The 49,214-nt window shown below is 60.2% G+C and carries 49 protein-coding genes, 3 tRNA genes, 1 pseudogene and 1 riboswitch (1 of these 54 running past the window's edge); of the genes and pseudogenes, 17 read left to right on the forward strand and 36 right to left on the reverse strand.

What is annotated here, in order from left to right; genetic code table 11:
* Window positions 1-1,298, forward strand: the end of a protein-coding gene (barA, locus tag AC6CWS_RS11565) for a two-component sensor histidine kinase BarA (RefSeq protein WP_065882018.1). Its footprint begins 1,453 nt before the window's first position; 1,298 of the gene's 2,751 nt are visible here — the last part of the coding sequence; its start codon lies beyond the left edge, outside the window; the stop codon is at window positions 1,296-1,298.
* 330 nt (window positions 1,299-1,628) lie between these two features.
* Here barA and AC6CWS_RS11570 read toward each other — a convergent pair whose 3' ends face one another.
* The 8 genes from AC6CWS_RS11570 to syd form a co-directional block, all read right to left on the reverse strand.
* Complete coding sequence (locus tag AC6CWS_RS11570; RefSeq protein ID WP_065882019.1) at window positions 1,629-2,768, reverse strand: glycerate kinase; 1,140 nt, start codon at window positions 2,766-2,768, stop codon at window positions 1,629-1,631.
* 72 nt (window positions 2,769-2,840) lie between these two features.
* Window positions 2,841-4,181, reverse strand: coding sequence for a glucarate dehydratase (gudD, locus tag AC6CWS_RS11575; RefSeq protein ID WP_004205567.1), 1,341 nt, complete (start codon window positions 4,179-4,181; stop codon window positions 2,841-2,843).
* A gap of 18 nt (window positions 4,182-4,199) precedes the next feature.
* The gene (locus tag AC6CWS_RS11580; protein ID WP_023290834.1) at window positions 4,200-5,540 is read right to left on the reverse strand and encodes an enolase C-terminal domain-like protein; all 1,341 of its coding nucleotides are present in this window, start codon (window positions 5,538-5,540) and stop codon (window positions 4,200-4,202) included.
* A 2-nt stretch (window positions 5,541-5,542) separates the two neighbouring features.
* Entirely contained in the window at window positions 5,543-6,895 is a 1,353-nt protein-coding gene (locus tag AC6CWS_RS11585) for an MFS transporter (RefSeq protein WP_044524535.1), read from the reverse strand.
* Between the two features lie 470 nt (window positions 6,896-7,365).
* Window positions 7,366-7,809 carry a flavodoxin gene (locus AC6CWS_RS11590; RefSeq protein WP_004205560.1) on the reverse strand — a complete coding sequence of 148 codons (444 nt, stop codon included), beginning with the start codon at window positions 7,807-7,809 and terminating at the stop codon, window positions 7,366-7,368.
* Window positions 7,810-7,813: 4 nt separating this feature from the next.
* Window positions 7,814-8,608 (reverse strand): tRNA pseudouridine(65) synthase TruC, encoded by a 795-nt coding sequence (gene truC / locus AC6CWS_RS11595; RefSeq protein ID WP_065882020.1) that lies wholly within the window; start codon window positions 8,606-8,608, stop codon window positions 7,814-7,816.
* A complete protein-coding gene (locus AC6CWS_RS11600; RefSeq protein WP_023290837.1) occupies window positions 8,608-8,937 on the reverse strand; it encodes a YqcC family protein in 330 nt (109 codons plus the stop codon). The genes truC and AC6CWS_RS11600 overlap by 1 nt, the downstream gene beginning before the upstream one ends.
* Window positions 8,938-9,569: 632 nt before the next feature.
* Window positions 9,570-10,115, reverse strand: coding sequence for a SecY-interacting protein (gene syd / locus AC6CWS_RS11605; protein ID WP_065882021.1), 546 nt, complete (start codon window positions 10,113-10,115; stop codon window positions 9,570-9,572).
* Between the two features lie 68 nt (window positions 10,116-10,183).
* Between syd and queF the strand changes: the two genes are divergently transcribed.
* The 5 genes from queF to xni all read left to right on the forward strand — a co-directional run bounded on the left by queF (window position 10,184) and on the right by xni (window position 16,637).
* Window positions 10,184-11,029: an NADPH-dependent 7-cyano-7-deazaguanine reductase QueF gene (queF, locus tag AC6CWS_RS11610; protein ID WP_023290839.1), complete on the forward strand. Its 846-nt coding sequence runs from the start codon at window positions 10,184-10,186 to the stop codon at window positions 11,027-11,029.
* A 111-nt stretch (window positions 11,030-11,140) separates the two neighbouring features.
* Window positions 11,141-12,508: a nucleotide 5'-monophosphate nucleosidase PpnN gene (gene ppnN, locus AC6CWS_RS11615; RefSeq protein ID WP_023290840.1), complete on the forward strand. Its 1,368-nt coding sequence runs from the start codon at window positions 11,141-11,143 to the stop codon at window positions 12,506-12,508.
* Between the two features lie 500 nt (window positions 12,509-13,008).
* Window positions 13,009-14,298, forward strand: a complete 1,290-nt coding sequence (locus AC6CWS_RS11620) for an HAAAP family serine/threonine permease (protein WP_023290841.1) — start codon at window positions 13,009-13,011, stop codon at window positions 14,296-14,298.
* Between the two features lie 65 nt (window positions 14,299-14,363).
* Window positions 14,364-15,731 (forward strand): L-serine ammonia-lyase, encoded by a 1,368-nt coding sequence (locus AC6CWS_RS11625; RefSeq protein WP_023290842.1) that lies wholly within the window; start codon window positions 14,364-14,366, stop codon window positions 15,729-15,731.
* Between the two features lie 150 nt (window positions 15,732-15,881).
* A complete protein-coding gene (gene xni, locus AC6CWS_RS11630) occupies window positions 15,882-16,637 on the forward strand; it encodes a flap endonuclease Xni (RefSeq protein WP_023290853.1) in 756 nt (251 codons plus the stop codon).
* A 47-nt stretch (window positions 16,638-16,684) separates the two neighbouring features.
* Here the strand turns inward: xni and fucO are convergent, their stop codons facing one another.
* Window positions 16,685-17,833 carry a lactaldehyde reductase gene (gene fucO, locus AC6CWS_RS11635; protein WP_050533555.1) on the reverse strand — a complete coding sequence of 383 codons (1,149 nt, stop codon included), beginning with the start codon at window positions 17,831-17,833 and terminating at the stop codon, window positions 16,685-16,687.
* 27 nt (window positions 17,834-17,860) lie between these two features.
* Window positions 17,861-18,508 carry an L-fuculose-phosphate aldolase gene (gene fucA / locus AC6CWS_RS11640; RefSeq protein WP_002915470.1) on the reverse strand — a complete coding sequence of 216 codons (648 nt, stop codon included), beginning with the start codon at window positions 18,506-18,508 and terminating at the stop codon, window positions 17,861-17,863.
* Window positions 18,509-19,074: 566 nt separating this feature from the next.
* Here fucA and fucP point away from each other — a divergent pair.
* The 5 genes from fucP to fucR all read left to right on the forward strand — a co-directional run bounded on the left by fucP (window position 19,075) and on the right by fucR (window position 24,911).
* A complete protein-coding gene (gene fucP / locus AC6CWS_RS11645) occupies window positions 19,075-20,385 on the forward strand; it encodes an L-fucose:H+ symporter permease (RefSeq protein WP_065882027.1) in 1,311 nt (436 codons plus the stop codon).
* A gap of 32 nt (window positions 20,386-20,417) precedes the next feature.
* Window positions 20,418-22,193 (forward strand): L-fucose isomerase, encoded by a 1,776-nt coding sequence (gene fucI, locus AC6CWS_RS11650; RefSeq protein WP_023290857.1) that lies wholly within the window; start codon window positions 20,418-20,420, stop codon window positions 22,191-22,193.
* A gap of 106 nt (window positions 22,194-22,299) precedes the next feature.
* Window positions 22,300-23,718, forward strand: coding sequence for an L-fuculokinase (fucK, locus tag AC6CWS_RS11655; RefSeq protein ID WP_065882028.1), 1,419 nt, complete (start codon window positions 22,300-22,302; stop codon window positions 23,716-23,718).
* A gap of 1 nt (window position 23,719) precedes the next feature.
* Complete coding sequence (gene fucU, locus AC6CWS_RS11660; protein WP_017899197.1) at window positions 23,720-24,142, forward strand: L-fucose mutarotase; 423 nt, start codon at window positions 23,720-23,722, stop codon at window positions 24,140-24,142.
* 58 nt (window positions 24,143-24,200) lie between these two features.
* A complete protein-coding gene (gene fucR, locus AC6CWS_RS11665) occupies window positions 24,201-24,911 on the forward strand; it encodes an L-fucose operon activator (protein ID WP_023290860.1) in 711 nt (236 codons plus the stop codon).
* 54 nt (window positions 24,912-24,965) lie between these two features.
* Here the strand turns inward: fucR and rlmM are convergent, their stop codons facing one another.
* From rlmM to AC6CWS_RS11685, 4 genes are all read right to left on the reverse strand, one after another.
* Entirely contained in the window at window positions 24,966-26,066 is a 1,101-nt protein-coding gene (gene rlmM, locus AC6CWS_RS11670) for a 23S rRNA (cytidine(2498)-2'-O)-methyltransferase RlmM (RefSeq protein WP_023290861.1), read from the reverse strand.
* Window positions 26,059-26,454 (reverse strand): DUF423 domain-containing protein, encoded by a 396-nt coding sequence (locus AC6CWS_RS11675; protein ID WP_002915543.1) that lies wholly within the window; start codon window positions 26,452-26,454, stop codon window positions 26,059-26,061. The genes rlmM and AC6CWS_RS11675 overlap by 8 nt, the downstream gene beginning before the upstream one ends.
* Window positions 26,455-26,473: 19 nt before the next feature.
* Window positions 26,474-27,391: a glycine cleavage system transcriptional regulator GcvA gene (gene gcvA, locus AC6CWS_RS11680; protein ID WP_002915545.1), complete on the reverse strand. Its 918-nt coding sequence runs from the start codon at window positions 27,389-27,391 to the stop codon at window positions 26,474-26,476.
* 351 nt (window positions 27,392-27,742) lie between these two features.
* The gene (locus tag AC6CWS_RS11685) at window positions 27,743-27,967 is read right to left on the reverse strand and encodes a YgdI/YgdR family lipoprotein (RefSeq protein ID WP_002915549.1); all 225 of its coding nucleotides are present in this window, start codon (window positions 27,965-27,967) and stop codon (window positions 27,743-27,745) included.
* A 197-nt stretch (window positions 27,968-28,164) separates the two neighbouring features.
* Here AC6CWS_RS11685 and csdA point away from each other — a divergent pair, with 197 nt between their 5' ends.
* Together csdA and csdE are read left to right on the forward strand one after the other, a co-directional pair.
* A complete protein-coding gene (csdA, locus tag AC6CWS_RS11690) occupies window positions 28,165-29,370 on the forward strand; it encodes a cysteine desulfurase CsdA (protein ID WP_065882029.1) in 1,206 nt (401 codons plus the stop codon).
* Window positions 29,370-29,807: a cysteine desulfurase sulfur acceptor subunit CsdE gene (csdE, locus tag AC6CWS_RS11695; protein WP_065882031.1), complete on the forward strand. Its 438-nt coding sequence runs from the start codon at window positions 29,370-29,372 to the stop codon at window positions 29,805-29,807. The genes csdA and csdE overlap by 1 nt, the downstream gene beginning before the upstream one ends.
* Before the next feature lie 131 nt (window positions 29,808-29,938).
* On the opposite strand, the gene tcdA is transcribed toward csdE, so the two are convergent.
* Window positions 29,939-30,748 (reverse strand): tRNA cyclic N6-threonylcarbamoyladenosine(37) synthase TcdA, encoded by an 810-nt coding sequence (gene tcdA, locus AC6CWS_RS11700; RefSeq protein WP_065882032.1) that lies wholly within the window; start codon window positions 30,746-30,748, stop codon window positions 29,939-29,941.
* Between the two features lie 105 nt (window positions 30,749-30,853).
* Complete coding sequence (mltA, locus tag AC6CWS_RS11705; protein WP_065882034.1) at window positions 30,854-31,951, reverse strand: murein transglycosylase A; 1,098 nt, start codon at window positions 31,949-31,951, stop codon at window positions 30,854-30,856.
* Window positions 31,952-32,161: 210 nt separating this feature from the next.
* Between mltA and AC6CWS_RS11710 the strand changes: the two genes are divergently transcribed.
* The 3 genes from AC6CWS_RS11710 (at window position 32,162) to AC6CWS_RS11720 (ending at window position 32,457) form a co-directional block, all read left to right on the forward strand.
* A tRNA-Met gene (locus AC6CWS_RS11710) sits at window positions 32,162-32,238 on the forward strand.
* 33 nt (window positions 32,239-32,271) lie between these two features.
* Window positions 32,272-32,348: transfer RNA gene (locus AC6CWS_RS11715), tRNA-Met, on the forward strand.
* Between the two features lie 32 nt (window positions 32,349-32,380).
* Window positions 32,381-32,457: transfer RNA gene (locus AC6CWS_RS11720), tRNA-Met, on the forward strand.
* Between the two features lie 96 nt (window positions 32,458-32,553).
* Here the strand turns inward: AC6CWS_RS11720 and cobT are convergent.
* The 20 genes and pseudogenes from cobT to AC6CWS_RS11820 all read right to left on the reverse strand — a co-directional run.
* On the reverse strand, window positions 32,554-33,609 hold the full coding sequence (gene cobT, locus AC6CWS_RS11725) for a nicotinate-nucleotide--dimethylbenzimidazole phosphoribosyltransferase (RefSeq protein WP_065882036.1): 1,056 nt from the start codon (window positions 33,607-33,609) through the stop codon (window positions 32,554-32,556).
* A 74-nt stretch (window positions 33,610-33,683) separates the two neighbouring features.
* Window positions 33,684-34,229 carry a bifunctional adenosylcobinamide kinase/adenosylcobinamide-phosphate guanylyltransferase gene (gene cobU / locus AC6CWS_RS11730; protein ID WP_064155017.1) on the reverse strand — a complete coding sequence of 182 codons (546 nt, stop codon included), beginning with the start codon at window positions 34,227-34,229 and terminating at the stop codon, window positions 33,684-33,686.
* Entirely contained in the window at window positions 34,223-35,746 is a 1,524-nt protein-coding gene (locus AC6CWS_RS11735; protein ID WP_065882038.1) for a cobyric acid synthase, read from the reverse strand. Before AC6CWS_RS11735 ends, cobU begins: the two co-directional genes overlap by 7 nt.
* Window positions 35,743-36,558 carry an energy-coupling factor ABC transporter ATP-binding protein gene (locus AC6CWS_RS11740; protein ID WP_004105088.1) on the reverse strand — a complete coding sequence of 272 codons (816 nt, stop codon included), beginning with the start codon at window positions 36,556-36,558 and terminating at the stop codon, window positions 35,743-35,745. Before AC6CWS_RS11740 ends, AC6CWS_RS11735 begins: the two co-directional genes overlap by 4 nt.
* An 8-nt stretch (window positions 36,559-36,566) precedes the next feature.
* On the reverse strand, window positions 36,567-37,244 hold the full coding sequence (locus AC6CWS_RS11745; protein ID WP_014839396.1) for an energy-coupling factor ABC transporter transmembrane protein: 678 nt from the start codon (window positions 37,242-37,244) through the stop codon (window positions 36,567-36,569).
* On the reverse strand, window positions 37,231-37,512 hold the full coding sequence (locus tag AC6CWS_RS11750; RefSeq protein WP_004105092.1) for an energy-coupling factor ABC transporter substrate-binding protein: 282 nt from the start codon (window positions 37,510-37,512) through the stop codon (window positions 37,231-37,233). The genes AC6CWS_RS11745 and AC6CWS_RS11750 overlap by 14 nt, the downstream gene beginning before the upstream one ends.
* A gap of 1 nt (window position 37,513) precedes the next feature.
* Entirely contained in the window at window positions 37,514-38,251 is a 738-nt protein-coding gene (gene cbiM / locus AC6CWS_RS11755; RefSeq protein ID WP_065882040.1) for a cobalt ECF transporter S component CbiM, read from the reverse strand.
* Entirely contained in the window at window positions 38,248-38,961 is a 714-nt protein-coding gene (locus AC6CWS_RS11760) for a cobalt-factor II C(20)-methyltransferase (RefSeq protein ID WP_004105097.1), read from the reverse strand. The genes cbiM and AC6CWS_RS11760 overlap by 4 nt, the downstream gene beginning before the upstream one ends.
* On the reverse strand, window positions 38,958-39,752 hold the full coding sequence (gene cbiK / locus AC6CWS_RS11765; RefSeq protein ID WP_004105099.1) for a sirohydrochlorin cobaltochelatase: 795 nt from the start codon (window positions 39,750-39,752) through the stop codon (window positions 38,958-38,960). The genes AC6CWS_RS11760 and cbiK overlap by 4 nt, the downstream gene beginning before the upstream one ends.
* Before the next feature lie 10 nt (window positions 39,753-39,762).
* A complete protein-coding gene (locus tag AC6CWS_RS11770; RefSeq protein WP_023290870.1) occupies window positions 39,763-40,548 on the reverse strand; it encodes a cobalt-precorrin-6A reductase in 786 nt (261 codons plus the stop codon).
* Window positions 40,545-41,270, reverse strand: coding sequence for a precorrin-3B C(17)-methyltransferase (locus AC6CWS_RS11775; RefSeq protein WP_004105101.1), 726 nt, complete (start codon window positions 41,268-41,270; stop codon window positions 40,545-40,547). Before AC6CWS_RS11775 ends, AC6CWS_RS11770 begins: the two co-directional genes overlap by 4 nt.
* Window positions 41,270-42,325 (reverse strand): cobalt-precorrin 5A hydrolase, encoded by a 1,056-nt coding sequence (gene cbiG, locus AC6CWS_RS11780; RefSeq protein ID WP_064372413.1) that lies wholly within the window; start codon window positions 42,323-42,325, stop codon window positions 41,270-41,272. Before cbiG ends, AC6CWS_RS11775 begins: the two co-directional genes overlap by 1 nt.
* Window positions 42,306-43,079, reverse strand: a complete 774-nt coding sequence (locus tag AC6CWS_RS11785; protein ID WP_065882042.1) for a cobalt-precorrin-4 methyltransferase — start codon at window positions 43,077-43,079, stop codon at window positions 42,306-42,308. Before AC6CWS_RS11785 ends, cbiG begins: the two co-directional genes overlap by 20 nt.
* Window positions 43,072-43,641 carry a decarboxylating cobalt-precorrin-6B (C(15))-methyltransferase gene (locus tag AC6CWS_RS11790; protein ID WP_065882044.1) on the reverse strand — a complete coding sequence of 190 codons (570 nt, stop codon included), beginning with the start codon at window positions 43,639-43,641 and terminating at the stop codon, window positions 43,072-43,074. The genes AC6CWS_RS11785 and AC6CWS_RS11790 overlap by 8 nt, the downstream gene beginning before the upstream one ends.
* A complete protein-coding gene (locus AC6CWS_RS11795) occupies window positions 43,631-44,236 on the reverse strand; it encodes a cobalt-precorrin-7 (C(5))-methyltransferase (protein ID WP_102004479.1) in 606 nt (201 codons plus the stop codon). The genes AC6CWS_RS11790 and AC6CWS_RS11795 overlap by 11 nt, the downstream gene beginning before the upstream one ends.
* A complete protein-coding gene (gene cbiD / locus AC6CWS_RS11800; protein ID WP_065882048.1) occupies window positions 44,230-45,369 on the reverse strand; it encodes a cobalt-precorrin-5B (C(1))-methyltransferase CbiD in 1,140 nt (379 codons plus the stop codon). The genes AC6CWS_RS11795 and cbiD overlap by 7 nt, the downstream gene beginning before the upstream one ends.
* Window positions 45,366-45,998, reverse strand: coding sequence for a cobalt-precorrin-8 methylmutase (locus AC6CWS_RS11805; protein ID WP_004105109.1), 633 nt, complete (start codon window positions 45,996-45,998; stop codon window positions 45,366-45,368). The genes cbiD and AC6CWS_RS11805 overlap by 4 nt, the downstream gene beginning before the upstream one ends.
* Before the next feature lie 10 nt (window positions 45,999-46,008).
* Window positions 46,009-46,968, reverse strand: a complete 960-nt coding sequence (gene cbiB / locus AC6CWS_RS11810; RefSeq protein WP_065882051.1) for an adenosylcobinamide-phosphate synthase CbiB — start codon at window positions 46,966-46,968, stop codon at window positions 46,009-46,011.
* Window positions 46,965-48,344, reverse strand: a complete 1,380-nt coding sequence (locus AC6CWS_RS11815) for a cobyrinic acid a,c-diamide synthase CobB (RefSeq protein ID WP_065882055.1) — start codon at window positions 48,342-48,344, stop codon at window positions 46,965-46,967. The genes cbiB and AC6CWS_RS11815 overlap by 4 nt, the downstream gene beginning before the upstream one ends.
* Window positions 48,345-48,432: 88 nt before the next feature.
* A riboswitch (cobalamin riboswitch) is annotated at window positions 48,433-48,600 on the reverse strand.
* Between the two features lie 290 nt (window positions 48,601-48,890).
* Window positions 48,891-49,106: pseudogene (locus AC6CWS_RS11820) on the reverse strand (helix-turn-helix transcriptional regulator); the annotation flags it as partial.
* Between the two features lie 30 nt (window positions 49,107-49,136).
* On the opposite strand from AC6CWS_RS11820, the gene AC6CWS_RS11825 reads away from it, so the two are divergent.
* A partial coding sequence (locus AC6CWS_RS11825; protein ID WP_223602338.1) for a hypothetical protein occupies window positions 49,137-49,214 on the forward strand: 78 nt, incomplete at its 3' end.

Consider the following 49,214-nt stretch of genomic DNA (forward strand, 5'->3'; position numbering starts at 1 on the left):
GGCTGGTGATCACCCAGCGTCTGGTTAAGGAGATGGGCGGCGATATCTCGTTCCACAGTCAGCCAAACCGCGGCTCCACCTTCTGGTTCCATATCAGCCTCGATCTCAACCCGAACGCCATTCCGGATACGCTGAATACCGACGGGCTGGCGGGCAAGCGTCTGGCCTATGTGGAAGCCAACGCGACGGCGGCGCAGTGCACGCTGGAGATGCTGGCCGCCACGCCGCTGGAGGTGATTTACAGCCCCACCTTCTCTTCGCTGGCGGAAGCCCAGTACGACATTCTGCTGGTCGGTATTCCGGTCTCAATGCGCGATTTGTCGCCGCACCGGGAAAAATTAGCCAAAGCCTGCGCGATGTCAGATAACGTACTGCTGGCTCTGCCATGTCATGCCCAGGTCAGCGCCGAAGCCCTGAAGCGCGATGGCATCGCCGCCTGCCTGTTGAAACCGCTCACCACCACCCGTCTGCTGCCGGCGCTGGTGGCCACCCATCATGCGACGGCCTCCGCGCCGTTGACCCAGGCCGACAGCCATAAGCTGCCGATGACCGTGATGGCCGTCGACGACAACCCGGCAAATCTGAAGCTCATTGGCGCCCTGCTGGATGACCTTGTGCAGCAGGTGATCCTCTGCGACAGCGGCCAGCAGGCGGTGGACAAGGCCAAGCAACTGCAGATGGATCTGATCCTGATGGATATTCAGATGCCGGATATGGACGGCATCCGCGCCTGTGAGCTTATCCATCATTTGCCGCATCACCAGCAAACGCCGGTTATCGCCGTCACCGCGCACGCCCTGGAGGGCCAGCGCGAGAAGCTACTGAGCGCCGGCATGAACGACTATCTGGCGAAGCCGATCGAAGAAGAGAAACTGCACGCCCTGCTGCTGCGCTATCAGCCTGGCGTACACAGCATCGCCCCGGCGGCGATACCGCCCGCAGAGCCGGTCATCGACCATAACCAGACGCTCGACTGGCAGCTGGCGCTGCGTCAGGCGGCGATGAAGCCAGATCTGGCGAGGGAGATGCTGCAGATGCTGATCGCTTTTATGCCGGAGGTGCGTAACAAAGTGGAAGAGCAACTGGTCGGCGAGCAGCCGGAAGGGCTGGTGGATCTGATCCACAAACTGCACGGCAGCTGCAGCTACAGCGGCGTGCCGCGGCTGAAAAAGCTCTGCCACACTCTGGAGAGCCAGCTGCGCGCAGGCACCGCCGCCGAGGATCTGGAGCCGGAGCTGCTTGAGCTGTTGGATGAGATGGATAACGTGGCGCGCGAAGCCTGCCGGATGGGGGGCTAAAACCACAGGGCTTCCCGGCCTGCACCCGGCTCGCCAGGCATCGCGCCGCCGGGCAAGGAGAGCGGGCACGGAGCCGCTTTTGTGCCGGGCGGCGGCGACGCCTTGCCCGGCCTACGGTTCCTTCACCCGGCTCGCCAGGCATCGCGCCGCCGGGTAAGGAGAGCGGGCACGGAGCCGCTTTTATGCCGGGCGGCGGCGACGCCTTGCCCGGCCTACGGTCCGTGCAGCCTGCCGTTAATTTACCCGCTTGCGCTGCGGAAACTGCCGGTGCTGGCGACTTCAACATCGCTTAGACATTCCCGGGAGGCCGCGCCAGCCGGGATACCTCCATTACAGCTTACCGCCCATCTGCAAAACCGCGGCGACGTTTCGCGCCGTCATCCGCAGGTTGGCGGCGGCATTGGCCAGCGCTTCATCCAGCGTGCAGATGGTGTACAACACGCTGAATACCGCATCCAGCCCGTGCTGATGCACGACGCCGACATCGGCGGTAAGGCTGCCGGCAATCCCGATCACCGGTATGTTAAATCGCTTCGCCACCCGGGCCACTCCCACCGGCACCTTGCCGTGGATAGTCTGACTGTCGATACGTCCTTCGCCGGTGATCACTAAATCAGCATCCGCCACCCGCTCCGCCAGCTGCAGCGCATCGGTGACAATCTCAATGCCCGGGCGCAGTTGAGCGCCACAAAACGCATACAGCGCCGCGCCCATCCCGCCCGCCGCGCCGCCGCCTTCCAGGCTCAGCACGTCGCAATCTAAATCACGGGCGATGATCCGGGCATAGTGCCGCAGGCCGCTGTCAAGCCGGTCGATCATCTGCGCCGTCGCCCCTTTTTGTGGGCCGAATACCGCGCTGGCGCCCTGCGGGCCGGTCAACGGGTTGGTGACATCGCAGGCCACGTCAATCCTACAATCTGCCAGCCGTGGATCAAGCTCGCTAAGATCGATGCGCACCAGCGTCTCCAGCGCACCGCCACCTGGCGCGATTTGCTGACCGTCGACGGTCAGCAATTTCGCCCCCAGCGCCTGCGCCATGCCGGCGCCGCCGTCATTGGTCGCGCTGCCGCCAATGCCAATAATGATCTGCCGCACGCCAGCGTCCAGCGCATGGCGAATCAGCTCCCCGGTGCCCCAGGAGGTGGTCAGCAGCGGGTTACGCTGCGCCGGGGGAACGCTTTCCAGCCCGCTGGCCGCCGCCATTTCGATAAAGGCGCACTGGCGATCGCCGGACAGCCCATAAAATGCCTCTACCGGCTCCCCCAGCGGCCCGGTCACCGTCAGCGGCACCTGATGCCCGCCGGTCGCCGCCACCATGGCTTCCACCGTCCCTTCCCCACCGTCGGCAACCGGCAGCCTGACATATTCCGCGTCAGGATAAATCTCGCGAAAGCCTTGCTCTATCGCACTGGCTACTTCCAGCGCGGTCAGGCTCTCCTTCCAGGAATCCGGTGCGATCACTATTTTCATCTGCAGTCCTTACTTTGAGCTAACCCCTGTCGCTATCGCGCAATGCCGGCCCCCGCAGAGGCCGGCGGCCTTTTAGCGCACCATGCATGGACGCTTGTTATCAAAGGTCCAGCCCGGGATCAGGTACTGCATCGCCATCGCATCGTCGCGGGCGCCAAGGCCATGTTTCTTATATAGCTCATTTGCCTGCATGACGCGGTCCATATCCAGCTCAACCCCCAGACCCGGCGTGCTCGGCACCTGCACCATTCCGCCTTTAATTTCAAACGGTTGTTTGGTCAGACGCTGGTTGCCCTCCTGCCAGATCCAGTGGGTATCGATAGCGGTGATCTTGCCCGGCGCCGCAGCCGCGACGTGAGTGAACATCGCCAGCGACACGTCGAAGTGGTTATTGGAGTGGGAACCCCAGGTCAGGCCGAACTCATGACACATCTGCGCCACGCGAACCGACCCCTGCATGGTCCAGAAGTGCGGGTCCGCCAGTGGGATATCCACCGACTGCAGGGAGAGCGTATGGCCCATCTGCCGCCAGTCGGTGGCGATCATATTGGTGGCGGTCGGCAGGCCCGTCGCGCGACGGAACTCCGCCATCACTTCGCGGCCGGAGAAGCCCTGCTCAGCGCCGCACGGATCCTCAGCATAGGCCAGCACTCCCTTCAGCTGCTTGCCAATCTGAATGGCTTCTTCAAGCAGCCAGGCTCCGTTTGGATCGAGGGTCACGCGGGCATTCGGGAAGCGCTTCGCCAGGGCGCTGATCGCTTCAGCTTCTTCAAAACCGGCCAGTACGCCGCCCTTCAGCTTAAAGTCATTGAAACCATATTTTTCATAGGCCGCTTCCGCAAGGCGGACCACCGCATCTGGCGTCATTGCCTCTTCATGGCGCAGGCGATACCACTCGCACTGTTCATCCGGCTGGCTCTGATAGGCCAGCGGCGTGGCGTGGCGGTTACCGATAAAGAACAGGTAGCCCAGCATTTCAACTTCGCTGCGCTGTTGCCCATCGCCGAGCAGCGAGGCGACGTTGACCCCAAGGTGCTGGCCCAGCAGGTCCAGCAGCGCCGCTTCGATCCCGGTCACCACGTGGATGGTGGTGCGCAGGTCAAAGGTCTGCAGGCCGCGGCCGCCGGCGTCACGGTCGGCGAACTGATTGCGCACCGCGCCGAGCACGTTTTTATACTCGCCCAGCGTTTTGCCCACCACCAGCGGAATGGCATCCTCCAGAGTCTGGCGAATTTTTTCGCCCCCCGGAATTTCACCGACGCCGGTATGGCCGGCGTTATCTTTAATAATCACGATATTGCGGGTGAAGTACGGGGCGTGGGCCCCGCTCAGATTCATCAGCATACTGTCATGGCCGGCAACCGGGATCACCTGCATGGTGGTGACAACGGGCGTGGAAGAGAAAGTCGTCATAGCATCATCCTTTTGTAATTAGTGGCGGCCGAAAACAGGACGTTTGCGGTCGAATGTCCAGCCGGGGATCAGGTACTGCATCGGGCCCGCGTCGTTGCGCGCGCCGCCCGGCAGCGCTTTATAAGCCTCATGGGCTCTGCGCACCTGCTCCCAGTCAAGTTCCACGCCGAGTCCCGGCGCGTCTGGCACGGCAATCTTGCCGTTAATAATCTGCAGCGGATTTTTGGTCAGGCGCGCGTCGCCTTCCTGCCAGATCCAGTGGGTGTCGATGGCGGTGGGATGACCCGGCGCGGCGGCGCCGACGTGGGTAAACATCGCCAGGGAAATATCAAAATGGTTGTTGGAATGGCAGCCCCAGGTAAGCCCCCAGTCGTCGCACAGCTGCGCCACTCGTACCGCGCCGGAGAGCGTCCAGAAGTGCGGGTCCGCCAGCGGAATATCGACGGCGTTGAGCATCACCGCATGACCCATCTCGCGCCAGTTGGTGGCGATCATATTGGTGGCGACCGGCAGACCGGTGGCGCGGCGGAACTCGGCCATCACCTCCCGGCCGGAGAAGCCCTGCTCGGCGCCGCACGGATCTTCGGCGTAGGTCAGAACATCCTGCAGCCCTTTGCACAGGGCGATCGCCTCATCCAGCAGCCAGGCGCCGTTAGGATCGACGGTGATGCGCGCGTCCGGAAAGCGCTTTTTCAGCGCCCGGGCGGTGTCAATTTCCTGCTCGCCGGGCAGCACGCCGCCCTTCAGCTTAAAGTCTTTGAAACCGTAGCGATCCTGAGCGGCTTCCGCCAGGCGCACCACCGCTTCGCTGCTCAGCGCCTGCTGGTGGCGCAGGCGATACCATTCGTGATCGCCCGGCGTATGGTCCAGATAACCCAGGTCGGTTTTCTGCCGATCGCCGATATAGAACAGGTAGCCCAGCACGGTGACGGCATCACGCTGCTTACCCGGGCCCAGCAGCTCGCAGACCGGCACATTGAGCACCTTGCCGAGCAGGTCGAGCAGCGCGGCCTCCAGCGCCGCTACCGCGTTGACTTTCAGTTCGAAGGTCCACGCCCCTTTGCCAAAGGTGTCGAAATCCGCTGCCTGATTGCCTTTATGCACCTGCTGCACCACGCGATTGAGACGGGCGACCTCCTGACCTACCACCTGCGGGATCGCCGCCAGCAGCGTCTGGTAGATGACCTCTCCGCCAGGGGCTTCTCCCACGCCGGTGTTGCCGGCGTTATCGGTCAATACCACGATATTGCGGGTAAACCAGGCGTTATGCGCCCCACCGATGTTCAGCAGCATGCTGTCGTGTCCGGCCACCGGAATGACCTTCATCTCTGTAATAATCGGGCTGGATTGAGTAGTCATGATTAACGCCCCACCACAGGTTTCAGTTCGATGCGTTTGATGTCGCCCACCAGCACCAGGTAGCTCAGCACCGCCACCAGGGCATGGATACCTACGTAAACCAGCGCCCCGTTGAACGAGCCGGTGGTGCCGACGATATAGCCGATAGCGATCGGGGTGACGATACCGGAGATATTGCCAAACATGTTGAACAGGCCGCCTGAAAGACCGCTAATCTCTTTTGGCGCGGTATCCGCCATCACCGCCCAGCCAAGCGCGCCGATCCCTTTGCCGAAGAAGGCCATCGCCATAAAGCCAATCACCATCCACTCCACGTTGACATAGTTACACATCAGCATGGTCATGGAGAGCAGCATCCCCAGCACAATCGGCGTTTTGCGGGCAATGTTCAGCGAGCCGGTGCGACGCATTAACCAGTCAGAGATCACCCCGCCCAGCACCCCGCCGACGAAGCCGCACACCGCCGGAATGGAGGCGACAAACCCCGCTTTAAGGATCGACATGCCGCGCGCCTGCACCAGGTAAACCGGGAACCAGGTGATAAAGAAGTAGGTCAGGGCGTTAATGCAGTACTGACCGATATAGATGCCGATCATCATCCGCGATCCGATCAGCTGCTTGATCTGCCCCATTTTGACGCTGAACGGCACCTTCTGCGCGCTGCTCTTTTGATCCATGTTGATCAGGGCGCCGCCTTCGGCGATATATTCCAGTTCCTTCTTGTTTACCCCCGGATGGTTGTTCGGATCGTGGATCACTTTCAGCCAGACAAAGCTAATCACAATCCCCAGGCCGCCCATAAAGAAGAAGACGTGCGACCAGCCCACCTCATGCGTCAGCCAGCCCATGATCGGCGCGAAGATAACGGTGGCAAAGTACTGGGCGGAGTTAAAGATCGCCACCGCCGTGCCGCGCTCCTGCGCCGGGAACCAGGCGGCCACGATACGGCTGTTACCCGGGAATGACGGCGATTCGGCCAGGCCAACGAGGAAGCGCAGGGTAAACAGCGCGACGATAATGCCAAAGCCGCTGAAGATGTCGACGAAGCCCTGCAGCAGGGTAAACATCGACCAGATGAAGATCGACCAGAAATAGACGCGCTTCGAACCGAAGCGGTCGAGCAGCCAGCCGCCCGGGATCTGGCCGATGACATAAGCCCATGAGAACGCGGAGAAGACATACCCCATTCCCACCGGATCCAGGCCGATATCTTTGGCCATTTCCGAACCGGCGATCGACAGCGTCGCCCGGTCGCCATAGTTAAAAGAGGTGACGATAAACAGCATCACCACTATCCAGTAGCGGGCGTTGGTGCGCTTTTCAGCCGCCGTCGCCGCCTGACTTAATGAACTCATTGTTGTACTCCTGAATCATAGCGTTTAGCTACGTTCATTCTGAACAGCACAACCTGTAGGGTAATCAGAATGACGTGGTCGTGTTTTGATAGTTGTCGTTATATCTGGCACTGCATTTATCACTGGCTGGAGCAGTATATGAAGAGGCACACCGCGGCTCACCGTGCATATACACAGCTTTTACGCCGCTATTGCAGGTGGTTTATGGCGTATGCCTGAAAGAATGGGGGGAAGTTCACGGAAATGAAAAACCAGCGCCGCGGGTGGTCAAAAGCGCAGCAATAAGAGCCGGAGTGTGAAATACCTCTCTTGACCCGGTGAAACCGGCTGGCTTAACCCATGATATTGCTAAGGATATTGTGCATTTGCCTGAAGGCGTGCCGCCCGGAAAGGGATACACTTTTGCTGTCCGCGTATCTGGCCGCGACATCTTGAAAGGGCGCCCTCTGCGTAGGGAGAGGGCAGCGCTTTTATTCCAGCAGGGTAGCCCACTGCTCAACCCATGGATTAGAGACGCTCTCCGGCTCCGGATCTTCGCTGGCGTCAATCTTCAGCATCTCGCCGATGCGCTTCGCGCCCTGCTCCTGCAGCAGTTGATCGAACTTCAGGCCTCCGCCGCAAAAGTTGGCGTAGGTGCTGTCGCCCAGCGCGATAATGCCGTAGCGCAGGTGAGGCTGATACATATCTTTGATGCCCTCATACAGCGGGACGATGCTGTCCGGCAGATCGCCCTGCCCGGTGGTGGAGGTGACCACCAGCACATACTTACCCGTGTAGGATTCCCAGTCGTTGACCTGCGGATCCTCATATACGGTAGCCTTGTGTCCCAGTCCGCTGAGGATCGCTTCCGCTTCTTCCGCGACCAGCAGCGAGTTGCCGTACATGGTGCCGACAAAAATTCCGACTTCCGCCATGCTATTATCTCCCTGGATTGACCTTATTCTCTTCATCCTGACCGCAGTCGTCGGCAAACTCAACCCTTTCATTTAGCGGGAGAAGCCCGCGCCAGCCAAACTGCGACAGCGCACGCATCCAGACGTCGTCAAAACCGGCGCGCAGGGTCAGCGGCTCACCGGTAAAGGGATGGATTAACGACAGTTCGCTGGCGTGCAGCATCAGGCGGTGACAGCCGAAATGCTCCGCGGCGCTGCGGTTTTGCCGCAGATCGCCGTGCTTGCTGTCGCCGAGGATCGGATGACGCAGGTGGGCCAGATGGCGGCGCAGCTGATGCTTGCGGCCGGTTTTCGGCTCCAGTTCCACCAGCCCGTAGCGGGTGGTGGGATAACGCCCGGTCGCCACCGGCATCTCCACCGTCGCCAGACCACGGTAATGGGTCACCGCCGGCTGCGGCCCTTTGTCTTCGCGGGCGAACTTATCGGCGATTTTATCCAGCTCTTCCACCAGCGGATAATCGAGCAGCGCCTCTTCCATCAGCCAGCCGCGGACGATCGCATGGTAGCGCTTCTGGATCTGATGCTGCTCGAACTGCTGCGCCAGCAGGCGCCCCGCCTCGCTTGACAGCCCCATGAGCAGGACGCCGGAGGTGGGCCGGTCGAGGCGATGAGCGGTAAAAACGTGCTGGCCGATCTGGTCGCGCACGGTCTGCATCACCACCACTTTCTCATCGCGATCGAGCCAGCTGCGATGCACCAGCCAGCCCGACGGTTTGTTGACCGCCACCAGCCAGTCGTCCTGGTAGATTATCTCCAGCATCAGGCCTGCTCACCGGCAAACAGCGCGTCCAGCAGCAGCAGCTCCGCCAGCATGGATTCGCGAACCGGGTGGGCTTGATCCAGCGCCATTTCGTAATACGGCGTAACGGCGAAATTTTGCGGCAGCGGCTGGCCGCTCTCCAGCAGTTGATGCATACGCGGGATCAGGACCCACTGCAGCCACTCCAGCGGCTCCAGGGTATCCAGGCAAAACGGCTTATCGCTGGCGAAGGCGCTGCTGTCCGGCGCCGTCTCCTGCCAGTGCTCTGTTTCGCGCAGCAGGGCTTCAATGGCGCGCAGGCGATCGCGCACGCTATCGTCAAGAGTCATGGGGGAAACCTCGATGAGTTAAAAACCGGGCGCAGGATAGCAAATCCGCAGGAGAAATAAAAAAAGGGAGCACTGTATAAACAGTGCTCCCGGTTCGTTTTGCAGCATTCCCGCTACATTGGTGCTCCCTGCTCGTCCTTGAAAACTTTTCCTGAGGTCTCCTGACCATGTTCATCCATAAACTCGTGCATCCTGCTTTCACACCACCCCGATGCGAAATGACTTATCCTTAAGTTTGTCCCGATCTTCCAGATCCACCGTTCATCCTGAGCGGCTCTCATTCTCCATCCTGGAGGTGTCCATTACGCGATCCTGCGTTATCCTTGCTTCATCCTGAAGCCTGTCCTTGCAACGCCATCCTGGCGGGTCCTGCAGAAGCGCCATCATCCTGATGTTCGCTTCATTTCGCGACTTCCTGTCGACAGACATAGGATCACTGATTCTGCCTCTTCTTACAACCCTTCTTGAGACAATCTCTTAAGATTAGTCCCCACTCAAAAGGACGAAAAAATAAAAATCCAATTTAATACCAATAAGTTAACAAAAAAAGATTGGATTAAATTTGCCTTAAATGATGATGATCTCTTACAGGTTTTGTAAGAGATCTCTCACAAATGACCAGGCAGACTGGATTACAGAACCGGCTCAAGCTGGTTGAGGAAACCCGCAAGCGAGGGGGAAAGGGTGATGCGTTTGGCGGTGCCGAGGGTCTCTTTGACGACTTCACCGCTGAGATTACAGACGGAAATGACATCCAGTTCACTCTCGAGGGTGGCGATAAACAGCGTCGGCGCCAGCTTCAGCCGCTTCTGCACCACCAGATGCCCGATGAGGTTTTCCTGCACCCGCTGAAAATCCTCTTCACTCCAGGTCTGCAGCAGCGTTAGCGTTTCGCCGGCAAACCGGCCGGTCATATCGCCGGCAAACTGAGTGGTATAATAAGAATGAAGCGGCTTTTGTACCACAATATCCAGGGCGCGTTCAACCGCGCTGATATTTTGCGCCAGCGAAAACGGCTGCGGCTGCCAGAACACGGCCTCGCCCTGGGTGTCGACGACGCAAGGCGACGGGACGCCATAAAGCTCTTCACTGCGCGGCAGGCTGTGGCGCTGCTGCTGCCAGGCGGCGCAATAACGTTGGGTAAAAGCATGCAGCGCTTCTGCGGTCTGATGGTCCACCGGTTTCTCTCTTCACGTTAGACAGGATACACTGGGGTCATAGTGTACCCGCTTTACTATGGTGAAACATGTCTTCTTACGATAATCATCAGGCGCTGGCCGGCCTGACGCTTGGTAAATCAACCGATTACCGCGATACCTATGACGCCTCGCTGCTGCAGGGCGTTCCGCGCAGCCTTAACCGCGACCCGCTTGGCCTGCATGCCGACAACCTGCCGTTTCACGGCGCCGATATCTGGACGCTGTACGAACTCTCCTGGCTGAACGGCAAAGGCCTGCCGCAGGTGGCCGTCGGCCACGTCGAACTGCCCGACACCAGCGTCAATCTGGTGGAGTCAAAAAGCTTTAAGCTTTATCTCAACAGCTTTAACCAGACGCGTTTCGCCAGCTGGCAGGAGGTTGAAGAGACGCTGACCCGCGATCTGAGCGCCTGCGCCCAGGGCGAGGTCAAGGTCTCGCTGTATCGGCTGGATGAACTGGAAGGCCAGCCGATTGCTCACCTCCACGGCGCCTGCATCGACGATCAGGATATCGAGATCGATAACTATCAGTTCAGCGCCGACTACCTGCAGGGCGCCGCCAGCGGCAAAATCGTGGAAGAGACGCTGGTCAGCCATCTGCTGAAGTCCAACTGCCTGATCACCCACCAGCCGGACTGGGGCTCGGTGCAGATCCAGTATCGTGGGGCGAAAATCGACCGCGAGCAGCTCCTGCGCTATCTGGTCTCGTTCCGCCACCATAACGAATTCCATGAGCAGTGCGTCGAGCGCATCTTTAACGATATTCTCCGTTTCTGCCAGCCGGAATCGCTTTCCGTTTACGCCCGCTATACGCGACGCGGCGGTCTGGATATCAACCCCTGGCGCAGCAACGGCGACTTTTCCCCTGCCACCGGCCGCCTCGCCCGACAATAATAAACATTTTCACAATTTGCGTGCGTTTAGACGCGCGCAAGGTTGTGGAAACGCCGCTCGCAGGGCTATTGTAATCACAGGAAGACCATAAGCGTCCTGTAAGGAGTTCACTTGATTACACATGTTAGCCCGCTTGGTTCAATGGATATGCTGTCGCAGCTGGAAGTGGATATGCTTAAGCGCACCGCCAGCAGCGATCTGTATCAACTCTTTCGCAACTGCTCGCTTGCTGTGCTCAACTCGGGGAGCCTGACCGATAACAGCAAGGAGCTTCTGTCGCGTTTTGAAAATTTCGATATTAACGTGCTGCGTCGCGAACGCGGCGTGAAGCTGGAACTGATCAACCCGCCGGAAGAGGCCTTCGTTGACGGGCGCATTATTCGTTCCCTGCAGGCCAACCTGTTCGCCGTACTGCGCGATATCCTGTTCGTGTACGGCCAGATCCACAATACCGTTCGCTTCCCGAACCTCGATCTCGAAAGTTCGGTCCATATCACCAACCTGGTGTTCTCGATCCTGCGCAACGCCCGCGCGCTGCACGTCGGCGAAGCGCCGAACATGATCGTCTGTTGGGGCGGCCACTCGATCAACGAAAACGAATACCTCTACGCCCGCCGCGTCGGTACGCAGCTGGGACTGCGGGAACTCAACATCTGCACCGGCTGCGGGCCTGGCGCAATGGAAGCGCCGATGAAAGGCGCCGCCGTCGGCCACGCGCAGCAGCGCTACAAAGACAGCCGCTTTATCGGCATGACCGAACCGTCCATTATCGCTGCGGAACCGCCAAACCCGCTGGTCAATGAACTGATCATCATGCCGGACATCGAAAAGCGTCTGGAGGCCTTCGTGCGCATCGCCCACGGGATCATCATCTTCCCGGGCGGCGTCGGCACCGCCGAAGAGCTGCTTTACCTGCTGGGTATTCTGATGCATCCGGATAACAAAGCGCAGGTGCTGCCGCTGATCCTCACCGGCCCGAAAGAGAGCGCTGACTACTTCCGCGTGCTGGACGAATTTATCACCCATACCCTGGGCGAATCCGCCCGTCGCCACTACCGGATCATCATCGACGATCCGGCGGAAGTGGCGCGGCAGATGAAAAAAGCGATGCCGCTGGTGAAAGAGAGCCGTCGCGAGACCGACGACGCCTACAGCTTCAACTGGTCGATTCGTATCTCGCCGGACCTGCAGATGCCGTTTGATCCAACCCATGAAAATATGGCCAACCTCAAACTCTCCCCGGACCAGCCGGTGGAAGTGCTGGCCGCCGACCTGCGCCGCGCCTTCTCCGGCATTGTCGCGGGTAACGTCAAAGAGGTGGGCATCCAGGCCATCGAGCAGTACGGTCCTTATAAGCTGCACGGCGACCCGGAGATGATGCGCCGCATGGACGATCTGCTGCAGGGCTTCGTCGCCCAGCACCGCATGAAGCTCCCGGGCGGCACCGCCTATATTCCCTGCTACGAAATCATCGCCTGATTTCCGTCCCGCCGGGGCAGCGCCTGTTGCCCCGGCGGGCACGCTTTCTCTGAATTCCAAAACGCGCTAAAAAACTTTCTGTTACTCATCAAACAGCTAAATTATTTTTACATAGCCAATCGTTTGCGTTGGTAAAAACTGCGACAATTATCACTGCAAAAAATGGTTTTAAGCGCAAAAACGTCGACCACTTCTCTTTTTTACAGTAAATCCCTCGTTATTACGCCGCCCCGCTTTTATCTCATATGCTGCAAATGGTAGCCTGCGCGCCACAAATCGCTGGCTGATCACCAGAAACAGGCTGTTGGACTAAAAATACGCACATTGAAAGTGGATTATTGCATTTGAGATCGCGATCACTGATGCATAAACCATATAAATGTATCTTTCCGGCCCAATTATTACGGAGAAAATTTCTAAAAAAACCGTAATTAAACGAATTTCGTGTTACGCAATTGTATTTGTTCATTAGATTTTGTTGATTCCTCCAGGAGATACAGATGGAAACCACTCAAACCAGCACCATCGTTTCGGGCGAAACCCGCAGCGGATGGCGTAAAACCGACACCATGTGGATGCTGGGCCTGTACGGTACAGCGATCGGCGCGGGCGTCTTGTTCCTGCCGATCAACGCCGGCGTCGGCGGCATGATCCCCCTGATTATCATGGCGATTCTGGCCTTCCCGATGACCTTCTTCGCCCACCGCGGTATGACGCGCTTCGTGCTCTCCGGCAAAAACCCGGGCGAAGACATCACTGAAGTGGTTGAAGAACACTTCGGCGTAGGCGCAGGTAAGCTGATTACCCTGCTCTACTTCTTCGCTATCTACCCAATCCTGTTGGTCTACAGCGTGGCGATCACCAATACCGTAGAAAGCTTCATGGCGCACCAGCTGCACATGACGCCGCCGCCGCGCGCGATTCTGTCGCTGATCCTGATCGTCGGCATGATGACCATCGTGCGTTTCGGCGAGCAGATGATCGTGAAAGCGATGAGCATTCTGGTGTTTCCGTTCGTAATCGCCCTGATGATTCTGGCGCTGTACCTGATCCCGCAGTGGAACGGCGCGGCGCTGGAGACCCTCTCCCTGAGCGGCGCCTCCGTCACCGGCAACGGCCTGCTGATGACCCTGTGGCTGGCGATCCCGGTCATGGTCTTCTCTTTCAACCACTCGCCGATCATCTCCTCCTTCGCGGTTGCCAAGCGTGAAGAGTACGGCGAAGGCGCCGAGAAAAAATGCTCCAGCATCCTGGCTCGCGCTCATATCATGATGGTGCTGACCGTGATGTTCTTCGTCTTCAGCTGCGTCCTGAGCCTCTCTCCGGCAGACCTGGCGGCGGCGAAAGAGCAGAACATCTCGATTCTGTCTTACCTGGCGAACCACTTTAACGCGCCAATCATTGCCTGGATGGCGCCGATCATCGCGATGATCGCCATCACCAAATCCTTCCTCGGCCACTACCTGGGCGCCCGCGAAGGCTTTAACGGCATGGTGATTAAGTCCCTGCGCGGTAAAGGCAAATCTATCGAAATCAACAAACTGAACAAGCTGACCGCGCTGTTCATGCTGGTGACCACCTGGATTGTCGCGACGCTGAACCCGAGCATCCTCGGCATGATCGAGACCCTTGGCGGCCCGATTATCGCGATGATCCTGTTCCTGATGCCGATGTACGCGATTCAGAAAGTGCCGGCGATGCGTAAATACAGCGGCCACGTCAGCAACGTCTTCGTGGTGATTATGGGTCTGATTGCCATCTCCGCGATCTTCTACTCGCTGTTCAGCTAATTCAGTCAACACCTCCCCCCGCGCCGCTGAACGGCGGCGCGCTTTCCGACAGCACGGGAATACATATGATCAGCGTATTCGATATCTTTAAAATCGGCATTGGCCCTTCCAGCTCCCATACCGTTGGACCGATGAAAGCGGGCAAACAATTCACTGACGACCTGATCGCGCGCGGCCTGCTGGCCGAGGTGAGCAAAGTGGTCGTCGACGTCTACGGCTCCCTCTCCCTGACCGGTAAAGGCCACCATACCGATATCGCGATTATCATGGGGCTCGCCGGCAACCTGCCGGACACCGTCGACATCGACGCTATCCCTGGCTTTATTCAGGACGTTAACACCCATGGTCGCCTGATGCTGGCCAACGGCCAGCACGAAGTGGACTTCCCGGTCGATCAGTGCATGAATTTCCATGCCGACAACCTGTCGCTGCATGAGAACGGCATGCGCATCACTGCCCTGGCCGGCGACCAGGCGCTCTACAGCCAGACGTACTACTCCATCGGCGGCGGCTTTATCGTCGATGAAGCGCACTTCGGCCAGACTACCGACGCGCCGGTGGCCGTCCCTTATCCTTATAAAAACGCCGCCGACCTGCAGCGTCACTGCCGCGAAACCGGGCTGTCGCTCTCCGGCCTGATGATGCAGAACGAACTGGCGCTGCACAGTAAAGAGGCGCTGGAGCAACACTTCGCCGCGGTGTGGGAAGTGATGAGCGCCGGTATTGAGCGCGGCATCACCACCGAAGGCGTCCTGCCGGGCAAACTGCGCGTTCCGCGCCGGGCTGCCGCGCTGCGCCGCATGCTGGTGAGCCAGGACACCACCAACAGCGACCCGATGGCGGTGGTCGACTGGATCAATATGTTCGCCCTCGCGGTGAACGAAGAGAACGCCGCCGGCGGCCGGGTGGTGACGGCGCCGACCAACGGCGCCTGCGGTATCGTGCCGGCAGTGCTGGCCTATTACGACAAGTTTATCCGCAAGGTGAACAGCAACTCCCTGGCGCGCTATATGCTGGTGGCCAGCGCGATTGGTTCGCTCTATAAGATGAACGCCTCGATCTCCGGCGCCGAAGTGGGCTGCCAGGGTGAAGTGGGCGTCGCCTGCTCGATGGCGGCGGCCGGTCTGGCTGAACTGCTGGGCGGCAGCCCGGGCCAGGTGTGCATCGCGGCAGAGATCGCCATGGAGCATAACCTCGGTCTGACCTGCGACCCTGTCGCCGGCCAGGTGCAGGTGCCGTGCATCGAACGCAACGCTATCGCCGCCGTGAAAGCGGTCAACGCCGCGCGAATGGCGCTGCGCCGGACCAGCGAGCCGCGCGTCTGCCTCGATAAAGTCATTGAGACCATGTACGAAACCGGCAAAGACATGAACGCCAAGTACCGGGAAACCTCTCGCGGGGGGCTGGCGATGAAGATTGTCGCCTGCGATTAACCTGCAGGCCCGCCGCGCGTCGCCGCGGCGGGCCTGCTTTTGACCGGAATCCTGCCTGATTTGCGAGTGTGATTCCCGATCCTCGCTCTACCAATGGCCTCGAATCACCACCGATGTTACCCTAAAGGCGCTGAGAATAAGGGGGTATCTGTGGCTGTTCATCTGTTAATCGTCGACGCGTTAAATCTGATCCGCCGCATCCACGCGGTACAGGGCTCGCCCTGCGTCGATACCTGCCTGCATGCGCTGGAGCAGCTGATCGTCCATAGTCAGCCCACCCACGCGGTGGCGGTGTTTGATGATGAGGATCGCGCCCACGGCTGGCGCCACCAGCGCCTGCCGGAGTACAAAGCCGGCCGCGCGCCGATGCCGGAGACCCTGGTCGCCGAGATGCCGGCGCTGCGGGCCGCCTTCGAGCAGCGGGGGATCCGCTGCTGGGCCTCGCCGGGCAGCGAAGCGGATGACCTCGCCGCCACCCTGGCGGTGAAGGTGGCCCAGGCGGGCCATCAGGCCACCATTGTCTCCACTGACAAAGGCTACTGCCAGCTGCTGTCGCCCACCATCCGCATCCGCGACTACTTTCAGAAGCGCTGGCTGGACGCCCCCTTCATCGCCAGCGAGTTCGGCGTCACCCCGGAGCAGCTGGCGGATTACTGGGGGCTGGCGGGGATCAGCAGCTCGAAGGTGCCGGGCGTAGCGGGCATTGGCCCCAAAAGCGCCGCCCAGCTGCTGAACGAGTTCCAGGACCTGGAGGGGCTGTATGCCCGCCTGGCTGAGGTCCCGGAAAAGTGGCGCAAAAAGCTGGCAACGCATCAGGAAATGGCCTTCACCTGCCGGGAAGTCGCCCGCCTGCAGACCGACCTACAGCTGGACGGCAATCTGCAGCAGCTGCGGCTGACGCGCTGACCCTACCCGAGCGCGGCGGCACCGCCTGCTTCGGCCGGGCCGGCCCCTCACCAGGCCGCCTGATATAACCCGACGATATCGGCCAGGCTCGCCTCGCGCGGGTTGCCGCCGGTACACACATCCGCCAGCGCCGCCTGGGCCAGCGCCGGAATATCCTCTTTCCTGACGCCCACCTCGCGCAGATGGCCGGGAATACCGACATCACGGTTGAGCTGGCAGACCGCCTCCACCGCCGCCAGGCGCGCGGCGGTCAGGCTTAACGCTTCCACCCTGACGCCCATCGCCCTGGCGATATCGCGATATTTTTCCCCGGTCGCCTCAGCATTAAAGCGCATCACGTGCGGCAGCAGGATGGCATTCGCCACACCGTGCGGCGTGTTGTAGAAAGCGCCGAGCGGATGCGCCATGCCGTGCACCAGGCCAAGCCCGACGTTGGAAAATCCCATCCCCGCCACATACTGGCCGAGCGCCATGGCTTCCCCCGCTCCGGCGTCTCCGGCAACCGAGCCGCGCAGCGCGCCGGCGATGATCTCGATGGCTTTGAGGTGCAGCGCATCGGTCAAAGCCCAGGCGCCGCGGGTGAGGTACCCTTCGATAGCGTGCGTCAGGGCGTCGACGCCGGTCGCCGCCTTCAGCGCCGGCGGCATGGCGTCCATCATATCGGCATCGATAAAGGCCACCTGCGGAATATCGTGCGGGTCGACGCAGACAAACTTACGCCGCTGTTCTTCATCGGTGATGACATAGTTAATCGTCACCTCCGCCGCGGTACCCGCGGTGGTCGGCACCGCGAAGATCGGCACGCTGGGCTGACGGGTGGGCGACAGCCCCTCCAGGCTGCGGACATCGGCGAACGCCGGGTTACGCTGAATAATACCGATCGCCTTACAGGTATCCTGCGGCGAACCGCCGCCGATGGCGATCAGGTAATCCGCCCCGCTGCGCTGAAAGGCCTGCAGCCCCTGCTGGACCACGGCGATGGTGGGATTGGGGATCACGTCGCTGAACATGTCCCATGCCAGCCCGGCGGCGTCCAGTTTGTCAGTGACTTTTGCCGCCACGCCGCACTGCGCGAGGGTGCTGTCGGTCACGATCAATGCCTTGCGATAACCGCGCCGCATCACTTCATCGGTTAATGCGTTTATCGCCCCCCGGCCAAACCACGCCGTTTCGTTGAGGATCATTCGGTTTGCCATCGCGTCTCTCCTGTTAGCGTTGCGGCATCACTCTTCAATGCGTAATCCGTAGGTTTTGAACTTCTCCAGCACGATGGCGATCGCCTCGTCATCCAGCACCGGTACCGGGTCGGTAATCGCCAGCGTGCTGAGATAAAGCTGGGCCAGGACTTCCACTTCATGCGCCAGCCAGAGCGCTTTCTCCAGGCTGGCCTCGCAGGCGATCAGGCCATGATGCTGCAGCAGCGTGGCTTTGCGGTGCTTCAGCGCCACCGCGACATGCTCAGACAGTTCGCGGGTGCCAAAGGTGGCATAGGGCGCGCAGGGGATCGAATTCCCGCCCGCCGCGGCGATCATATAGTGGATGGCCGGAATGGGCCGGTTGAGGATCGACACCGCCGTACAATGCACAGCGTGATTGTGGACCACCGCCTGAGCATCGGGCCGCGTCTGGTAGGCCGCCTGATGGAAACGCCATTCGCTGGAGGGCAGTTTTCCCTGCTCATGCTGGCCGTCGGCATCAATAAAGACGATCTTGTCTTCCGTCAGTTTTTCATACGGGATGCCGGTGGGCGTGATCAGCATCCCCCCCTGATAGCGCACGCTGACATTGCCGGCGGTCCCCTGATTTAACCCCAGGCGGGTCATTTCCAGGCAGGTATCGATAATCTGCCGGGCCAGTCTGTTTCTTTCCATTGCTTTCCTCTTTTGGCGACTCATCATCCGTCAACGGCAGGGCAACGCAATTATTGTCGGCTACCGTGGGATAGGTTGAATAATGATCTCCATCTTCAGCCTGAATAATCACAGGGGAATTTTCATCGCCATATTTTGTGAACCACGTCAATTATTTCGCCCTAAAAAAAGGGATCAGCCTGGTTAATCGACCATTTAAAATGCCCGTTCTTAAAAATATTCCATCAAGCGGGCATTTTATTTTCCTGTAACATTTGCCCGTTTTCCACGATATATATTCAATCGGTCATTGGCGTTGTGGTTTTGTGAATTTATTTTCTCAAACGGTCAGCGATTTTGAAAAATTAAAGTGACAATTATCACATAAAATGGTCCGCAGAGCGTTAAGTGTGACCCTCATCATATTAACAGGCGGTTTTTATTTGAAAATGAAGCCATGAGTTCCGCCGTGACTTTCATTTCACTCACCGGCGCGTCACCTGAGCTCACTTAATTTTGCGGTCTGCTGCAGCACCAGACTGCGCCCTGAATGCTGTTGTAACTGCTTCTGAACTGATGAGGACGCTATGGGAAACACAACGATACCAACGCAAAGTTACCGCGCCATGGAGAGCGGGCAGAGTAAGAGCTATATTATTCCTTTTGCTCTGCTGTGCTCCCTCTTTTTTCTGTGGGCCGTGGCCAATAATCTTAATGATATTTTATTACCGCAATTTCAACAGGCCTTTACGCTGACTAACTTTCAGGCCGGATTAATCCAGTCGGCTTTTTATTTTGGCTATTTTGTTATTCCCATCCCCGCCGGGATGCTGATGAAAAAATTCAGCTATAAAGCAGGCATTCTTACTGGTCTGTTTTTATATGCCTGCGGCGCCGCGCTGTTCTGGCCTGCCGCCGAAGTGATGAATTACACCCTATTTCTGATTGGATTATTTATTATCGCCGCCGGGCTTGGCTGTCTGGAAACTGCGGCCAACCCGTTTGTCACCGTTCTCGGTCCGGAAAGCGGCGGTCACTTCCGTCTTAATCTGGCCCAGACCTTTAACTCATTTGGCGCCATTATCGCCGTGGTATTTGGTCAGAGCCTTATTTTGTCCAACGTGCCGCATCAGCCGCAGGAGGTGCTGGATAGCATGACCCCAGAACAGCTCGGCGCCTGGAAGCACAGCCTGGTCCTGTCGGTACAAACCCCCTATATGATTATCGTGGCCATCGTGCTGCTGGTCGCCCTGCTGATCGTCTGCACCCGCTTCCCGTCGCTGCAAAGCGATGACCACAGCGACAGCGCGCAGAGCACTTTTCTCGCCTCGCTGTCGCGCCTGATGCGCATCCGCCACTGGCGCTGGGCGGTACTGGCCCAGTTCTGCTATGTCGGCGCGCAGACCGCCTGCTGGAGCTATCTGATTCGCTACGCTGTCGAAGAGATCCCGGGCATGACGGCCGGTTTCGCCGCCAACTACCTCACCGGCACCATGGTCTGCTTCTTCATTGGCCGTTTCACCGGCACCTGGCTTATCCGCCGCTTCGCGCCGCATAACGTACTGGCTGTCTATGCGCTTATCGCCATGCTGCTCTGTTTGCTCTCCGCCTTCAGCGGCGGCCACGTCGGCCTGCTGGCCCTGACCCTGTGCAGCGCCTTTATGTCCATTCAGTACCCGACCATCTTCTCGTTGGGGATTAAGCATCTGGGCCAGGACACCAAATATGGCTCGTCCTTTATCGTCATGACCATCATCGGCGGCGGGATCGTCACCCCGGTGATGGGCTTTGTCAGCGATGCCGCCGGCAATATCCCGACCGCTGAGCTGGTCCCGGCGCTGTGCTTCGCCATCATCTTTATTTTTGCCCGTTTCCGCTCGCAAGCGGCGACGAACTAAACCTGTTATCCGCATAACCTGAGGGATCTGTAATGAAAAAAATCAGCTTACCGAAGATCGGTATCCGCCCGGTAATCGATGGTCGTCGCATGGGAGTCCGCGAATCGCTGGAAGCGCAAACCATGAACATGGCGAAAGCCACCGCCGCGCTTATCAGCGAGAAGCTGCGCCATGCCTGCGGCGCCCGGGTGGAGTGCGTAATCGCCGATACCTGCATCGCCGGCATGGCCGAGTCGGCCGCCTGTGAAGAGAAATTCAGCAGCCAGAACGTTGGCGTCACCATCACCGTCACTCCCTGCTGGTGCTACGGCAGTGAAACCATCGACATGGATCCGCTGCGCCCGAAGGCCATCTGGGGCTTTAACGGCACCGAACGTCCGGGGGCGGTCTATCTGGCCGCCGCGCTGGCGGCCCACAGCCAGAAAGGGATCCCGGCGTTCTCCATCTACGGGCATGACGTGCAGGATGCCGATGACACCTCCATCCCGGCGGACGTCGAAGAAAAACTGTTGCGCTTCGCTCGCGCCGGCCTGGCCGTCGCCAGTATGAAGGGGAAAAGCTATCTGTCGCTGGGCGGCGTCTCAATGGGCATCGCCGGCTCCATCGTCGACCACAACTTCTTTGAATCCTGGCTCGGGATGAAGGTTCAGGCAGTCGACATGACGGAGCTGCGCCGGCGAATCGATCAGAAAATCTATGATGAAACCGAGCTGGAGATGGCGCTGGCGTGGGCGGATAAACATTTCCGCTACGGCGAAGATCAGAACGCCGAGCAGTATAAGCGCAATGAAACGCAGAGCCGCGCGGTGCTGAAAGAGAGCCTGCTGATGGCGATGTGCATCCGCGATATGATGCAGGGCAACGCGAAGCTCGCGGAAAAAGGGCTGGTGGAGGAGTCGCTGGGCTACAACGCCATCGCCGCCGGTTTCCAGGGCCAGCGCCACTGGACCGATCAATACCCCAATGGCGATACCGCCGAAGCGCTGCTCAACAGCTCTTTTGACTGGAACGGCGTGCGCGAGCCGTTCGTCGTCGCCACCGAAAACGACAGCCTCAACGGCGTGGCCATGCTGATGGGCCACCAGCTCACCGGCACCGCCCAGGTGTTTGCCGACGTGCGCACCTACTGGTCGCCGGACGCCGTTGAGCGCGTCACCGGGCAGCCGCTCACCGGCCGGGCGGAGCACGGCATTATTCACCTGATTAACTCCGGCTCCGCGGCGCTGGACGGCTCCTGCCAGCAGCGCGACGCGCAGGGCAACCCGACGATGAAACCTCACTGGGAGATTGAACAGAACGAGGCGGATGCCTGCCTCGCGGCCACCGAATGGTGCCCGGCGATCCATGAATACTTCCGCGGCGGCGGCTTCTCTTCCCGCTTCCTGACCGAAGGCGGCGTGCCGTTCACCATGACCCGGGTGAACATCATCAAAGGTCTGGGACCGGTGCTGCAAATTGCCGAAGGCTGGAGCGTGGCGCTGCCCAAAGCGATGCACGACCAGCTCGACGCCCGCACCAACTCCACCTGGCCCACCACCTGGTTTGCCCCGCGTCTGACCGGCAAGGGCCCGTTCAGCGATGTGTACTCGGTCATGGCCAACTGGGGCGCCAACCACGGCGTGCTGACCATCGGCCATGTCGGCGCGGATTTCATTACCCTCGCCGCCATGCTGCGCATTCCGGTCTGCATGCACAACGTGGAAGCGGCGAAAATCTACCGCCCCTCCGCCTGGGCCGCGCACGGCATGGACATCGAAGGCCAGGACTATCGCGCCTGCCAGAACTACGGGCCGCTGTATAAGCGTTAACTGGTGGGTTTAGCCGGTGGCGCAGGCTTACCGGGCCTACAGACGCGCGCTGTTTGTAGGCCGGATAAGCGCCGCGCCATTCGGCAATGTTGTTTCGGGAGTCACTATGAAGCAAGACGTTATCCTGGTCCTCGACTGCGGCGCCACGAACGTGCGGGCGATGGCCGTTGACCGACAGGGGAACATTATCGCCCGCGCCGCAACGGCAAACGCCAGCGACATCGCCGCCGAGCGCAGCGACTGGCACCAGTGGTCGCTGGAGGCCATTATGCAGCGCTTTGCCGATTGCTGTCGGCAGATCCACGACCCGCTGGCCTCCTGCACGGTGCGCGGCATCGCCGTTACAACCTTTGGCGTCGATGGCGCGCTGGTGGATGAGCAGGGTGCGCTGCTGTATCCGATCATCAGCTGGAAATGCCCGCGCACCGCGGCGGTGATGGACACCATCAGCCGGTATATGCCCGCGCGCCAGCTGCAGCAAATCGCCGGCGTCGGCGCCTTTGCGTTCAACACCCTGTATAAGCTGATCTGGCTGAAAGAGAACCACCCGCAGCTGCTGGCGCAGGCCCATGCCTGGCTGTTCATTTCGTCGCTGATCAACCATCGGCTGACCGGGGAGTTCACCACCGACCTCACCATGGCGGGCACCAGCCAGATGCTCGATCTCCGGCAGCGCGATTTCAGCGCGCCGATCCTGCAGGCGACCGGCCTGCCGCGCCGCCTGTTCCCACGGCTGGTTGAAGCGGGCCAGCCGATCGGCGGCCTGCTGCCGGAGGCCGCTGCGCTGTTGGGCCTTCCCGTCGGGATCCCGGTTATCTCGGCCGGGCACGACACCCAGTTCGCCCTGTTTGGCGCCGGCGCCGGGCAGGATGAGCCGGTGCTCTCCTCCGGGACCTGGGAGATCCTGATGGTGCGCAGCGCGCAGGTCGACACCTCGCTGCTCGGCAACTACAGCGGCTCCACCTGCGAGCTGGACAGCCAGCCGGGGCGCTATAACCCGGGGATGCAGTGGCTGGCCTCCGGCGTGCTCGAATGGGTGCGTAAGCTGCTGTGGAGCGCCGACACGCCGTGGCAAACTCTGATTGACGAAGCCCAGGCGATCCCGCCCGGCGCCGAGGGCGTCAGGATGCAGTGCGACCTGCTCGCCAGCCAGCACGCCGGCTGGCAGGGCGTCACGCTCAACACCACCCGCGGCCATTTTTACCGTGCCGCGCTGGAGGGGTTAAGCGACCAGTTAGCGCAGCATCTGCAAACCCTGGAAAACATCGGCCGCTTCCGGGCGAAAGAGCTGCTGCTGGTCGGCGGCGGCAGCCGCAACGCGCTGTGGAACCAGATCAAGGCCGACCGGCTGGGAATACCGATCAAAGTGCTCGACGATGCCGAAACCACGGTGGCCGGCGCGGCGATGTTTGGCTGGTATGGCGTGGGCGAGTTCTCTTCGCCGGAGCAGGCCAGAGCGCAGGTCGCGTACCGCTACCGCTATTTTTGGCCGCAAACTGAACCTGAATTCACAGAGGAAGCCTGAGATGCTCAAAACCATTTCCCCGCTGATATCGCCGGAACTGCTGAAAGTGCTGGCCGAAATGGGCCATGGGGATGAAATTATTTTTTCCGATGCCCACTTCCCGGCGCACAGCATGGGTCCGCAGGTGATCCGCGCCGACGGCCTGCGGGTCAGCGACCTGCTGCAGGCGATTATCCCGCTGTTCGAGTTAGACAGCTACGCGCCGCCGCTGGTGATGATGGCCGCCGTCGAAGGCGATGCCCTCGACCCGACGGTGGAACAGCGCTATCGGCAGGCGCTCTCGGCGCAGGCCCCCTGCCCGGACATCGTGCGGATTGACCGCTTCGCCTTCTACGACCGGGCGCAAAAAGCCTTTGCGATCGTTATCACAGGAGAGTGCGCTAAGTACGGAAATATCCTTTTAAAAAAAGGAGTCACGCCGTAATCTCATGCCGGAGCGTCTGCCTGATGCAGACGCTCAATTAATGATGGGGTGAGAATAAATGAAAGCGGCCCGCCAGCAGGCGATCGTCGATCTCCTGATCAACCACAGCAGCCTGACCACCGAAACGTTGTCAAAACAGCTCAACGTCAGCAGGGAAACCATTCGCCGCGATCTCAGCGAGCTGCAGGCGCAGGGCAAAGTGCTGCGCAACCACGGCCGGGCCAAAGTGATCCACCAGCGCAGCCAGGACAGCGGCGACCCTTTCCACATGCGCCTGAAAAGCCATTACGCGCATAAAGCCGACATCGCCCGCGAAGCGCTGGCCTGGATTGACGAAGGCATGGTCATCGCCCTCGATGCCAGCTCCACCTGCTGGTACCTCGCCCGCCAGCTGCCGGACCGCCCGCTGCACGTTTTTACCAACAGCCAGCCCATCTGCCAGGAGCTGGCCAAACGCGACCAGATCGCCCTCACCTGCTCCGGCGGCACCCTGCAGCGGAAATATGGCTGCTACGTTAACCCGGCGCTGATTTCCCAGCTGAAATCGCTGGAGATCGATCTGTTTATTTTTTCCTGCGAAGGCATCGACCCGCAGGGCGCGCTGTGGGACTCCAATGCGTTCAATGCCGACTTCAAATCGATCCTGCTTAAGCGGGCGGCGCAGTCGCTGCTGCTGATCGATAAAAGTAAGTTCAACCGTTCCGGCGAGGCGAGAATTGGTCATCTGGATGACGTGACGCATATTGTGTCGGATGCGCCGCAGCCTTAAGCATGCGGCGAAGGCCGGAGGACAAGCACGCCTCTCCGGCCTGAGGGTGAGAGATTAACGCTCGTCGCGACGTCCGCCGACGGCGGCCCAAAGGCGACGCACGTGAACGGTCACCTCTTCACGATCGTGATACAGCTGACGCGCCTGGATCTGGGCGTTAATGCCATGCTCGTCCAGCTGGGCCTGAATGTAGGCCAGATTCTGCGACACCTCTTCATAGCGCTTTTTCATCGGCAGCTTGAGGTTGAAGATGGTCTCCCGGCACCAGCCGTTGACCAGCCACTGCGCCATCAGCGCCGCCACTTTCGCCGGCTTCTCCACCATATCGCAGACCATCCACGAGATGTTGTTGCGGTTCGGACGATAGCGGAAACCGTCTTCGCGCAGCCAGGTCACCTGGCCGGTATCCATCAGGCTCTGGGCCATCGGACCGTTATCGACCGAAGAGACCCACATGTTGCGCTTCACCAGCTGATAGGTCCAGCCGCCCGGGCAGGCGCCAAGGTCGACGGCATACATGCCGTTCGCCAGGCGCTCGTCCCACTCGTCCGCCGGAATAAAGACGTGGAACGCCTCTTCCAGCTTAAGGGTGGAGCGGCTCGGGGCGTCGGACGGAAACTTCAGCCGCGGAATGCCCATATAGAACGGCGAGTTGTTGTTGCTGTACGAGTAGCCGGTATAGCAGCAGCCCGGGGCGATAAAGAACACATGCACCACCGGACGCTTCGGCGTTTCATAGCGGGTCAGGACGCCCGCTTCGCGCAGCGCCGCGCGCAGCGGCACGGTAAACTTGCGGCAGAACTTCATCAGCTCTTTGCTTTCGTTAGTGTCCGCCACCTCGACGCGCAGATCGCCGCCCTTCTCCACCACGCCCTGCAGCATGCCGACGATCGGCGTGATGCGATCCTCCGGCGGCAGGTCGCGCAGCAGTTCGCCGACCACAAACATCTGGCGGGCGAAGATCAGCGAGCTGAACGGCAGATCGCGCACCAGCTTCTCGCCATCATCCTGCTGATAGCCTTCAAAAATCACATAGCCAGAGTCTTCTTTGACCCGGGCAAAACCAAACACCTCAAGGCGGGCTGCCTTATCGGTAATTTCTGCTGCGCACTCTTTCTCAAACCCAGGGCGACAATAGAGGACAACCTTATTCATGAACAACGCCCTTACGTTTCAGACGAATTGCACCAATTAACATTAACACCCAGCCGGCGAGGAAGCTCACGCCGCCCACCGGGGTCACGAACGCCCACAGGCGTAAATGAGAGAGCGCCAGGCAGTAGAGGCTGCCGCTGAACAGCACGGTCCCTAACGCCAGAAACACGCTGCTCCAGTAGAACCAGATACTGATCCGACGCTGCATCGCCACCGCCAGACCAAAAATCGCCAGGGTATGGAAGGCCTGATACTCCAGGCCGGTATGGATCCAGGCCATCTCCGCCGCGCCGAGCGATTGACTTAAGACATGCGCGCCGAAGGCACCCAGAGCCACAAAGATAAAGCCGCTAATCGCGGCGAATATCAGCATAAAACGGCTGGTCATGTTGTTACCCTACAAGTAATTATTGTTCATAACGAAAGCGGAATTTTTCTTGTTCACTTGCCGCTTTCGCCAGAATCCACTGCCGGAAAGCGGCTATTTTACCCAGTTCTGCCTGACTGTCATGGCAAACAAGGTAAAACGCATTCTTACTGACCAGAACATCATTAAACGGACACACCAGGCGACCGGCCTCAATTTCGGACTGCGCCATGACGTTATTGGCCAGCGCCACGCCCTGCCCATGAATGGCCGCCTGCAGCACCATCGCGCTGTGGCTGAAAATCGGCCCCTGCTGCACATTAATATGGCTTAGACCCAGCTGGCGGGTATAAGTTTGCCAGTCGCGGCGGGACGCATCGTGAAGCAGCGTATGTTGCGCCAGATCGGCAGGCGTTTTCAATGCCTTGTCGCCGGTGAGCAGCAGCGGGGAACAGACCGGCAGCAGATACTCGGCGTACAGTTTTTCCACACGCAGGCCCGGCCAGTTGCCGCGACCGTAAAAAATTGCCACGTCGACATCGTCCGCCAGCTTATCCTCCTGACGGTCCACCGCCTGGATCCTGACGTCGATTCCCGGATAAGCTGAGTTAAAGCTTGTGAGTCTTGGCACCAGCCACTGGATGGCGAAACTTGGCAATAAACTGACCGTTAAGGCCCCCTTGGCGCTGCGCGCCTGCAGTTTACGCGTCGCTTCCGTCAGTTGCGAAAAAATCTCTTTAATATCCTGAAAATAGCTTTGCCCTTCTTCCGTTAACAGCAGCGAACGATTGCGCCGACGGAACAGCTTAAGGCCCAGAAAATCCTCGAGAGACTTGATTTGGTGGCTGACTGCGGCCTGCGTCACAAAAAGCTCATCGGCTGCCCGAGTGAAGCTGAGATGGCGTGCGGCTGCATCAAAAACACGTAATGCATTCAGAGGAGGTAATCGCTTCGACATGGTTATTCTGGCTTAGATGTTAACTCAATTTAACAAATAGGAAACAATGGTTAACCTATTAGTTTTTTTTATCTGAGCCATTATAAATTGTCCGTTGAGGTTCTACCAGCAAATACCTATAGTGGCGGCACTTCCTGAGCCGGAACGAGAAGCTTTTTTTGGAATGCGTGTTCCATCAAGCTTTTGGCTTACGGTTGTGATGTTGTGTTGTTGTGTTTGCAATTGGTCTGTCTTTGCAGACCCTGGTAGCAAGGCTACCCCTTTTCACTTCCTGTACATTTACCCTGTCTGTCCATAGTGATTTAATGTAGCACCGCAACGCGCGGTGCTTTTTTTTGCCTTTTTACTGCCTTACTCGTCCAGCTCACCCAGCTGTTTCACGTCAGAGCGATTGATCTGCTGTTTGTTGCCCCACGCATCCTTATACGAGATCATGCCAGTATCATTATCGGTTTGCGGTTTCCCGTCGGTGACGATGGTCCGCCCATCATTGGTATGCATCACATAGTTAGAGGAACAGGCGCTCAGGCCCAGTGTCAGCATACAGGCAGAGATAATCGCAGCGGCCTTAGTCATTTTCATTTTTCTCTCCTTACGGCTATTTATACTATTCGTGACTCGTTAAGTAATAGGTTAAAACACAAACCCAACACTTTTCAGCATAACCCTCTTTGCCCCATGTGGAGTCACATTCGGACAATTCCACAGGACGCAGAGGCCTTGTCACGCCCGGCAAATTGCGCGACGATCGCGGCATTGATACGAGGAATTCCATGAACGCATTCAACCCTGCGCACTTTCGCGCGCAGTTTCCGGCTCTGGCCGACGCCGGCGTCTATCTCGACAGCGCGGCGACGGCGCTCAAACCGCTGGCGGTGATCGACGCCAGCGACCAGTTTTATCGCCTGAGCGCCGGCAACGTCCACCGCAGTCAATTCGCCGCCGCCCAGCGGCTGACCGAGCGCTATGAGGCGGCCCGCGAGCATGTGGCGGCGTGGCTGAACGCCCCCTCCGGCAAGGATATCGTCTGGACGCGGGGGACCACGGAGGCCATCAATATGGTGGCGCAGAGCTACGTCCGGCCGCGCCTGCAGCCTGGCGATGAAATTATCGTCAGCGAAGCCGAGCATCATGCCAACCTCGTGCCCTGGCTGATGGTGGCCGGGCAGACCGGCGCCAGAGTGGTCAAGCTGCCGCTTGGCGCCGACCGGCTGCCGGATATCGCCAGCCTCAGCACGCTCATCACCCCGCGCAGCCGGGTGCTGGCCATCGGGCAGATGTCCAACGTCACCGGCGGCTGCCCGGACCTGGCGCAGGCCATCCGCCTTGCTCACGCCGCCGGAATGGTGGTGATGGTCGATGGCGCACAGGGGGCGGTGCATTTCCCCGCGGACGTGCAGGCGCTGGATATCGATTTTTACGCCTTTTCCGGTCATAAGCTGTATGGCCCGACCGGGATCGGCGCCCTGTACGGTAAAAGCGAACTGCTGGCGGCGATGTCGCCCTGGCTCGGCGGCGGGAAGATGATCGCCGAGGTCAGCTTTGACGGCTTTACGCCGCAGCCGGCGCCCTATGGCCTTGAGGCCGGTACGCCCAATGTCGCCGGGGTGATTGGCCTGAGCGCCGCGCTGGAGTGGCTGGCGCAGAGCGATATCGGCCAGGCGGAAAACTGGAGCCGCAGTCTGGCGAGCCTGGCGGAAGAGGCGCTGGCGAAACGGCCAGGCTTCCGCTCTTTCCGCTGCCAGCAGTCAAGCCTGCTCGCCTTTGAGTTCGACGGTATTCATCACAGCGATCTGGTGACGCTGCTGGCGGAGTCCGGCATTGCCCTGCGCGCCGGGCAACACTGCGCCCAGCCGCTGCTGGCGGCCTTAGGGGTCAGCGGCACGCTGCGGGCCTCTTTCGCCCCCTACAATACCCAAGACGATGTTGCGGCGCTGGTCCACGCGGTGGATCGCGCTCTGGAAATTCTGGTGGATTAATGACAACTCTGCATCCCTTCGGCACGACCATTACCGACGCCACGCTGCGCCAGACCTTTGCCCCGCTGAACCAGTGGGAGGATAAATATCGGCAGCTGATTTTATTGGGCAAAAAGCTGCCGACGCTGACCGATGAGCGCAAAGCGCAGGCCCGGGAGATTGCCGGGTGTGAAAACCGCGTCTGGCTGGGCTATGAGGAGGATGCCGAAGGCAGGCTGCACTTCTTTGGCGACAGCGAAGGACGGATTGTGCGCGGCATGCTGGCGGTGCTGTTGACCGCCATTGAAGGCAAAAGCGCCGCTGATCTGCTGGCGCATGATCCGCTGGCGCTATTTGATGCGCTGGGGCTGCGCGGCCAGCTGAGCGCCTCGCGCAGCCAGGGGCTCAGCGCCCTGAGCGAGGCGGTGCTCGCCGCCGCCCGCGAGGTTGAGGTTTAAGCTCATCCCGGGGGCGGCGCTTGACGCGCCTTGCCCGGGCTACCGGTTCGTGCGGTTTTGTCGCCCGGACAGGTGCCTCCGGGGAATTGTCTTGTAGCCCGGGTAAGGCGCCTGCGCCGCGACCCGGGAATTTACGCCGTCTGCCGCTCCGCCTTCGCCAGCATTTTCTTCAGCGCATGGGATACCGCGACAAAGCCAAAGGTCGCGGTCACCATCGTCGCCGCGCCAAACCCGGATGCGCAGTCCATTCGCTTCGGCCCTTCCGCCGTGCTCTTCATCGCGCAGACGCTGCCGTCCGCCTGCGGATAAACCAGCGCTTCGGTAGAGAAGACACAGTCCACGCCGAGCTTGCCTTTGCTGTTTTTCACCACCCCAAACTGGCTTTTCAGCCGCTCGCGCAGTTTGGCCGCCAGCGGATCCTGAATGGTTTTCGCCAGATCGGCGACCTGGATTTGCGTCGGATCGATTTGTCCGCCCGCGCCGCCGGTGGTGACCAGCGGCACCTTATGGCGACGACAGTAAGCGATTAACGCCGCTTTCGGCCGGACGCTGTCGATGGCGTCGATGACGTAGCTGAAGCCGGCGCCCAGGTATTCCGCCACGTTTTCCGGGGTCACGAAATCATCCACTACCGTCACCCGACACTCCGGGTTGATCAGGCGAATACGCTCCGCCATCACTTCGGCTTTCGCCAGCCCGACATTGCCGCTGAGGGCGTGGATCTGGCGGTTGGTATTGGTGACGCAGACATCGTCCATATCGATAAGGGTGATCGCCCCGATGCCGGTTCGCGCCAGCGCTTCCGCCGCCCACGAGCCGACCCCGCCGATCCCGACCACGCAGACGTGGGCGTTGGCAAAACATTGCAGCGCTTTTTCACCATATAAACGTGCCGTACCGCCAAAACGCTGGCGCCAGGCATCGCTGATTACAACAGACATATAACCTCAGAATTAGTGGACATTCCCGGGTCGCGGCGCAAGCGCCTTACCCGGGCTACCGTAGCCCCGGTAAGCGCAGCGCGACCGGGGAAAAGAACGTGAGTACTAGCCGCTAAAGACGTTGCCCGCGCCCGGGGCGTTTTTCAGCACCCATACGCGGCCGTAGTGGTTATACCAGCCGGCACGATGCCCGGCATCCGGGCCAATGCCCTGGTAAATATCGAAATGCTGGCCTTTGATGGCCCCGCCGACATCGAGGGCGACCATCAGTCGCAGTTCGTATTGGCCGTTAAACTTGCCGTTATTATCCAGCAGAGGCACCTCGGCCAGCAAGGTGGTTCCCGGCGGAATAATCGACCGGTCGGAGGCCACCGAGGCGCGGCCAATCAGCGGCACGGCGCTGGCCCCTTTCACCGGAGCGAAAGACTGCGGTTTAAAGAACACGAACGACGGGTTCTGCTCCAGCAGCTCACGCACTTCCGCTTCGCTGTGCTTTTCACCCCACTCGCGGATCGCCTGCATCGACATATCTTCGCGCTTTACTTCCCCGCGGTCGATCAGCACTTTACCGATGCTGCGATAGGGCCAGCCGTTTTTCCCGGCATAGCTAAAGAAGTTGAGCGGCGAACCATCGCCAAAGTCGATATAACCGCTGCCCTGCACGTCCATGATGAAGTTATCCATCAGCGAGTTGCTGTACGCCAGCACATAGTTATCGCTCAGCGCGCCGGCATAAATGCTGGCGCGGGACGGCAGCTTGCCGCGCTTCGGCGGCATCCGGTAAATGGGGTACTGGAATTCGCCCTGGCGGGTGTGGCGCGCCTGCACCACTGGCGTGTAGTAGCCGGTAAACTGGACGTTGCCATAGTTGTCGGTGCCCTGCATCTGCCAGGCGTCGATGCCAAACTGGCGCAGCGTACGGGTGTCGCCGCCGGCGCGCAGCCACTCCTGCAGCGCGTTATAGACGTTGCTTTGGCTGTTATAGAGGCGCGGCGAAGCGTTACGAATTTGATTAACCTGCTCGGAGAAGTCGCCGGCATTGATCGGCGCCCCGACGGCATCCGGCTGGTTTACCAGTGAAAACGGCTGGGTGAACTTGCCATCGCTATATTGCTGACCGCGGTCGGTCGGTTTTGAGGAACAGGCGGCGAGCATGGCCAGCATTGCCCCCGTCGCTACATATTTTGCCCAACGTCCTTTCATGGTGTCTCATCTTTTGCTGCGAAGCCTTAGTGCGTGTTGAAGATAACAAAGCGCCGGGGCTATTGAAATGCGCGATCTCATCGATGGCACAGATTTGTGTAAAAAAACACCACAACATGGCGTTTTATAAGCCAATTCTTACAAAAATGTCGATTTGGTCGAAAAAAGGTTGCATCATCTCGCTAGCGGAGTATAGTGCGCTTCCACGGACGCGGGGTGGAGCAGCCTGGTAGCTCGTCGGGCTCATAACCCGAAGGTCGTCAGTTCAAATCTGGCCCCCGCAACCAATTAAAATTTGATGAAGTAAAGCAGTACGGTGACGCGGGGTGGAGCAGCCTGGTAGCTCGTCGGGCTCATAACCCGAAGGTCGTCGGTTCAAATCCGGCCCCCGCAACCAATCAAATTTGACAATGTGAAGCAGTACGGTGACGCGGGGTGGAGCAGCCTGGTAGCTCGTCGGGCTCATAACCCGAAGGTCGTCGGTTCAAATCCGGCCCCCGCAACCAACATTACAAACACCCTCCAGGGTGTTTTTTTGTTTCTGCGCTCCGCGAATCTGCTACAGAATTCCGAGAACGGCGCAGCGCCGCTCCCCCACCTTCTCAGCCCTTCGGCAACACAATATTGCTCGCCGCCAGCATCCCCATTTCGTGATACATCGCGCAGGCCGCTTCCACGATCGGCATCGCCAGCGCCGCGCCGCTGCCTTCGCCCAGGCGCATCCCCATGTTGAGATACGGCTCCAGCTCCAGGTGCGCCAGCGCGATACGCGCCCCCTTCTCCGCCGAATAGTGCGACGGGATAAGATAGGGTTTCACCTGCGGCGCCATTCGGCACGCCGCCAGCGCCGCGGCGTAGGAGAGGAAGCCATCGAGCACCACCGGCAGACCGCAGGAGGCCGCGCCCAGCATTACCCCCGTCATCCCCAATAAATCAAAACCGCCCACTTTCGCCAGCACGTCCAGACCATCATGCGGATCAGGGCGGTTAACGGCGATGGCTCGTCGTACCACCTCAACTTTATTGCCAACCTTCGCCAACGGCAGATTAGCGCCAATTCCTACCACCTCCTGGGCATCGCTGCCGGTCAGGACGCTGACGATTGCCGCCGCCGGGGTGGTATTGGCCATTCCGAGCTCCCCGACGCCAAACAGCGTGACGCCATCCTCCGCCAGCCCCCGGGTATAGCGCATCACCTCCAGCAGCAGCTCTTCCGCCTGGCTGCGGCGCATTGCCGGACCAACGGCGATATTGCCGCAGCCGCGCGCCACGCGCATGTTGATGACGCCCGGTATCAGCTCGGCATCGATTCCAACATCAATCACGTGCATCTTCGCGCCCGCCTGCGCCGCCAGTACGCAAACGCCGGTTTTGCCCAGCGTCATATTCGCCGCCTGAATCGCGGTCACCGCTTTTGGCGAAATGGCGACCCCTTCGTCCCACACGCCGTGGTCGGCGCACATCACCAGCAGCGCCTTTTTTTTCACCTGCGGCACACCTTCAAGACCGGGCATGCCCGCCAGCTGCACGGCAAGATCTTCAAGGCGTCCAAGGCTTCCGGGCGGTTTCAGCAGACCATCAATATGAAGCCGGGCGCGCGCCATCGCGCTTTCATCAGGCGCCGGGATCGCGCCCAGTAGAGAGGTTAAGCTTTGCATAGAGGTTCTCGTCTTGTTGGCTGGCTCATGGCAGAACCAGCAGGAAGAATAACGCCCGGTACGGCGCGCCTGGCCTATTTGATTTTTACGCCGATGCCCGACACCACCAGCCACACCTCGTCTGCCGCCGCCGCCAGGCGCTGGTTGACGCGCCCGGCGATATCGCGGAAATGACGGGCCAGACGGTTTTCCGGCACAATCCCCATCCCTACCTCGTTGGTCACCAGCACCACGCGGGCCGGGCAGCGCTGGCAGGCGGCAATCAGTACCGCGATTTCGGCGTCGATCGCCCGCTCCATCGCCGCATAATCCCAGCCGTCCGGCGAGCTGTCGCCCCCCAGCGCAAACAGCAGGTTGGTCACCAGGGTGGTGATGCATTCCAGCAAAATCGCCTCCTCCGGGGCGATATCCGGCGTTATCAGCTCATCAAGCTGCCGCCAGCGCTCGGCGGTGCGCCAGTGCGCGGGCCTGCCGTCGCGGTGGTGCTGGATCCTCGCCGCCATCTCGTCATCAAAAACCTGCGAGGTGGCGATATACAGTACCTGCGGCGCATGGGCGATCAGCGCTTCGGCATGGCGGCTTTTACCGCTGCGCGCCCCGCCGGTCACTAAAGTCAGCATACGGGCTCCTGATGTTGGCGCATGATGGTGTAGATTTTTTCGATATCAATATGCTGACGCATCGCTTCCGCCAGCAGATCGAACTGGCGCGATTTATACTGCGCATACTCGAAATCGCTATCCAGCGCCGCCAGCCCTTTACGCTGGCGCAGGCCGTTAACCAGCGCGCGGGTAAAGGCATCGCTATCGAACAGGCCGTGCAGATAGGTGCCAAACGCCAGGCCGTCATCGCTGACCGCGCCGTCCGCCACGCTCAGGCCGCCTTTATGTAATTGCATCAGCGAACGGCAGCCGTCGCGCAGCTCGGTTTCGCCCATATGAATTTCGTAGCCGCTTACCGCCAGCCCCGCCGTTGCCGCCAGCCACGCCGGGAGCACCGGAGCCAGAGTCGCCGTGACCTGGGTCGTCGTTTTGCTCTGCGCAAAGTGGGTGACGGTATTGAGCAACCCCAGCCCCGGCTGGGTGCCAAGCCCCGACTCCACCTCATCGATAATGGTTTCGCCGAGCATCTGATAGCCGCCGCAGATCCCCAGCACCGGTACGCCCTGACGCCGGGCCTGCAGTACCGCATGCGCCATGCCGCTCTCGCGCAGCCAGCCGAGGTCGCCGAGCGTATTTTTACTGCCCGGCAGGATCACCATATCCACGGCCGCCAGCTCCTGCGGCTGGCGAACATAGCGGACGCGGACGTCCGGCTGCGCCGCCAGCGCGTTGAAATCGGTAAAATTGGAGATATGCGGCACCTGAATCACGGCAATCTCAATATCGCGCCTGTCGGTGCGCAGATATTTCCCTTTTTGCAGCGCGACGCCGTCCTCATCTTCAAGATCGACGTCCAGCCACGGCATGACGCCGAGCACCGGGACGCCGGTGAGCGTTTCTATCTGCTCGATCCCGGAATACAGCAGCGCCACGTCGCCGCGAAATTTATTAATAATCACGCCCTTGACCCGCGCGCGCTCGCGATCGTGCAGCAGCGCGAGCGTGCCGTAGATAGAGGCGAATACGCCGCCGCGATCGATATCCGCCACGAGGATCACCGGGCACTGGGCCATCTCGGCCATGCCCATATTGACGATGTCGCGATCGCGCAGGTTGATCTCCGCCGGACTGCCCGCCCCTTCCAGCACCAGCACATCATGTTCGGCGGCCAGGCTGTTATAAACCGCGAGGATCTGTTCCCGCAGGCGCGGTTTATATTCGTGATAGCTCACCGCGTCCATATCGGTCGCCACTTTACCCATCAGCACCACCTGCGCTTTGCGGTCGCTGGTTGGCTTAAGCAGCACCGGGTTCATGCGCACATCCGGGATAATACCCGCCGCTTCGGCCTGGAAAATCTGCGCGCGGCCCATCTCTTTGCCATCCGGCGTGATACCGGAATTAAGCGCCATATTCTGCGATTTAAACGGCGCGGTGCGCTGCCCGTCCTGATAAAAGATGCGGCACAGCCCCGCGACCAGCACGCTTTTGCCAACGTCAGAAGCGGTGCCCTGTAACATAATTGCCAGCGTCATGACGCCTCCTTCATCGCGTTGCTTCGCATCCGCGTAAAAAATTCTTCTTCAGTTTTACACAACGGCAGCCCGAGCTGCGCGTGCAGTTTCACCAGCCACGGCTGGGTGAGCCCGGCCTGGGCCATCAGTTCGCTGCGGGCAAACACCTCCCCGGGTTCGCCGTGCGCCAGCACTTCGCCGCGGCGTAACACGTAAACCGCATCGCTGATTTCATAGATCAGATCGATATCGTGGCTGGAGATCGCCACGTGGTTGCCCCGATCGGCAATACGCTTAATAATGTCGATCATCTGCGCGCGTCCCGAAGGATCGAGACCCGCCGTCGGCTCGTCGAGCAGTAAATAGCGCGCCTGCAGCACCAGCGCGCCGGCTATCGCCACGCGCTTTTTCTGCCCGTGGCTCAGGCACTGAATCGGCTGGTGACGAAACCCCTGGGCATCGACGAGAGTCAGGGCATCGTCCACCCGGCGGGCAATTTCCTCTTCCGCTACGCCCAGGTTCCGCAGGCTAAAGGCGATATCGCTGTCGATATCGGTATAGAAAATCTGCTGGTCCGGGTCCTGGAAAACGGTCGCCACCTGCTGACGCAGTGCCAGCAGGCCGCGCTTGCTGTAGTCCAGCGGTTTTCCCTGCCATAGCACCGCCCCGCTCTGCGGGCGCAGCAGACCGCTCAGGTTCATAAACAGCGTGGATTTTCCGCAGCCGTTCGCCCCCACCAGTCCGGTCACGGCGTGATGGGAAAAATCCAGCGTCAGCCCCTTCAGCACCGGCTCGTCCTGATAGCGAAACCAGAGATCGGTCGTGGCAAGCATACTTATCCTTAAAGGTGAAAATCACCCTGATACAGTTTGATATCCAGCGTGGTGCTCATCTGCTGGTAGCGGATCATCACCCGGGTAAACAGCAGTCCTACCAGCATCGCCAGCGAACGATAGCCCTTCGGCACGCTACGGTAGCCAAAACGTAATGTTTGCGCACGGTGAATCGCCAGCGCTTCGTCTAACAGAATAAAAATAAAGCGCCAGGTCAGCAGAATTTGCTCGGTCAGCAGCCGTGGCACCCGCCCACGCTTGAGCAGCACAATAAGCTGCGGGAACGGCAGATTCAGCACCAGCCAGAAGGTGGACGCCAGCGCCGCCAGGCTGCGCCAGAAGGTCTGATTGGCGGTCGTCAGCCCCTCCGATGTGATGCCCAGCCAGACGCTGCCCAGCGGCAGGCTCACCAGCAGATCCTGCGGATTGCGGCTAACGCTGAACAGAATGGTCAGCACACCGATCAGCAGGAAGCCAAACGGCAGCGCCATCCAACGGCACCAGCGCCACGGCGAGACCCGCAGCAGCCAGCAGGTTAAGGCGGCAATCAGCGCCATTTCGATACCCTGCCCCAGCGGAGGCAGGGTAAAAGCCAGCACCATCAGCAGCAGCCAGAACAGGAACTTGCGCTCCGGCGCGACGTGAAACCAGCGGCTCTGATAGCTGAGTCGGTCAAACCCGGTCATCACGGCGCTGTCTGCCTTTGCTGTAGCCCAGAATATAGAAAATGACCGCCGCGCCGAGAGAGCCCTGAAGCGTAAACAGCAGGCTCTCAATTTCTCCGCTAGCCGGTTCGTACAGCGGCTGGAACCACGGCTCATAATGCGGCGCAACCACCTGAATCTGGCTCTCCGCCTCGCCGTCTGAACCGCCGAATTCGCCGCCGTGATCGACAAAGAACGGCAGGATCACCAGCGCCACCACCATGGCGAACAATATCAGCGTCTTTTTCATGTTAATGCCCCTGTGCGGTAATCAGCTGACGTTTGGTCAACTGGTCGTAGATCATGACGGTTAACAGCCCTTCAGCAATGGCGATCGGGATCTGCGTCAGGCAGAAGATCCCCATAAACTTGACGATCGATCCGCTCGCGCCGGCGGCGGGATCCGGAAAGGCCACGCCGAGCTGTACGGAGGTGACAAAGTAGGTCACCAGATCCGCCAGCATCGCGCAGAGAAACACCCCGACGTCGCGGCGAATGCCCGCGCGGCAGGCCATTTTCCACACCATATAGCCGACCACCGGCCCGATGACCGCCATCGACATGCCGTTCGCGCCGAGCGTCGTCAGCCCACCGTGCGCCAGCAGCAGCGCCTGGAACAGCAGCACGATGGCGCCAAGGATCGCCACCACGCCAGGCCCGAAGAGAATCACCGCCAGGCCGACGCCGGTCGGGTGGGAACAGCTGCCGGTGACGGAAGGAATTTTCAGCGCCGAGAGGACAAAAATAAACGCCCCGCACAGCGCCAGCAGCACCTTCTGATTGTTATCTTCCTGCACAATGCGGCGCAGGCGCACCAGCCCGTACCACAGGCAGGGTAAAAACAGCAGCCACCATGCCAGGGCCCACATCGGCGGTAAAAACCCCTCCATGATGTGCATCGCGAAAGCCTTTTCGGGAACCGCTATCAGCAATAGCGCCGCAGCTAACCCGCTGAAAGACAGCTGTTTTAGCTGTTGTTCAAGTTTCATTCTGCATACTCCCACTGTTTATTGACCAGAATGGTCGAGAAATAGGGCAGCGGCTGGTCGTCGCTGACGTCATTGAGATGGCGCCAGCACTGCTCGCCCGGCAGCGTGGCTTCAGACATCATCAGCGCGGCATCCAGCAGACCGTTTTTCGCCAGCAGCGCTTTGATGCGGGGAAACCGCCCGTACACTTTCATCAGCACAAGGCTTTCATGCTGGCGCAGCGCCTGCTCGATTTCCGTTTCCGGCGCGGTGCAGGAGATCACCGCCAGCGACTGCTGCTCCATGGCCAGCGGCGTTTTTGAACGCGCGGCAATGGCGGCAAAAGAGGTGACGCCGGGAACAATCTCCAGCCACTCCGGGCAGCCGATACGCTGGAGTAAGAACACCCAGGTGCTGAACAGCATGGCGTCGCCGAGGGTAATAAAGCCGACCTGCTTGCCCGCTTCCACTTCCTGAACCAGCGCCGCGGCAACCTCATCCCACACCGCCTCTTTTTCCGCGCTGTCGGCGCTCATCGGGAAATGGCAGCAGCGTACTTCGGTCCGTTCGCCGATATACTCGCGCACGATGGAGAGCGCGAGGCTGTCGCCGCCTTTACGTCCGGCGGGCGCGTAGAGAATGTCCAGCGTGCCCAGCACCCGCGCCGCGCGCACGGTGATCAGGTCGGCGGCGCCAGGGCCGGTACTTAAGGCATATAGTTTGCCGCTCATGCCGCCTCCTCCATTGCCAGGCTCAGCGCCTGCTGCAGGTGAGCGACGAACATTGCGCGCACCGCCGGATTCTCTCCCAGCCCGTTCAGCCAGGGCGTCGCCGTGATACCGGCGGCGTTGAACAGCGTTTTCCAGGAGTCCTCTTCGTCCGAGGCCATATCGTTAATGGCGTGATCGCCGGCCACCAGCATCAGCGGCATCAGGTGCACGCCCTTCACCCCCTGCTGGCGCAGGCTATCGATAAGAATATCGACTTCCGGATAGCTCTCGACCGCGCCGACCCGCGCCGGAAACCCCTTCGCCGTCATCATATGATCCAGACAGGCGTAGGCGGCGAAAGCGTGATGGCTGGCGCCGTGGCCCATAAAGACCACCGTTTCATCGGCGGCAAGCGGCGGCATCTGCTGGCGCAGCGCCTGCATCAGCTGGACATAATCGTTATGGCTGCTCAGCAGCGGCGCCCCCAGCGTCAGGCGGAGGAACAGCGGGCGCAGGCTTTGCACTTCGCGGACGATCTTTTCATACTCATCGCCGTTGATAATGTGCAGCGACTGAATCGCCACATCCTGGTAGCCCTGCTCGGCCAGCTTCTGCAACGCCTGCAGCGGGGTATCAATCTCGATACCGTCGCGCTGTTTGAGCTTGCGGATAATCATCCCGGAGGTGAAGGCGCGAAACGTGTCGCGGTCCGGACAGCTGGCCGCCAGCTCGCGCTCGCAGGCGACGATATTCTTTTCACAGGTGTCGGGATAGCTGGTGCCAAAACTGACCACCAGAAGCGCTTTTTTCATTTCGGACTCCTTAAGCAGCGGCCAGCCAGCGCGCTAAGCGCCGGGCAAAGGCAGCCTGACTTTCCAGTAACTCTTCACCCGTCACCAGCGGCGCCGGGCGCGTAATCACGATGCAGGGGATACCGGCATCCAGACAGGGTTGTACTTTTTCCTGATAGCCGCCTTCGGCGCCGGAGGCTTTGGTGATCACCACATCGGCCCGGCACTGGCGGTAGAAAGCGGCGTTGAATTCGGCGCTGAACGGCCCGCACAGGGCGAAAATCTCGCCAACGCCAAACCCCAGCGCGGCGCATTGGGCGATGACATCGGCGACCGGCAACACCCGGGCCAGCAGCGTTTTGTCACCTAATCCCGCCCGCCAGCGCGCCAGATCTTTACTTCCGGTGGTGAGCAGCACGCGCTGGCCGAAGCGCCGGGCGACCTCGCAGGCCTGTTCAATGCTCTCCACGGTATAGAGCAGCGGATGCGTCAGGCCGCTCAGCTGCTCTGGGCGCTGATAGCGGCTCAGCAGCACGCCGGCGGTTTCACAGGCCCGGACGATATTGCGGCTTACCGCTTCGGCGTAGGGGTGCGAAGCATCGATCACCCAGCGGGTCCGGTTAGCTTTCAGCCAGGCGATCATCTCCTCCAGCTCGAGGCGCCCGCAGCGCACCTGGCCGCGAATATCCCCCGCCAGCTGCTGGCCGGTGGGCGTCGCCACCGACAGGGTGTAGGGGACCTGCGCCGCGTCAAGCTGCTGACACAGCGCCCTCGCGTCGCTGGTTCCGCCCATCACCAGCACCTCGCCGTGGCTCACAGCACGTAGCCTCGCGGGGTGATCATCAGGCCATCCTGGATATACGTCGCTTTGTTGCCGACGATCACCAGGCTGGTCATATCGACCGGTGCAAAATCCATCTCCCCCAGGGTGGTCAGCCATTTCTCCTGTTTTTTACGTCCGGCGGATTTCACGACTCCCACAGGGGTCTGCGCGCTTTTACTGGCCGACAGCAGCTCAAAGGCGCGCGCCAGATGGCCCTCGCGGCCGCGGCTGCGCGGATTATAAAAACAGATGACGAAGTCGGCTTCCCCTGCGGCGACAATGCGTTTTTCAATCACCGGCCACGGGGTCAGCAGGTCGCTGAGGCTGATATGGCAAAAGTCGTGCATCAGCGGCGCGCCCAGCAGCGAGGCGGCGGCAATGCTGGCGGTCATCCCCGGGATCAGGCGGACTTCCACATCCAGCTTCTGCTTGCTGACCAGTTCAAGCACCAGTCCGGCCATGCCGTAAATACCGGCATCGCCGCTGCTGATCAGCGCCACGTTATGCCCGGCCTGCGCCAGCTCAATCGCCGCCTGGCAGCGCTCAATCTCTTTGCACATTCCGGTTTTAATCACCTGCTTATCGCCGGTAAAGGCTTTCACCAGGTGCGTGTAGGTCTTATAGCCAACGACGATTTCCGCCGCCTGCAGCGCTTCAATGGCCTCCATGGTCATCATGGACTGCGAGCCAGGGCCGATTCCGATTACGCTTAACATCAGTGTGAAACTCCCAAAGTAATAGTGACGCCCTGTTCGCGCAGGGTTTCGCCTAACAGTTGCCCATGGCTCAGCAGCCAGGCCGCCGGACCGGATACGCTCCCCACGCCGACGGTTTTTCTGACGAACGATGAAGCGGGAAAGTGATGCTCATGCTCGCGCAGGGCATCAGCGGAAAAGGTTTCGAACGGTACGCGACAGCAGGAAGCCAGCTGAATCAGCCCCTGCTCGTGCTTCTTCAGCGTGACGCTGCCGATAGCTTTCAGCGCCAGCGGATCCAGGCGCTGCGCCTCAAGCTGGCGCGCCAGCAGCGCCGCTAATAGCGGGAATGGCGTATCGCGGCGGCAGCCAATTCCGGCGACCACCCGCTGCGGCACCAGCTTCCAGTGCGGGACGGCGATCGGCGGCAGTTCGTTGCGCAGCGTGACGCAGACCAGCGCATCCAGCTCGGGAAGCTGATGCAGATCGGCCACGGTGATAAACCCCCGCCGGTCGCAGTGGCGGACGTCTTCATCCAGCTCTTCGTCCCACCACAGACCGACGCGCTGATGGCTGACCAGCATCTGGTTGACGGTTTTCACCGCCGCGCGGAAGTCGCTCATCCGGGCATTAAGCTGGAATGCCAGCGTATCCAGGGCCGCCAACTCGTTGACGTCGGTGGCGGTGGTGATCACCGGGTCGGCGCCGAGCATCCCGGCCAGATAGCGGCTGAGGGCATTCGCGCCCCCCGCATGGCCGGAAAGCAGGCTAATGACGTGCTGGCCACGTTCGTCGATCACCACCACGGCCGGATCGCTGAACTTATCATTGACCAGCGGGGCCAGCACGCGTACCGCGATCCCGGTGGCGCCGATGAAAATCAGCGCCGAATAGCTGCTGAAGGCCTCGCGCGCGGCGCTGGCAAAACCGTTTTCAAAGGGGAGAAAACCCTCTTCCAGCAGCTTCTCGCTGGTAAAGCAGGTTAACGGCAGCATCGCCGCCAGCCGTTTCGCCAGCCGAACGCCCCCTGGCGTCAGGCAGAAAAGTGCGATTGATTCAGGCTTTACGGTATTCATGGCTAAAGTCCGCCGCGTAGAGTTTTGAGTAGTGATACTCAGAGCCCAGGAAATTCCCGACCAGAATGAGCGCCGTTTTGCGGATCCCCGCCTCGCGTACCTTGTCGCCGATATCCGCCAGCGTACCGCGTACGGTCTGGCTTTCCGGCCAGGTCGCTTTATAGATCACCGCCACCGGCGTGGTTGCCGGATAGCCGCCTTCAATCAGGCGCTCCGCTACCCGGTGAATGCGCTGCACGGAAAGGTAAATCGCCATTGAAGTCTGGTGGCTGGCAAATGATTCAAGCTGCTCGCGCGCCGGCACCGGCGTGCGCCCTTCAAGGCGGGTGATGATCAGGCTCTGGGAGACTTCCGGCACGGTGTACTCGACGCCCAGCTCCGCCGCCGCGCCCAGAAACGCGCTGACGCCCGGCACCACCTGCCAGTCGATACCGCGTTTGGTCAGCTCTTCGCCCTGCTCGCGGACCGAGCCGTACAGCGACACGTCCCCGGTCTGTAAACGCACCACCGTTTTCCCGGCTTTAACGCCGGCTTCCATCAGGTCGAGAATTTGCTCCAGATGCAGTTCGGCGCTGTCGTGACACTCGGCGCCGGGCGGACAATACTCCAGCAGCTCGGTGTTTATCAGCGACCCGGCGTAGATCACCACCTGGGCCTGCTGCAGCAAGCGGTAGCCCTTGAGGGTAATCAGCTCACGGTCGCCCGGCCCTGCGCCAACGAACCACACACAACGGGGGTCAAATGTCTCAGCCATGGTTTTCTTCCTTCTGACAGGCGATAACAAAAACGGGATTATTCGGTTTGAAATAGTGGCCGCTGCCCAGCGCGGTCAGCGATGAAACGTTCAGCTGCAGGCAATCAACCTGTTCGATTCCCTTCAGCCGCAGATAGTCGAGAGCGGCGTTCAGGTTCTCCTGCAGGATAAAGGTCATCACCAGGCGACCGCCGGGGTAGAGCTGCTGCCACGACCAGTCAATCAGTTCGTCGAGGCGGCCGCCGCTGCCGCCCATAAAAATGGCGTCGGCCCGCTCGGTCATCACCATCGGCGCTTCGCCGGGCAGGATCTCAATGTTGCCGCAGGTGAAATGCTGGCGGTTTTCGTCCAGCAGCCGGAGAGCCGCGGGGTTGCGTTCGATGGCGGTTACCTGCAAAGAGGGATACTGCAGCGCCGCCTCAATCGACACGCTGCCGGTACCGGCGCCGATATCAATCAGGTGGCTTGCCCGGTGCAGTTCAAGTTTGGCCAGCGCCAGCGCGCGAACCGCTTCTTTGGTCATCGGCACCTTCTCGCCGCGCAGAAAAAGCTCATCTTTCATCGAGGATCACCACCGCGTTCATCTCATATTCGGCATCGACCTCACTGACCAGTAGCCAGTGGATCCGCTCGTTATCCATCGCCAGATTTTCGCCAATCACCATCCAGCGATACCCTTTACCCCGCGCCGCCAGCTGGGCGGCGATTTCCCGCGGCCCGCAGCGCCCGTCGGTCACCATCGCCACCTTGCGCTGACGCGCCAGCTCATCAAAACAGACGTCTCGCCCGTGGCTGCTGGTCAGCCAGATATCGTTCATATCAATACCGGCCTTCGCGCAGAGATACTGCACCGCGCTGATGCCGGGAATAATGCGCACGCGATCGATGCCAAAGTGGGCGATCAGCCGCGTGCCGATGCCGTAAAAGAGCGGGTCGCCGGAGGCCAGCACCACCACCTTCTGCGCTGCGCGTTCGCCGAGCCAGACCAGCAGTTCGGCAATATTGGCGCCCAGCGCAAACCGTTCGCCGTCAAACTCAGGGAACTGCTGCAAATGCCGCTGACCGCCGACCAAAGCGTCTGCACTGGCGACCGCATCTTGCGCCGCCGGCGTCATCAAATGCAGGCCTGACGGCCCCATGCCAACCACCGTTAACATGACATCTCCCGCGCAATCTCGGCCACCGGGCGATTGCTGCCGAGGACCTTGTTATCAAAGGAGAACATGATGGCGTCGCAGACGGGCGGCGTTTTGGTAAAACGCAGCATCTGCATCACCCGCAGGCAGATGCGTTCAGCAAGATGGTTATAGATAGTCTGAAAACCGTACGCGTCAATGTGCTCCATCGCCGCTTCGGTGGTATCGCATTCGCTCACCAGTTGCAGCAGCGCCAGCGGCGCCCCCAACAGCGCCAGATGTGCGACCAGCGTTTCCATGCGCGCATCGGCGATATGGCTGTGGGTATGGAAGATCCCGGCGGCGACTTTAATCAGCTTGCCGGGATGGCCAATCAGCACAATCTGACGGAACCCGAGGCGGACGGCCTCTTCAATCATGTAGCCGACGAAGTTGCTCATGGTGACCACCACCTGCGAGTCGATGCCCATCTGCTCGCGGACGAAGCGTTCACCGTGGTTGCCCGGCACCAGCACCACCCGCTCCAGCCCCGCCGCGCGCTTAATTTCCAGCTCCAGCGACAGCGAACGCTTCCAGCTCTCTTCCGACATCGGCGTCACGATACCGGTGGTGCCGATAATCGAGATACCGCCCAGGATCCCCAGCCGCGAGTTATAGGTTTTCTGCGCCCGCGCCTCGCCCTCCGGGGCGAAAATCTCTACCGTCGCCCCGCGCGACGGGCCTATCGCTTCGCGCACCGCCGACTCAATGGTGTGGCGCGGGGTGCGGTTTATCGCCGGGCTGCCGATAGGCAGGCCGATTCCTTTACGGGTGATGGTGCCGATACCTTCGCCGCCGCGCAGGGTTATCTCGCCGGAGTCGTCGAGCGTCACGCGAGCGAAAATCAGCATGCCGTGGGTGGCGTCAACGTCATCGCCGCCGTCTTTACGAATCGCGGCGATCGCCTGCTGCCCTTCGACGTGCGGCGATTCGACGTTAAGACACAGGCTGACGCCGGAAGGAGTCACAATGGAGACCTGATGAATGAGGTGCTGGCGCATCACCATCAGCGCCGCGACCTTTGCCGCCGCCGTCGCGCAGGATCCGGTGGTATAGCCTTTACGCAGCGCCTTACCGTTGTGCCACACCGGGGCGTCGAAGGATTGCTCGCTCATCTCGCCCCCTGTAAGTGGTATAAAATGGCGTTGACGATAGCGGCGGCGACGTTGCTGCCGCCTTTACGACCCAGCGCGGCAATGCCCGGCAGGCCGCTCTGCGTCAGGGCGTCTTTCGACTCCGCCGCGCCGACGAAGCCGACCGGCACGCCAATCACGCCGTTGACCGCGACATCATGCTCCAGCAGACGAAACAGCGCGGTGGGCGCATTGCCGAAAACAAACACCTTCTCGCCCTCTTCGGCAACCGCAATATCGACCGCCGCCATCGAGCGGGTCATCCCCTGCGCTTTGGCCTCCGCCACCACGCGCGGATCGCTGATATAGCAGCGGCACTCGCCGCCGAATTTCGCCAGCAGAGTTTTATTGATCCCGGAAAGGGCCATGGTGGTATCGGTATAAAGCGTGCAGGGCTGGCTCAGGGCGGCGCTTAAGCGAGGAAGCACGTCGGGAGAAAACCACAGGATATCCAGCCAGTCAAAATCGGCGGTGGTGTGGATCACCCGCTTGATAATGGCTTCGTGTAGCGGGCTGGCAAAGCGGTAGTCCGGGCGGGTCTGCGCAATAATGTCGCCAATAATGTCGAAGCTTTTCGCCTCAATCGCCTGCGGTTGCTGGATATAGTGCATTCATTTGTCCTCAGGCTGCGCCGACCAGCCAGAACCGGATCGCCATAAACAGCGCCAGCGCCAGGGTCGAAGACACCCACATCAGTCGAATCGTTCGGGAAATATCGTCTACGGAAACGTCGCGCGTCGCCTCGCCAATCCACGGCTTCTCCACGCGCTGACCAAAGTAATCGTTAGGGCCGCCAAGCCGGATGCCGAGCGACCCGGCGACGGCGGCCTCCGACCATCCGCAGTTTGGGCTGCTGTGGTTGTAGCGATCGCGCCAGCCGATGCGCAACGCGCGGCCACTCGCTTCACCACAGAGGAGAGCGGCGAGGCTGATAAGCAGCCAGCTCAGGCGAGCGGGGATAAAGTTGGCGACATCATCAAGGCGGGCGCTAACCATGCCGATGGCGCGGTATTTTTCGTGCTTATAGCCGACCATCGAATCCAGGGTGTTGACCGCTTTATAGGCCATCGCCAGCGGCGCGCCGCCGAGCAGCAGGAAGAAGAGCGGCGCGATAATCCCGTCAACGGTGTTTTCCGCCACCGTCTCAACAACCGCGCGATTAATCTGCTGCGGCGCAAGCTGCGACGTGTCGCGCCCGACAATCCATGACAGCTTGCTACGGCTTTCCGCCAGATCCCCCGCGCGCAGCGGTCGCTCGACGTCCCGCGCCGACTGCGCCAGACAGCGTCCGGCCAGCACGGTGAAAATCATCCAGACCTCAACCAGCCAGCCAAGCCACGGATGAATCCTCTGCGCCAGCGTCAGCACGCCCCAGCAGACGCCCCACGTCAGTCCGACTACAACTATCCACATCACCCCGCCGCCGATGCGCAAGGCAACATCGCTACGGCAATAGCGGCGCACGCCGCGCTGAACGGCGGCGATCAGGTTGCCAATCCAGCGCACCGGATGCGGCCAGCTTTGCGGATCGCCGATGATAAAATCGAGAAGCCAGGCAACGCCCCATGCCAATAGCGTCATAGCGCGCTCCTTGCCGCAGCCAGCCAGTGGTTGAGTATGGTGGGGCGCTGCGCAAAATGCAGGTGCAGATAGCTGGCGAACGCGTTGCCCACCTGCCAGCCGCCGGACCACTGCTGAAGGGTCATACCGTCGCGGACCTTGCGGCAGGCCAGAACCGCCGGGGACTCGTGAGTAAAATCCGAGTAGTGAAATTCATGTCCGCGCAGGGTTTCGCCCGGCGCCGCCAGCAGCGTTTGCCGCATCGCTCGCGCCTCGCAGTAGCCAAAGCGGGTAAGCCGTTTGCCCATTTTGCTATGGCCGGGAATAAGGTTGGCCATCGGGTAGATATCACCGTTGGCGTCTTCCAGGGAGCTGCCGAGATACATCAGACCGCCGCATTCAGCGTAAATCGCCACCCCGCGCCGGTGCGCCTCCTGCAGCTGCGCCAGCATCGGCGTATTGGCCGCCAGCGCGGCAGCATGAATTTCCGGATAGCCGCCGCCGAGCCAAATCATCTGGCACGGTGGAAGCTCGCTATCGTGCAGCGGGCTGAAGCGCACGATATTCACTCCGCACCGTTCAAGCAGCGAGAGGTTGTCCGGGTAGTAAAAGTTGAAGGCCTCGTCGTCGGCCAGCGCCAGCGTCAGGCCCGCGCCAGCATCAGGGGACGGCAGCGTCGGCCACTCCCCGGCGGGTAGGATGGAGAGCTGGCTGAGGGTAAGAAGCTGTTCAATATCCAGCGTTTGCGCCAGCGTTTGGGCAAAATCGCGCCACGGCTGCTGGTTAACCAGCGACTCGCGGGCGGTAACCAGTCCCAGATGGCGTTCGGGTAGCGCCACCCCTTCCACTCGCGGTACGTAGCCGAGCACCGGCAGCTCGCAGTAGCGTTCAATGGCGCCTTTGAGAAGCTGATAATGGCTTTCGCTGTTGACGCGATTGACGATAACGCCGGCAATGTTAAGACTGGGGTCGAAGTGTTGAAATCCCATCACCGTGGCGGCGATGGAGGTGGAAACCGCTTTGCCATCTACCAGCAAAATGACCGGACAGCCGAGCTGTTTAGCCATCGCGGCGGTGCTGCAGTAGCCAGGGTCGGTACCGAAGCCGTCATAAAGCCCCATCACGCCCTCAATGACCGCGATATCCGCCCGCTGCATCTGTTCGCAAAATAGCGCGTTAAGCACCGGTTCCGGGAGCATAAAGCTGTCGAGGTTGCGGGAAGCGACGCCGCTGACGGCGGTGTGCCAGCCGGTGTCGAGGTAGTCCGGGCCGACTTTGCAGGGCTGAACCCGCATGCCGCGCTGCTTCAACAGGCTGAGCAGGCCAAGCGTGACCGTAGTTTTACCACAACCGCTGCCGGTACCTGCAAGAATGAATGCGTGCTGCCTGGCTGCCATACCCCGATCCTGTGCCGGGTGGTAGGGCTGCGTGCATTCCCAGTCTTTCGACTGTACGCATCTGAGCAACCCACTTCCCACCGAAGTTGTTGATTATTACCGACAGGCAGGTCTTCTGGCTTAGCGTCGTCCTCCCCCATCCTTCCCAATCCGGTAAGCAGATCAGTGGCTAAATATGGGTTCGTCAGCATCACAGCAGCGGGGGCTGCGGGGGATTCACACCCCCTTCCCTGGCGCCTGTCGGTTTTATCGAGCGGGATGAAACCCACTCGAATGATTCCCGGAACATCTTACGGAAGCAGGATGGCTTCCGTCGTGCTTAATTTTTAAATACCAAAGCTATTTCATTACGCCGATAGCGCGCTGAAAGCCATTTCGGATATCACTCTATCCCATCAAATAAATAAAAACTGGTGCAGTTTATCGTTCTCTCATTATTATTTTGTTGCGCTATGACAATTTATTGCTGTGAATGAGATATTTTCATTTTAGAATGAGCAGGATACGCGGGTATAACAAAAACTGGCGATAACAAATTATTGTCATTTAAACTGACTCAGTTTGTGATCTGGCGTTAATTTGCTGGCGATAGGCCTGCGGAGTCACCTGATAGGCCTGGCGAAAAACTTTGCAAAAATAGCTGGTTTGCGAAAATCCTAAATTCCGCGCAATGCTGGCGATGCTCCAGTCGCTGTGGCATAGCAGCTCTTTGGCGCTCACCATCCGCTGATGGTTCACCCAGGCATTAAAGCCGATACCCGGCTTTGTTGAATAAATCGAACTTTTGCTAAGTTGAAGGATCAGATCACGCATCTTCCCGACAACGCAGACCGTTCCGTGGCAAAGCAAAAGTTCAAAATCACCAACTGG

The organism is Klebsiella sp. M041 (assembly GCF_059759695.1).

Excerpts from the sequence above, each read along its gene's own strand:
- AC6CWS_RS11790 (WP_065882044.1), bottom strand. The coding sequence starts at position 43,641 with ATGAAAGATGAGCTTTTTCTGCGCGGCGAGAAGGTGCCGATGACCAAA.
- AC6CWS_RS11685 (WP_002915549.1), bottom strand. The coding sequence starts at position 27,967 with ATGACTAAGGCCGCTGCGATTATCTCTGCCTGTATGCTGACACTGGGC.
- fucK (WP_065882028.1), top strand. The coding sequence starts at position 22,300 with ATGAAGCAAGACGTTATCCTGGTCCTCGACTGCGGCGCCACGAACGTG.
- AC6CWS_RS11590 (WP_004205560.1), bottom strand. The coding sequence starts at position 7,809 with ATGGCGGAAGTCGGAATTTTTGTCGGCACCATGTACGGCAACTCGCTG.
- mltA (WP_065882034.1), bottom strand. The coding sequence starts at position 31,951 with ATGAAAGGACGTTGGGCAAAATATGTAGCGACGGGGGCAATGCTGGCC.
- fucP (WP_065882027.1), top strand. The coding sequence starts at position 19,075 with ATGGGAAACACAACGATACCAACGCAAAGTTACCGCGCCATGGAGAGC.
- AC6CWS_RS11740 (WP_004105088.1), bottom strand. The coding sequence starts at position 36,558 with ATGCTTGCCACGACCGATCTCTGGTTTCGCTATCAGGACGAGCCGGTG.
- AC6CWS_RS11750 (WP_004105092.1), bottom strand. The coding sequence starts at position 37,512 with ATGAAAAAGACGCTGATATTGTTCGCCATGGTGGTGGCGCTGGTGATC.
- AC6CWS_RS11735 (WP_065882038.1), bottom strand. The coding sequence starts at position 35,746 with ATGACGCTGGCAATTATGTTACAGGGCACCGCTTCTGACGTTGGCAAA.
- gcvA (WP_002915545.1), bottom strand. The coding sequence starts at position 27,391 with ATGTCGAAGCGATTACCTCCTCTGAATGCATTACGTGTTTTTGATGCA.
- AC6CWS_RS11620 (WP_023290841.1), top strand. The coding sequence starts at position 13,009 with ATGGAAACCACTCAAACCAGCACCATCGTTTCGGGCGAAACCCGCAGC.
- truC (WP_065882020.1), bottom strand. The coding sequence starts at position 8,608 with ATGCTGGAGATAATCTACCAGGACGACTGGCTGGTGGCGGTCAACAAA.
- AC6CWS_RS11625 (WP_023290842.1), top strand. The coding sequence starts at position 14,364 with ATGATCAGCGTATTCGATATCTTTAAAATCGGCATTGGCCCTTCCAGC.
- cbiK (WP_004105099.1), bottom strand. The coding sequence starts at position 39,752 with ATGAAAAAAGCGCTTCTGGTGGTCAGTTTTGGCACCAGCTATCCCGAC.
- fucO (WP_050533555.1), bottom strand. The coding sequence starts at position 17,833 with ATGGCAAACCGAATGATCCTCAACGAAACGGCGTGGTTTGGCCGGGGG.
- fucU (WP_017899197.1), top strand. The coding sequence starts at position 23,720 with ATGCTCAAAACCATTTCCCCGCTGATATCGCCGGAACTGCTGAAAGTG.
- rlmM (WP_023290861.1), bottom strand. The coding sequence starts at position 26,066 with ATGAATAAGGTTGTCCTCTATTGTCGCCCTGGGTTTGAGAAAGAGTGC.
- AC6CWS_RS11745 (WP_014839396.1), bottom strand. The coding sequence starts at position 37,244 with ATGACCGGGTTTGACCGACTCAGCTATCAGAGCCGCTGGTTTCACGTC.
- AC6CWS_RS11585 (WP_044524535.1), bottom strand. The coding sequence starts at position 6,895 with ATGAGTTCATTAAGTCAGGCGGCGACGGCGGCTGAAAAGCGCACCAAC.
- AC6CWS_RS11580 (WP_023290834.1), bottom strand. The coding sequence starts at position 5,540 with ATGACTACTCAATCCAGCCCGATTATTACAGAGATGAAGGTCATTCCG.
- cbiG (WP_064372413.1), bottom strand. The coding sequence starts at position 42,325 with ATGAATACCGTAAAGCCTGAATCAATCGCACTTTTCTGCCTGACGCCA.
- cbiM (WP_065882040.1), bottom strand. The coding sequence starts at position 38,251 with ATGAAACTTGAACAACAGCTAAAACAGCTGTCTTTCAGCGGGTTAGCT.
- cobU (WP_064155017.1), bottom strand. The coding sequence starts at position 34,229 with ATGCTGACTTTAGTGACCGGCGGGGCGCGCAGCGGTAAAAGCCGCCAT.
- fucR (WP_023290860.1), top strand. The coding sequence starts at position 24,201 with ATGAAAGCGGCCCGCCAGCAGGCGATCGTCGATCTCCTGATCAACCAC.
- fucI (WP_023290857.1), top strand. The coding sequence starts at position 20,418 with ATGAAAAAAATCAGCTTACCGAAGATCGGTATCCGCCCGGTAATCGAT.
- fucA (WP_002915470.1), bottom strand. The coding sequence starts at position 18,508 with ATGGAAAGAAACAGACTGGCCCGGCAGATTATCGATACCTGCCTGGAA.
- gudD (WP_004205567.1), bottom strand. The coding sequence starts at position 4,181 with ATGACGACTTTCTCTTCCACGCCCGTTGTCACCACCATGCAGGTGATC.
- AC6CWS_RS11570 (WP_065882019.1), bottom strand. The coding sequence starts at position 2,768 with ATGAAAATAGTGATCGCACCGGATTCCTGGAAGGAGAGCCTGACCGCG.
- AC6CWS_RS11785 (WP_065882042.1), bottom strand. The coding sequence starts at position 43,079 with ATGGCTGAGACATTTGACCCCCGTTGTGTGTGGTTCGTTGGCGCAGGG.
- cbiB (WP_065882051.1), bottom strand. The coding sequence starts at position 46,968 with ATGACGCTATTGGCATGGGGCGTTGCCTGGCTTCTCGATTTTATCATC.
- AC6CWS_RS11775 (WP_004105101.1), bottom strand. The coding sequence starts at position 41,270 with ATGTTAAGCGTAATCGGAATCGGCCCTGGCTCGCAGTCCATGATGACC.
- AC6CWS_RS11805 (WP_004105109.1), bottom strand. The coding sequence starts at position 45,998 with ATGCACTATATCCAGCAACCGCAGGCGATTGAGGCGAAAAGCTTCGAC.
- tcdA (WP_065882032.1), bottom strand. The coding sequence starts at position 30,748 with ATGTCTGTTGTAATCAGCGATGCCTGGCGCCAGCGTTTTGGCGGTACG.
- queF (WP_023290839.1), top strand. The coding sequence starts at position 10,184 with ATGTCTTCTTACGATAATCATCAGGCGCTGGCCGGCCTGACGCTTGGT.
- cbiD (WP_065882048.1), bottom strand. The coding sequence starts at position 45,369 with ATGAGCGAGCAATCCTTCGACGCCCCGGTGTGGCACAACGGTAAGGCG.
- AC6CWS_RS11600 (WP_023290837.1), bottom strand. The coding sequence starts at position 8,937 with ATGACTCTTGACGATAGCGTGCGCGATCGCCTGCGCGCCATTGAAGCC.
- csdE (WP_065882031.1), top strand. The coding sequence starts at position 29,370 with ATGACAACTCTGCATCCCTTCGGCACGACCATTACCGACGCCACGCTG.
- AC6CWS_RS11675 (WP_002915543.1), bottom strand. The coding sequence starts at position 26,454 with ATGACCAGCCGTTTTATGCTGATATTCGCCGCGATTAGCGGCTTTATC.
- csdA (WP_065882029.1), top strand. The coding sequence starts at position 28,165 with ATGAACGCATTCAACCCTGCGCACTTTCGCGCGCAGTTTCCGGCTCTG.
- AC6CWS_RS11795 (WP_102004479.1), bottom strand. The coding sequence starts at position 44,236 with ATGTTAACGGTGGTTGGCATGGGGCCGTCAGGCCTGCATTTGATGACG.
- cobT (WP_065882036.1), bottom strand. The coding sequence starts at position 33,609 with ATGCAAAGCTTAACCTCTCTACTGGGCGCGATCCCGGCGCCTGATGAA.
- AC6CWS_RS11815 (WP_065882055.1), bottom strand. The coding sequence starts at position 48,344 with ATGGCAGCCAGGCAGCACGCATTCATTCTTGCAGGTACCGGCAGCGGT.
- AC6CWS_RS11760 (WP_004105097.1), bottom strand. The coding sequence starts at position 38,961 with ATGAGCGGCAAACTATATGCCTTAAGTACCGGCCCTGGCGCCGCCGAC.